This window comes from Lichenibacterium minor, assembly GCF_004137685.1.
GTDB lineage: Bacteria > Pseudomonadota > Alphaproteobacteria > Rhizobiales > Beijerinckiaceae > Lichenihabitans > Lichenihabitans minor.
This window is the reverse complement of the sequence record NZ_QYBB01000035.1, coordinates 1-46,138: the sequence shown is the minus strand read 5'-3', so window position 1 is coordinate 46,138 and position 46,138 is coordinate 1. Positions and strand designations below refer to the sequence as shown.

Here is a 46,138-nt window from a genome sequence, read left to right as displayed (position 1 = left end):
GTGCTGTGCGTCGCCGGACGGGTCCGACGTGCGGCCTTCGACGGGCCGATCCGAGTGACTGCTATGCTAGGCTGGCGTAGGCGGCCGCTCTACACGCTTTGCAGCGCATCATCGATACTAATTTGACGGATCCGTCGGCAGCAGCGCTGCGTCTCGGGGAGCCAACGACAAAAAGCTTCCGTTCTCCGGCGCGGACCATGCGTCTGTCTAAGCAGGAATGCGGGGTCGACCCATGCAATCCTGCTTCGCTTTCTCGTGGGGTCGAGCAAGGTTCCATGCGCGTGCCGACACAACCTTGCTTAGCTGCTGGATCAGCGAACGTCCAGTTTGGAGGGTTCCGTTGATGGTACTCTACGACGTCCTTGGGTCGACAGCGGCCGAATGGCGAGGCAGGGATGATAGCGGACGATCTCAACAGCCAACGACTTCGTGAGTTCGACCGTCACGACGGTGCGCGTCCCACCCCGTCATCATGATCTTCCGGCGCGCGATCGCAGGGACGAACCCAGGCGGATTCGGCGAGGGGCGCATCATGAGAGGCGATGTCGGGGAACTCGGTCCAGAGAATGGCGAGGGCGTCCGCATGCAGGACGAGGCTGGGCGTCCCGAGCGTTGCCTCGAGCACGCGCTGGAGGGTCGCCGACCGCGCCGCCGCCCGGTCCGGCGTCCTCGGGCGCCAGTCCATGACGTCCGAGAGGTAGTCGCCGATCAGACGGTCGAAATCGAGGGGGGATCGAGGCCGCCGCAGCGCCCGACGACGGCCGGAAGACGTCCCGCAACCAGAGCAGCGCGTCCACCCCTCCGGCGTCACGGCGCCGGGCCGCTCGTTGTCCCAGTAGATGCTTCGTCCGCTCGCGCTCATCATGGAACCTCTCCTGAGCGGTGGTGCCCGTCCTCGCGCCAGCGGGCGTCGACCCTCCGGCCGGGCAGGGACGGTCGGGGCGCGTCGAGGAGCGCCCGCGCAAGTGGCTTTGCCGCTGCGGTCCGGCGGCGGCTTTGAACGGGGTTTGCACGGACGCCCCGTTTGTTCGCGTTGCGTTCCGTCGCATCGCGTCGCCCAGGTCGAGGCCGCGTAGAGGGGAGTGGAGGGGACCCGGTCCATTGGTGATGGAGAGGTCGAGAGTTCAATCCTCTCTGGCAGCACCATCAATCTTTCGAATGTGTCGGCATCGGCCGAGTTCGTGTCGCTCTGCTTGGGGCGCATGCGAGCAGCACGGTTGTCGTGGCGTGTCGGCCCCGTGGTCGGCAGGCTCGACCGCGGGCGAACGCGCGCCGCCTCTCGTTCGGCGCAAGGCGACCGCGATGCGCTGGAATTCTCGTCGGCTCGTATGCCGCACGGGATCGACGCCATTTGGCGAGCCACCTCGACGCAAATCATCGCGGCTCCGGCACCAGGGAGCGCTTCCTGATGCCGCCAGGCTTTCTGTCGTCGCCCCCCTGAGGAAGCGCGCCGCCAAACTCTCGGCCGTGCGAATGGGGAGCCTCGTCGCTCCTCACATCCTGCGTCCACGGACTGTCGGCACTGGTCGCGTATCTCGATGCCTTCGGCGAAGAGGGTCCGCTCGGCCGGGATCGCGAGGCGGCGGGGTGCGGGATCGTGGCTCACGTCCCTGCCGCGCCGCTCGCGATGCCCGGGACCCCGGCGTCCCGCGCCGCGCGTGCGGCGGGCGCCCTGACGGGGCCGGGGCCGCGCTTGTGGATCGGCACACCACCCCTTACACCGGCGCACGCCCGCCCGGCCGGGTCGTCGCCGCACCGCAGGGATCACGATGGCTCTGGTGAAGACCTCCGTCCTCAACCGCGCGGCTCCGGGCGCCGCGGCGCCGGAGCCGCAGGCCGGCCGGGCGGCCCCGATCGCCCAGCGCCGCCAGCAGGACAGGTCGCGCCTGCGCCGGGAAAAGGCGGCGGAACGGATCGCCGCCGCCACCGAGCAGATGGCGGCGGGCATCGCGGAATCGTCCGCGGCGGCCGAGGAGCTCCGCCGCGGTCTGGAGCGGATCGCCGCCGCCGCCGAGCAAGCGGCCGGCGCCGCGGCCGAATCCCAGGCCGCCATCGGGGGCCTGTCGGCCATCTTCTCGTCGGCGCGCGAGGGGGCCGACGGCTCCCGGCAGCGCACGCAGGCCCTGCAGGCCGTGTTGATCGAGGTCGGGGCGCAGCTCGGCGGGTCGGTGAGCGCCGTGGTGGCCAATGCGGCCCGCCAGCGCGCGTCCGTCGACGTCGTGGCGGCGCTCGAGCGCCGGGCCCGCCAGGTCGGCGAGATCACCGGCGTGGTCAGCGACATCGCCGACCAGACCAACCTGCTCGCCCTCAACGCCGCCATCGAGGCGGCCCGGGCGGGCGAACAGGGCCTCGGCTTCGCCGTCGTGGCCGAGGAGGTGCGCGCCTTCGCCGAAACGTCCGATCGCAACGCCCGCGCGGCGCGCGACCTCGCGGCCGGCATCGAGGGCGAGGTCCGCGCCATCGCGGCCCGCATCGGGGCGACCGCCGAGGCGGCGGAGGCGGATGCGGCGGATGGCCGGGCCGTCGGCGCCGCGCTCGACGCCATTCGCGCGGGCATGGACGCCGTGTCGGACAGCGCGCAGGCGATCCTCATCGCCGCCGTGGAGGCCGAAACGGGCGGCCGTGAAGCCCGGCGCGGCGCCGAGCAGGTCGCGTCCGCCGCCGAGCAGCAGGCCGCTGCCACCGCCGAAGCGCAGCGCGCCGTGGGCCAGCAGGGAGCGGCGCTGGAGCAGTGCCACGTCACCGCGCAATCTCTCGCCGTGCTGGCCGAGGCCTTGGGCGGCGGCCGGGCCGCCGACCGGGCCGAGCAGGTCGCCGCCGCGGCCGAGGAGCTGTCCGCCACCGTGCAGGAGCTGTCCGGCGCCGCGGGCGAGATCCTCGTCGCCGTCGACCAGATCAGCCGCGGCGCCCAGAACCAGGCGACCGCCACCCAGCAGTCCTCGGCCGCGATGGCGCAGATCGAACGCGCCGCCGCGGCGACCCGCGCGGCCGCCGAGGCCGCGGTCGCGCGCCTCGACGTGATCGCGCTCCAGATCGGGGCGGGCCGCTCCGGCGCCGAGCGGCTGGCCGGCAGCGTCGACGCCCTCGCCGCCGAGGCCGCCGCCGTGTTGGGCATGATCGGGACCCTCGAAGGGTCGAACCGCCGCATCGGGCGCATCGTCGACGAGATCGCCACGATCGCGCTGCAGATCAACATGCTGGCGGTGAGCGGCGCCGTGGAAGCGGCGCGCGCCGGCCCGGCGGGCCGCGGCTTCGCCGACGTGTCGGCCGACATCCGGAGCCTCGCGCGCGACGCGACCGGCAACGCCGAGCGCATGAAGGACGTCGTCCTGGCGATCGGCGACGGCATCGCGGCGGTGCGCCGCGACATCGACGTCATCGGCGCGGCGCTGAAGCCCGAAGCGGAGCGCAACGCCGCCATCGTGGCGCGCCTGGCCGGGATCGTGGTCGAAACCGCGTCGATGCGGGCCGGCTCCGACGCCATCCTCGCCGGCTCCGACGGCGTGCTGTCGGCCGTGCGCGACGTGCTCGACGGCACGAAGCAGATCGCCGGCGCCGCCGAGCAGGCCACCGCGGCCGCCGTCGAGGCCGCCACGGCGGCGCGGCAGCAGGCCCGCGGCGCCGAGGACCTCGCCGCCGCGATCGAGGAGATCGCCAGCCTGGCGGACGAACTGCAGATCGCGGGCGACTGACGTGTCCGCTCCCGCCGTGGCGATCCCGGCCGCGGGCGAACCGGCCCGCGACCCCGCTTCCGCTCCCCGTGGGAGCGAGCGCGGCCGTGGCGGCTCGCCCTCGCGAGCCTTCCTGGTGGTCGAGGCCGGCGGGGACAGGCTGGCGCTGCCGGCCGGCGACGTGGCCGAAGTGCTGCGCCCGCGCCGCCTGTCGCGCGTGCCCCGCGCGCCCGCCGTCTTCCTCGGCGTGGCGAGCCTGCGCGGCGCCGTGCTTCCGGTCCTGTCCTTGGCGCTGCTGCGCGGGGCGGAGCGGCCCGGCGCGCAGGCGCGTCCCGCCGCCCGCGTCGTCGTGATGGCGGGGGATCCGCCCTTCGGCCTCGCCGTCGACGCCGTCGAAGGCTTCGGCGACGGCGCCGACCTGCCGTGCGTCGACGCGGCGGCGCTCGCATCGCGCGCGGTCGGCGCGGTGGGCGCGCCGCGCGCCCCTTCGAGCCGCGGCGTTGCGGCCCCGCCGGCCCCGTCGGCGCCGCGGCCCGCGCGGGCGGTGCTGGGCTTCGCCGTGGCGGGGCAGCTCTTCGGGCTCGACCTCGGCGACGTGGTCGGGGTCGAGCCCGTGCCGGTCGCCGTCGCGGTGCCGGACGCCGGCGCCGCCGTCCTGGGCGTCGCGGCGCGGCGCGGCGCCCTGCTGCCGCTCGTGTCGGCGCGCGCGCTCCTGGGCCGCCCGGAAGCCGAAGCCGGGCGCGGCCGGGTCGTGGTGGTGCGGGTCGCCGGGGCGGACCTCGGGCTCGTGGTCGACGGCCTCGACGCGATCCTGCGCGTGCCCGACGAGGCCGTCGACCCGTTGCCGGCCTTTCTCGCCCGCGACGCCGCCACCGCCAGGGTGGCGGCGGTCTGCCGCCTCGACGGCGGGCGCCGCCTCCTGTCGCTGCTCGCGGCGGACCGCCTCCTCGACGACGACGCGATGCGCCGCGCCCTCGCGGCGGCCCCGGCTCCCGCGGTGGCGGAAGCGGAACCGGACGGGGCGGCCGCCCCGGGGGCGGGGGACGAGCGCTTCGTGGTCTTCGCGGCCGGGGGCGAGCCCTACGCGCTGCCCGTCGCCAGCGTGGTCGAGGTGGTGCGCTTTCCCGACGCGCTGGCCCGCGTGCCTCGGGCGCCCCCCTTCCTCATGGGCGCGATGAGCCTGCGCGGCTCGGCCGTGCCGGTCATCGACGCTGCCCTTCGCTTCGGCGCCGGCGTCGCGCCGGCCGGGGCCCGCCGCCGCGTCCTGGTGGTCGACGTCGGCGGCTCCGCGGTCGGGCTGACCGTGGACGCCGTGTCCGACGTCCTGTCCGCCGCGCCGGGCGACCTGCAGCCCGCGCCCGACCTCGCCGGCGACGGCACCTTCGACCGCGTCCTGTCGGCCGCGCGGCACGGCGGGCTGGTGCTGGTGGCGGACCCCCGGGCGCTGTTCGCCGAAGCCGGGCGCGACATGGCGGCCGCGCTCGCCGGCGAGGGCGCCCCCCCGTGATCCGCCTCCTCGTCGTCGACGATTCCCCGCTGATGCGGCGCCTCCTGAAAGAGGTCTTCGCCCGGGAGGGCGATTTCGACCTGTCCTTCGCGCGCGACGGCGCCGAAGCCCTGGAGCTGATCCCGGCCGTGAAGCCCCACGTCGTGACGCTCGACGTCGCCATGCCGCGCATGGACGGGCTCGCCTGCCTCGACCTCATCATGCTGCGGCACCCGTGCCCGGTCGTGATGGTGTCGGCGCTGACCGAGGACGGCGCGGAGGCCACCCTCGCCGCGCTCGATCGGGGCGCCGTCGACGTCATCCCGAAGCCCGGCGGCGCCGTGTCCCTCGGCATGGACGACCTCGGCCCCGCCCTCGTGGCGAAGGTGCGGGCCGCGGCCGGCGTCCGGATGCGCGGCACGCTGCGGCTGGCCGAGCGCGTCCGCCTGCGCGCCGGCGGGGCCGCGTCGCCCGCCCCGGCGACCCGCCCGCCCCGCGCCGACGCGAAGCCGCCGGCCGCCCCCCGCCTCGCCGAGAAGGCCGCGGGCGGCCTCGTGTTGATCGGCTGCTCGACCGGCGGCCCCCCGGCGCTCGACGCCGTGCTGTCGCGGCTGCCGGCCGACCTGCCCTGGGCCGCCGTGGTGGCCCAGCACATGCCGGCCTCCTTCACCGGCGCCCTGGCGCGGCGGCTCGACGGGCTGTGCGACGTCGGGGTCGTCGAAGCCGGGCCGCCGACGCCGATCGTGGCCGGCCGGGTCTACATCGGCCGGGGCGACGCCGACGTCGTCGTGGTGCGGCGTCCCGCCGGGCTCGCCGTGATGGCGGTGCCGTCGTCGGCGGAGCATCGCTGGCACCCGAGTGTCGACCGCCTCGTCGACAGCGCCCTGGCGCACCTGCCCGCGGACCGCCTCATCGGCGTGCTGATGACCGGCATGGGCGTCGACGGCGCGGCCGCCATGGGGCGGCTCAGGGCCGCGGGGGGCACGACGATCGCCGAAGCCGAGGAGACCGCGGTGGTGTGGGGCATGCCGGGCCAGCTCGTGCGCCAGGGGGGCGCGTCCTTCGTCGAGCCGCTCGACGCCATCGCGGCCCGCATCCTGGGTGAACTCCCATGAGCGGCGAGCCGAGGGCCCTCGACGCGGAAGAGCTCCGCCGCGTCTGCGAGGTCGTGTACCGCCGCACCGGCATGACCTACGGGGAAGCGAAGCGCTATTTCGTCGAGCGCCGGGTGCTCGATCGCATGGCCCGCTCCAACAGCGGCAGCTTCGCCGCCTACATGGCGCTGCTGCGCTGGGACGACGGCGAGGTCGAGCGGCTGATCAACAGCTTCACCGTCAACGAAACCTACTTCTACCGCGAAGAACACCAGCTCCGTTGCCTGGGCGGATCCCTGCTGCCCGACATCGTCGGCGGCCGGCGCCCCGGCGCCCTCGTCCGCATCTGGTCGCTCCCCTGCTCGACCGGCGAGGAGCCCTATTCCATCGCGCTGTGGCTGCTCGAGAACTGGCGCCTCGTCGACGCCTACAACGTCGAGATCGTGGGGTCCGACATCGACACCGACGCCTTGGCGGCCGCCGCGGCGGGGATCTACGGCGAGCGGGCCCTGTCGCGCCTGCCCGCGGGCGTCGTGGCGGACTATTTCGAGGCGCCGGTCGACGGCTTGCGGCGCGTCATCGCCGACATCCGCGAATCCGTGAAGCTGACGCGGGCCAACCTGATCGACGCGGCCTCGATGGCGGAGCAGGGGCGGTTCGACGTCGTGTTCTGCCGCAACGTCCTCATCTACTTCGACGACGCGTCGCGGCTCGCCGCCGCCCGCCTGCTGTTCGACGCCCTGAACCCCGGGGGCTTCCTGTGCCTCGGCCACACGGAATCCATGGCCCGCATCTCCGACCTCTTCGCGGTGCGGCGCTTCGGGGACGCCGTGGTGTACCAGCGCCCGCCGGTCGCGTGATGGACGACCTGCTCGAACAGTTCCTGGCCGAAGGGCGCGAGCTCGTGCAGGCGGCCGGCGACGACCTCATGGCCCTGGAGCGCGCGCCCGACGACGCCGCGCGGCTCGCCGGCGCCTTCCGGGCCGTCCATACGCTGAAGGGCGGCGCGGCCCTGTTCCCCGAGCTCGCCCCGATGGGCCGCGCCCTCCACGCCGCCGAGGACCTGCTCGGCGCCCTGCGGTCGGGACGGCGCCCGGCCGGCCGGCCGGAGCTCGATGCCGCCCTGGCCTGCGTCGGGGCCTGCGAGGGCTGGCTCGACGCGATCGCGTCGTCCGGGACCCTTCCGGGCGACGCCGCGGCCGCCAGCGCGAGGCTCGTCGCCGCGCTGGCGGGCGGACCTTCGGCGACGGGCGCCGCCCCCGCGGAGGCCCCCGCTGTCGCCCCGGCGTGGCTGCCGGCCGTCCTGGCCGACCATGGCGCCGCGGTCGAGCGCGCCCACGGCGACGGCCGCAGCGTCACGGCGCTGCGCTACGCGCCGAACCCCGGCTGCTTCTTCCTCGGCGACGACCCGTTGGCGCTCGTGTCCGCCGTTCCCGAGCTCATCGGCCTGTCGCTGTCGTCGGGAGGCCGGGGCCCTTCCGACGATCCCTTCACCTGCAGGACGGCGGTCGCGGCCCTGAGCACCGCCGCGCCGGACGCCGTGCTGGCGCCCTTCCGGTTCGTGGCCGACCAGGTCGAGGCCGTGCCGGTTCCGCTTGCGCCGGCCGCGGCGGTGCCGGCCGCCGCCGCGGCGGCGCGGGGCCTGCGGGTCGACCCGGCGCGGGTGGACGCGCTGCTGGCCCTGGCCGGGGAACTCGTGGTGGCGGCCAACGGGCGCGACGGCGGCGCGGCGCGGGCCGAGCTCGAACGGCTCGCGTCCTCGATCTACGCTTCGGCGCTGCGGCTGCGCCTCGTGCCGCTGTCCACCACCTTCCGCCGCCTGCCGCGCGTGGTGCGCGACGCCGCGGCGCGGCTCGGCCGCGACGTCGATTTCGCGATGGACGGCGAAGCGGTCGAACTCGATCGAAACGTCGTGGACGGGCTCCACGAGCCGCTGCTGCACGCCCTGCGCAATGCGGTCGACCACGGCATCGAGCCTCCGGCGACCCGGTCGGCCGCCGGCAAGCCGCCGCGCGGGCGGATCCTGCTCTGCGCCCGGCAGGACGCCGATGCCGTGGTGGTGGAAGTGTCGGACGACGGCGCCGGCATCGACCCCGCGCGCATCCGCGACGCGGCCGTCGCCCGCGGGCTGCTGGACGGGGCCGCCGCCGCCGCGCTCGACGACGCGGCGGCGCTCGACCTCGTCTTCGCGCCCGGCTTCTCGACCGCAGGCGCGGTTTCGGCGATCTCGGGCCGGGGCGTCGGCATGGACGCCGTGCGGGCCGGCGTCGCGGCGCTCGGCGGGCGGGTCGCGCTGTCGAGCGAGCCCGGGCGCGGCACCGTGCTGCGCATGATCCTGCCCCGCTCGACCACCCTCGCCGCCGTGCTGACGGTCGAGGTCGCGGGGGAGCGCTACGGCGTGCCGGTCGCCGCCGTCGGCACCGTCCTGCGCGTCCCGCGCGACCGCGTGATGCCGACGGGCTTCGGGCGGGCCTTCGCGCTGCGCGACCGCACCGTGCCGCTGCTCGACCTGCGCGGAAAGCTCGGCCTGCCGGGGCAGGGCGACGCTTCGGGCCCGCTGCTGGTGCTCGTCGCGACGGTGGACGGCGAGCCGGTGGGCCTCGCCGTCGACGCCGTGGGGCGGCGGCTCGACGTGCTCCTGCATCCGCCGGCCGGCCTCCTGGCCGCGGTGCCGGGCCTGCTCGGCACCGCGCTGCTCGGCGACGGCGGGGTGCTGATGGTGCTGGACCTCGCGGAGCTGGTCGGATGAGCGTCGAGCGCGACGAAGACGCCATCCGGCTCGTCGGCGGCTGCGGCGTGGAGGACGCCGAGCCCCTCGCGGTCCTGTGCCGCGCCGCGCCGGGGCTCCCGGTCGACCTCGGGGGGGCGGGGCCGCTCCACACCGCCGTGGTGCAGGTCCTGCTGGAGCTGGCGCCGCCGCTGCGCGGCGTCCCCGCCGACCCTTTCGCCGCGGCCTTCGTGGTGCCGGCGCTGGAGCGCGCCAGGGCGGCGCGCGGCGGCGCCGGCGAGGTTTGATCCCGGGGCCGGGAAGCATTACTTGCTTCGACACGGCGGAGCGGGGAGCGGCATGGGTATCACGGTTCTGATCGTCGACGACAGCAAGCTCGCCCGCATCGTGGCGGGCAAGACGATCGCCGCCCTCCAGCCGGGCTGGGCCAAGGTCGAGGCCGGCAACGCCGACGAGGCCCTGGCGGCGCTCGACCGCGGCGGCATCGACGTCGCGCTGCTCGACTTCAACATGCCGGGGCGCGACGGGCTCGCCCTCGCGGCCGAGCTGCGCGACCGCCGGCCGGCGATGCCCATCGCCATCGTGACCGCCAACGTCCAGGACGAGATCATCGCCCGCGCCCGCGCGCTCGACGCCGCCTTCGTGCCGAAGCCCGTGACCGAGGACGGGCTCCGCGGCTTCCTGTCCGGAGCCGCCCTGCGCTTGAGAACGGCCGGAGCGTGAGCCCCGCCGCCGAGGTCATGCTGACCGAGCTCGAACGCGACGCGCTGACCGAGATCGTCAACATCGGCGTCAGCCGCGCCGCCGCGAGCCTGCGCAAGATGGTGGGCGCCCAGGTTCTGCTGTCGGTGCCGTCGCTCGACATCATCACCCAGAAGGCCGCCGCCGTGGTGATCGGCGAGCGCGAGCTCGACGAGCTCGTGGCCGTGCGCCAAGCCTTCTCGGGCGCCTTTTCGGGGCGGGCGCTGCTGATCTTCCCCCAGGGCCAGAGCCTGGAGCTGGTCCGCGCCGTCACGGGCGGCGTCGTGTCGCCCGAGGAACTGGTGGAGATCGAGGCGGAAGCCCTGGCCGAAACCGGAAACGTCATCCTCAACGGCTGCCTGGCGTCCATGGCCAACATGCTCCAGCGCTCGCTCGACATGTCGATCCCGGAGGTCATGCGCGGCAGCGGCGCGGAGCTGTTCACCCCGGCCGACGGCGCGGAAGCGGGCGAAAGCCCGGTCGTGCTGTTCCTGTACATCGACTTCGCGGTGCGCGAGCACGACATCCGCGGCTACATCGCCATGCTCATGGACCTCCCGTCGCTGTCCGCGCTGCAGACCCTGATCGCGGAGTTCATCGAGCGCGTGATGGCCGACGACGGCGGCGCGTCGTGACGTCCGGCCCGACGAACTCCGAAGCGGCTTCGGTGTCGACGCGCGAGCTGGAGCGGGTCGCCGGTCCGCTCTTCGCCACCATCCGCCGGTCCGGCATGGCGATGGCGGTCACCGACCCGCGCCTGCCCGACAACCCCATCGTCTTCGCCAACGCGGCGTTCCTGGAGCTGACCGGCTACGCCGCCGAGGAGGTGATCGGCCGCAACTGCCGCTTCCTCCAGGACGGCGAAACGGATCCGGCGACGGTCGACACCCTGCGCGAAGCCTTGAAGCTCGGCCGCGAGGTGACGGTCGAGATCCGCAACCGGCGGCGTGACGGCAGCCCGTTCTGGAACCGGCTGTCCATCGCCCCGGTGCCGAGCCACGGGGGCCAGCCGGACTTCTTCTTCTCGACGCAGCACGATTGTTCGGCGGACCGCGAAGCCGCCCTGGCCGAGGAAGCCCTGCGCGACACGGAGGACCAGCTCCGGTCCACCACCGAATGGCTCGACGCGACGCTGGAGATGTCGGGCGCCGGAGCGACCTGGGACTGGGACGTGGCGCGGTCGCGCATCGTCGGCGACGGGCGGTTCGCCGCCCTCTACGGGCTGGACCCCGCCTCGGCGGCGGCCGGCATCGACCCCGCGACCTTCTTCTCCGTGGTGCATCCGGACGACCGTCCGCGCATCCGCCTGGCCGTGGGCGCCGTGCTGCGCGGCGCCGACGTCTTCTCCAAGGAATACAGGGTGACCGTCAACGGCGCGGTCCGCTGGGTCAGGGCCCGCGGGCGCTGCCGGCGCGACGCCGAGGACCGGCCCCTGCGCTTCGGCGGCGTGCTGATCGACGTCACGGAGCACAAGCTCGTCGAGGAGCAGCTGCGCATCGCCCAGACGGCGGGCGGCATCGGCACGTTCACCTACGTGGACGGCTTCGCGACGGCGACCGTGTCGGCGCAGTTCTGCCGCCTGCTCGGCCTGCAGGCCGCGAACGCGCTGCCGGTCCGCACCGTCAACGCCGTGGCGGCGCCGGAAGGGCCGCCGATCATCGCCGTCGCGGCCCACGGGGCGCCCGGCGCAGCCCGGCAGGACGAGATCCGCATCCGCCGTCCGGACGACGGCGAAGAGCGCTGGGTCATGTGCCGCGGCGAATATGCGGTCGACACCGAGTCGTCGAGCCTGCGGTTCACGGGCGTGATCTACGACGTGACCGAGGCGAAGCGCACCGAGGAACGGCTTCGCGACGTGAACCAGGCGCTGACCTCGGGCATCCGCGAGCGGACGCGGGAGCGCGACCGCATCTGGCAGGTCAGCCGCGACATGCTCGGCGTGGCCGACAGCGCCGGCGTGTGGCTCAGCGTCAACCCCGCCTGGACGCGCGTGCTGGGGTGGGACGCCGACGCCATCGTGGGCCGCACCTCCGAATGGCTGGAGCACCCCGACGACCGGGCGAAGACCGCCGCCGCCGTGGCGACGCTGTCCCGCAGCGGCACCACCGCGGCCTTCGAGAACCGCTTCCTGGCGCGGGACGGCGGCTACCGGCACCTGTCCTGGACGATCGTGTCCGACGAGGGGCAGGGCTATTGCGTCACGCGCGACGTGACGGAGGAGAAGGAGCGCGCCGCCGCCCTCGCCCAGGTCGAGGAAGCGCTGCGCCAATCGCAGAAGATGGAGGCCGTGGGCCAGCTCACCGGCGGCGTGGCGCACGACTTCAACAACCTGCTCACGATCATCCGCTCGTCGACGGACCTGCTGCGCCGCCCGGGCCTCGCCGAGGAGCGGCGCAAGCGATACCTCGACGCCGTGTCGGACACGGTGGACAGGGCCGCGAAGCTGACCGGCCAGCTCCTGGCCTTCGCGCGCCGCCAAGCCCTGAAACCCGAGGTGTTCGACGCCGCCGAGCGCGTCCGCTCCGTCGCCGACATGCTCGACACCGTGACGGGCGCGCGCATCCGCGTCCTCGTCGAGGTGCCGGACACCCCCTGCCACCTGCGCGCCGACCCCAGCCAGTTCGAAACCGCGCTGGTCAACATGGCGGTGAACGCGCGAGACGCCATGGACGGAGAGGGCACCCTCACGGTGCGGCTGCAGTCGCGCATCGGCATGCCGCCGCTGCGCGGCCACGGCGGCTCCGACGGCCGCTTCGCGGCGCTGTCGCTGGGCGACACGGGGTCCGGCATCGCGCCCGACACGATGGCGCGCATCTTCGAGCCCTTCTTCACCACCAAGGAGATCGGCAAGGGGACGGGGCTGGGGCTCAGCCAGGTCTTCGGCTTCGCCAAGCAGTCGGGCGGCGACGTGGACGTGCGGAGCGAACTCGGGCGCGGCACCGTCTTCACGCTGTTCCTGCCGCAGATCGAGGCCGACGTGGACGGCGGGGGGCAGGGGGCCGAGGCCGACGAGCGCGGCCATTCGCTGGGCGGCGAAGGGCGGCACGTCCTGGTGGTGGAGGACAACGTCGAGATCGGCCAGTTCGCCACCCAGGTCCTCCAGGACCTCGGCTACCGCACCACCTGGGCCGCCAACGCCGTCGAAGCGCTGGCCGTGCTGGCGGAACGACGGGCCGACGTGCACATCGTCTTCTCGGACGTGGTCATGCCGGGGATGAACGGCGTCGACCTCGCCCGCGAGATCCGCGGCCGCCATCCCGACCTGCCGGTCGTCCTGACCAGCGGCTACAGCCACGTGCTCGCCCAGCATGGGACGTCGGGTTTCGACCTCCTGCACAAGCCCTATTCGGCCGAGGGGCTGTCGCGCATCCTGGGCCGCGCCCTCCGTTGAGGGCCCGAACGGCGCGGGAGCCCGCGCGTGCGGGCCCATGCGAACGTGACACGGTGCGGCGATGGACCGGGACGCCGTTCTCCGCCATTGACGACGGGCGACTGCGGCCGGCCCGGCCGTCGCGCGCCAAAGGGAACAGGGGCTGATGTCAGGCTCGGACGGCGACGTTTTCCACGGCACCGACGCCATGGCGGGGCGCATGCGGGCCTTCGACTGGGCGCGCACGCCCTTGGGAAAGCCGGAGTCCTGGCCGGCGCCTCTGCGCACGCTCGTCGGCGTCATGCTCGGCTCGAAGCAGCCCATGTTCACCGTGTGGGGGCCGGCCCTGACGCTGCTCCACAACGCCCCCTATCTCGCGATCCTGGGCCACAAGGAGCGGGACGCGCTCGGCCGCTCCTTTCTGGACGTGTGGGGCGAGATCCGCGCCGAACTCGCGCCCCTCGTTTCGCGCGCCCTGTCGGGCGAATCCGTCCACATGGACGACATCACCCTGATGGTGGACCGGGACGGCAGGGACCCGGAAGCGCATTTCTCGTTCTCCTACACGCCGGTGCGGGACGGGGGAGCCGTGCGGGGCTTCTTCTGCGCCTGCAGCGAAACCACCGACGTCGTGATGGCGGGCCGCCGGCAGGCGTTCCGGCTCGAGCTGGAAGAAACCCTGCGCGCGCTTGACGGGGCGGAGGCCATCATCGACGCGGCCGTGACGGCGCTCGGGCGCCACCTCGGCGTCAGCCGGGTCGGCTACGGCGAGATGGGGGACGACGGCGTCAAGCTCGCCGTGACGTCCCGCTACGCGGACGGCGTGGCCCCGATCGACGACACCTACGACCTCGACGTCTTCGGCGAGGGCACCGCCGAAGCGCTGCGCAGCGGCCGCACGGTCGTGGTGAGCGATGTGCGGGAGGACCCCGGCTCCGACCCGTCCGCCTTCGGCCCCCTGGAAACCCTGAGCCTGGTGACGGTCCCGATCATGCGCGCGGGCCGGCTGTCGGCGACGCTGTTCGTCAACCAGGCGGAGCCGCGGCGCTGGTCCGACGCCGATGTGGCGCTGATCGAGGGCGTCGCGGGGCGGGTCGGCGACGCCGTCGAGCGGGCCAGGGCCGAGGCGGCGCTGCGCGACAGCGAGGCGCACCTGAGCGGCATCTTCCAGCAGACCGGGGCCGGTTTCGCCGAGGTGGACGCGGACGGGCGCTTCCTGTCGGTCAACGGCCGGTTCTGCGCCATGGCGGGCCGCCGGCCCGAAGAACTGCTCCGGCTGCGCATGCGGGACATCACGGTGGCGGAAGACCGGGCCGTGAGCGAGGCCGCCCTGAAGACCGCGGCCTGTGCGGGCGAGCCCGCCACCGTCGAGAAGCGCCTGCTCCGCCCGGACGGCACGACCCTGTGGGTGGCCAACACCAAGAGCGCCATCGCGCCGGTGGCGGGGCGGCGCACCGTGCTGGTCGTCGCCATCGACATCGCCGAGCGCAAGGTGGCCGAACAGGCCCTGGCCGACGCCAAGAGCGCCGCCGAGGAGGCGAACCTCGCCAAGTCGACCTTCATCGCCAACATGAGCCACGAGCTGCGCACGCCGCTGTCCGCCATCATCGGCTACAGCGAGATGATGGCGGAGGAGATCGCCGACGGCTGCGACGGCAGCGAACTCGCCGCCGACATGGCCAAGGTGGAGGGCAACGCCCGGCACCTGCTCGGGCTCATCAACGACGTGCTCGACCTGAGCAAGGTCGAGAGCGGCAAGATGGAGGTTTATGCCGAGGACTTCGACGTGGAGCCCACGCTGCGCGACCTCGTCGCCACGGTGGAAACCCTCGTCGCCAAGAAGAACAACCGGCTCGTGCTGGACCTGCAGCCCGGCCTCGGCCGCATGCGGTCCGACATGACGAAGCTCCGTCAGGTCCTGCTCAACCTGCTGTCCAACGCGGCCAAGTTCACGGACGGCGGCACCATCACGCTGTCGGCGTCCCGGACGCCCGGACGGGACGGGACGGACCGGCTCTCGTTCGCCGTGTCCGACACCGGCATCGGCATGACGGGGGACCAGCTGGCCAAGCTGTTCCAGCGCTTCACGCAGGCCGACACGTCGACGACGCGCCGGTTCGGCGGCACGGGGCTCGGCCTGTCGCTCGCCAAGGCCTTCGCCGACATGCTCGGGGGCGATGTCGCGGCGACCAGCGTCGAGGGGCAGGGCAGCCGCTTCACCTTCACGCTGCCGGCGTCCCACGCGGCCGCGGCGGACCTGGAAGGCCAGCCCGACGCGGACGGCGCCCTGGCCGAGATCGCCCCCGGCGACCTCGTCCTCGTGATCGACGACGACGAGGACCAGCGCACGCTGATGACGCGCTTCCTCCACCGGGAAGGCTTCCGCGTGCAGGTCGCCGCCGACGGGCGAAAGGGGCTGCAGCTGGCGCGCAGCCTCCATCCCCGCGCCATCCTGCTCGACGTGATGATGCCCGGCATCGACGGCTGGTCGGTGCTGTCGGAGATCAAGGCCGATCCCAACCTGGCCACCACGCCCGTCGTCATGGTGACCTCCGTGGACCAGCGCAGCCTCGCGGCCTCGCTCGGCGCGGCCGACTACATGCTGAAGCCGGTGAAGTGGGACCGGTTCAGCGGGATGATGGACCGCTTCCGAACGCCGTCCGGCGGCATCCTCCTGGTGGAAGACCAGCCGGACGCGCGCGCCGCCGTTCGGGGCATGCTGGAAGACGGCGGCTGGGTCGTCACCGAAGCGTGGGACGGACGGGACGGCCTGCGGCAGGCAGCCGCCCACCCGCCCGAAGTCGTCCTGCTCGACCTCACCATGCCGGTGATGGACGGGTTCGATTTCCTGGACGGTTTCAGGAAGCTTCCGGGCTGCGCCGAAGTGCCCGTCGTGGTGCTCACCGCGCGCGACCTGAACCGCGATGAGCGGGGGCGGCTGCGGGGGGCGAACCAGATCCTGCAGAAGGGCGACCTTTCGCTGCGGGCCCTCGTGGGCCGCCTCGAGGACCTCGCCGCCCGAGCGCGGGCCGGCGAAGCCTGAGGTCCACCGCGCTTCCGGCTGCCGGCGTCCGCCGACGGCCGGGCGCGGTCCGATCAGACGTGCCCGAGGAGCAGCGCCACGGCGCCCACCACGATCGCGGCCAGCGTCGCCAGCATGCCGCCGCCGCGGCAGGCGAACATCTGCGCCGTGTTGGGGCGGGCGAACAGCCCGGCCGGGTGGAGCAGGCGCCCGATCAGGAGGAGCCACAGGAGCGTGAGCACGAGGCCGTGGCTGCCGCCGCCGCCTTCGAGCAGCGCGATGACCACCAGGGCGAGGGGCACGTATTCGCCGAAATTCCCGTGGGCCCGGACGCGCTTCTCGAGGCCGGCGTCGCCCCCGTCGCCCTGCAGGGTCCCCTTGCTGGTCCGGGACAGCATGACCCACACGGTCAGGCCCGCATAGACCAGCGCCAGGACGGCGGCGAAGGCGGCAGTGGTGGCGGGAAACAGCACGGGGAACGACCTTTCGGGACGGCGCGTCGCGGGGGAGACCGCGACGCCTTTGAATTTCGTACATGGGGCGGGGGCGGCGGCTGTCCACCGCCGGCTCCCGTCGCCCGCGGCGCGGCATGCCGCAAGCGCGACCGCGATGGCATCCTTGCCCCCGCGGCGTGCCGGATCGCACGTCCGGTCGAAGGCGGAGGAAATGATCGTAAAAGTTGCGTATGATAAATTTTGCGATGGATAATTGATCGATCGCTCCCTACGATGCTATCTGCGGTTGGCAAGTCAGGCTGATGCGCCGACGCGGCGATTTCGTCCACACAGGGAGAACGACAATGGCTGTGAATCTCAATGTCGTCGGCATCTTTCTCAGCAAGCCGATCGACGTCGGTGGCGCAAGCAAGACAGTCAAGCAGGTCATGGATCTCGCGATGCAGCAATTGAGCGATCCAATATTTCGTTATACCGCGATCGAGAGCAGTCAAATCGTCAATTCGATGCTGGCTTATTATCCCAATGGGTTCACCAGCCGCAGCGGTAGAAAGTACGTTCCGGGTGTCTATCGACTCGGCCAGACGTTCACCAATCCGACGCCGAACCCTTACACAGTTTGGCAGTATTATCTCTTCGATAAGAACAACGTGCGCATTCCGGTTCCTGGCGAAACCTCCTACACCAAGACCGTGGTCGACGACGGTTCGAAGATCGTGTGGCGGCTCGTGACGATCTGCAATGCTCCGACCGGGCTGTCGCGGCGCATGGACGGGATCCTGCCCCCGGACACTTTGCCGTTGGACATGTTCTGACCCACTCCCCGGTCGGCCCGCCCCGGACAGGGGCGAGGTCGATCGGTCGGTCGGCGTCGCACCTTTGGCGATCCTGGACGGGGCGCCGCTTTTCGCCGAGACTCGTCCGCGCATGGCCCGCCGAGGCCGCCGCGGGAGGAGACATGCCGAACCACCTGATCGCCGGGCTGAAGGCCCGCGCTCCCCATCCCGACCGCCGCGCCATCGAGACCGCGGGCGGCCGCGTCCTGTCCTATCGCGACCTCGACGCGCTGTCGGGCCGGCTGGCCCGGGCGCTGGTGGCGCTCGGCGTCGAACCGGGGGACCGGGTGGCGGCCCAGGTCGAGAAGAGCGTGGAAGCCTTGGCGCTCTACCTCGCCGCCGTGCGCGCCGGCGCGGTCTACCTGCCGCTCAACATGGCCTACACGCGGGACGAGCTCGCCTATTTCGTATCCGACGCCGCGCCGCGCCTGCTCGTGGTCGACCCCGCCCGCCACGGCGACCTCGCGGGCTTCGCCGGAGGGCCGGCCGCCCCCCGCGTGGAAACCCTCGGCCCCGCCGGGGACGGCACCCTGATGGAGGCCGCCGACGGGCTGGACCCGGACTTCGCCGACGTGGAGCGCGCGCCGGGCGACCTCGCCGCCATCCTCTACACGTCGGGCACGACGGGGCGCTCCAAGGGCGCCATGCTGACCCACGACAACCTGCTGTCCAACGCCCTGACGCTCGTCGACCTGTGGCGCTTCGGGCCGGACGACGTGCTCCTGCACGCTCTGCCGATCTTCCACACGCACGGGCTCTTCGTCGCCACCAACACGCTGCTGGCGGCCGGCGGCGCCATGCTGTTCCTGCCGCGCTTCGACGCCGCCGACATGCTGCGCCTGATGCCGCGCGCCACCGCGGTGATGGGCGTCCCGACGTTCTACGTGCGCCTTCTCGCCGAACCGGGGCTGGCGGAAGCGGCGCGGAACCTGCGCCTCGTCGTGTCGGGGTCGGCGCCCCTCCTCGCCGACACGCATGCGGCCTTCCGGGCGCGCACGGGCCACGCGATCCTCGAACGCTACGGCATGACCGAGACCAACATGACGACGTCGAACCCCTACGACGGCCCGCGTGTGCCGGGCCGCGTGGGGCCGCCGCTGCCGGGCGTCGGGGTGCGCGTCGTCGATCCCGCGGGCGGCGGCCCGCTCGACGCCGGGCAGACCGGCATGGTGCAGATCCGCGGTCCCAACGTCTTCGCGGGCTATTGGCGCAACCCGGAGAAGACGGCCGCCGAGTTCACGCTCGACGGCTGGTTCGTGTCCGGCGACCTCGGCCAGTTCGACGCCACGGGCTCGCTCGCCATCGTGGGGCGCGCCAAGGACCTCGTCATCACCGGTGGGTACAACGTCTACCCCCGGGAGGTCGAGGACGCGATCGACGCCTTGCCGGGGGTGGAAGAGAGCGCCGTCATCGGCCTGCCCGACGCCGACCTCGGCGAGGCCGTCGTGGCGGTGGTGGTGCGGGCGGGCGACGGCGGGCCCGACGAGGCCGCGCTGCTGGCCGGGCTCGACGGGAGGATGGCCCGTTTCAAGCGGCCGCGTCGCGTGATCTTCGTCGACGAGCTTCCCCGCAACGCCATGGGCAAGGTCCAGAAGGCGGCGCTGCGCGCCCGCTTCTCATCCTGAATGCAATCCAGAGTGCGGTTTCAAGGGCTTCGGGCTTGAAGCCCGAGGCCGCCCGGATTATCATATGATCATCGATATCGTGGCCTGACGACTTGGCCTCGCGCGTCGCCTCGCGGCGCGCGGCTGACGACCTCTCCCTCAAATCGGTACAACCCGCCCCACATCCCCGCGCCGCGGGGCCGAACGGCAAATCCTGATTTCAGGAAAGGACGAAGACGATGGCGACCGGCACCGTGAAGTGGTTCAACGCGACCAAGGGTTTCGGATTCATTCAGCCCGATGACGGCAGCAAGGACGTGTTCGTGCACGTTTCCGCGGTCGAGCGCGCCGGATTGTCGAACCTCGACGAGGGGCAGAAGCTGACCTACGAGCTCGTGGCCGACCGGCGCTCCGGCAAGATGGCGGCGGACAACCTCAAGGCGGAGTGATCCGCGTTCCGTCGAGGGTTCGCGAGGGCCGGACGCGGTCCGGCCCTTTTCGCGTCGCTGAGCCGGCCCCCATCCGCGCTGGGCCCCTTCCGCGCCGCGCCCGATCGGCTTAAAGGTTCGGCTTCTGTTCCCGTCCCCAGCGCGGGCCGAGCCCGCCCGGGCCCGGCCCCGAGGAGCCGCCCTTGGCCGATCTCGCCCCCACCGCCCGCTCGGCTCCCCTGGCGCCCACCCCGCGCCCGGGCGGCATCGCGGACCGGGCCCGGGCCCAGATCGAAACTCCCTACCTCGACGGCTTGAACCCCGAGCAGCGCCGCGCCGTGGAAACGCTCGACGGCCCCGTGCTGGTGCTGGCCGGCGCCGGCACCGGCAAGACCCGCGTGCTCACCACCCGCATCGCCCACCTCGTGGCGACGGGCCGGGCCCGGCCGCACGAGATTCTCGCCGTCACCTTCACCAACAAGGCGGCGCGCGAGATGAAGGAGCGCATCGGCGCGCTGGTGGGGCCCGCCGGCGAGGGCATGCCCTGGCTCGGCACCTTCCACGCCATCTCGACCAAGATCCTGCGCCGCCACGCCGAACTCGTCGGGCTGAAGAGCGGCTTCACCATCCTCGACACCGACGACCAGATCCGCCTGCTGAAGCAGGTGCTGCAGGCAGCGGACGTCGACGACAAGCGCTGGCCGGCGCGCGGCCTCGCCCACCTCATCGACAGCTGGAAGAACCGCGGCCTCGATCCCGCCCGGGTGCCGGCCGGGGAAGCCGGCGCCTTCGCCAACGGCAAGGGCGGGGCGCTCTACGCCGCCTACCAGGCGCGGCTGAAGACGCTGAACGCCACCGACTTCGGCGACCTGCTGCTGGAATGCCTGCGGCTGTTCCGCGACAACCCGGACGTCCTGGCGCAATACCAGGACCGCTTCCGCTACATGCTGGTCGACGAGTACCAGGACACCAACGTGGTGCAGTACCTGTGGCTGCGCATGCTGGCGCAGGGGCGCCACAACCTGTGCTGCGTCGGCGACGACGACCAGTCGATCTACGGCTGGCGCGGCGCCGAGGTCGACAACATCCTGCGCTTCGAGCACGACTTCCCCGGCGCCGCGGTGGTGAAGCTGGAAAACAACTACCGCTCCACCGCCCACATCCTCGGCGCCGCGTCGGGGCTGATCGCGAAGAACGAGGACCGGCTGGGCAAGACGCTGTTCACGGAAGGGGAGGCCGGCGAGAAGCCGCGGGTGTCCGGCGTGTGGGACTCCGAGGAGGAAGCGCGCCAGGTCGGCGAGGAGATCGAGCAGCTCCATCGCGGCAAGCACTCGCTGGACCAGATCGCCATCCTGGTGCGCGCCTCGTTCCAGATGCGCGAGTTCGAGGAGCGCTTCATCACGCTGGGGCTCCCGTACCGCGTCATCGGCGGCCCGCGCTTCTACGAGCGGCTCGAGATCCGCGACGCGCTGGCCTACCTGCGCTGCGTCGCCCAGCCCGACGACGACCTCGCCTTCGAGCGCATCGTCAACACCCCGAAGCGGGGCCTCGGCGATTCCACGGTCGGCATCCTGCGAGCCTTCGGCCGCGACCGCGGCCTGCCGCTGATCGCATCCGCCGCCATGATGGTGGAAACGGACGAGCTGAAGCCGAAGCAGCGGCAAACGCTGCGCGCGCTGATGTCGGACTTCGCGCGCTGGCGCGCGCTCGTCGGCACGATCCCCCATTCCGAGCTGGCCGAGCGCATCCTGGAAGAGTCGGGCTACACCGATTTCTGGCAGAAGGACCGCTCGGCCGAGGCGGCGGGGCGGCTCGAGAACCTGAAGGAGCTCGTGCGCTCCATGGAGGAGTTCCCCGACCTCGTGTCCTTCCTGGAGCACATCTCCCTCGTCATGGACACGGAAGGCGCCAACACGGGCGAGCGCGTGTCCATCATGACGCTGCACGGCGCCAAGGGGCTGGAGTTCGACACGGTGTTCCTGCCGGGCTGGGAGGAGGGGCTGTTCCCGCACCAGCGCTCGCTCGACGACAACGGCAAGGCGGGGCTGGAGGAGGAACGGCGGCTCGCCTACGTGGGCATCACCCGCGCCAAGCGCCGCGCCTTCATCTACTTCGCCACCAACCGCCGCATCCACGGCATGTGGCAGACCACGATCCCGTCGCGCTTCCTCGACGAACTGCCCGAGGACCACGTCGAGGTGGCGGAGAACGCGCGCGAGAAGCGCTCCGGCTACGGCCCGTCGCGCTTCGACACCGTGGGGGCCTTCGCGGGGTCGTCCTATGCCACGCCGGGCTGGCAGCGGGCGCAGCGCCAGGGCGCCGGCGCCACCTCGGGCGTGGCGCGCCTGCCGGGCGTGATCGAGGGCGAGCTGATCGCCAAGTCGACCCAGCAGGCGCATTTCACGGTCGGTGCGCGGGTGATGCACCAGAAGTTCGGTCCGGGCGCCGTCGCGGCGGTCGACGGCAACAAGCTGACCGTCGACTTCGACCGCGCGGGCCGCAAGATGGTGCTGGAAAGCTTCATCCAGGCGGCGTGAGGGCTGTCAACTCCGGCCGCCGAGCATCAGGGCGAGCAGGTCGGAGCGCTCGTCGTCGGGTGCTGAGGCGAAGGACGCGATGGCGCGTTCGGCATCGGCGATCGCGGCTTGCGCCTCGGCGATGGTGGGATCCGCGCGCGGGTCGTAGTCGGCCCTCTCTCGGGACGCCTGCAAGCGGCTGAAGGCTTGCGCGAAATCGCGGATATCCGGATGGAAGGCCGAACGGCCGAAGCGTTTCTGTTCCATCTGATCCAGCTTCAGCCTCGCGACCTGTTCGCAGCTCTTCTTCATGCGGCCGTGGTCGTAGGTCCGGTAGAGGAAGCGGTAGCCGGCTTCGTTCCTGTTGCCGGCGCCGAAGAAACGATCGGCTCCGGCCGTCAGCACCGCGTGGAAGACGGCGTAATAGCTGGTTGAGATGCAACGACACAGGTCGGCGCCGGTCGGAGATCCGTCCCGCGCGGACGCGAGCAACCTCGCCGTATCGAGAACCTCACTCGGCCGCGGCATCGCGGCCGAACGTCCAGGTGCCGTCCGACAGGAGCCACACGAAGGGGAAGCTGTCGTCGCCCCGGCTCGAAAGGTCCTCCATCACCGTATCGGTGATCGCGGAGATCCGGGCAGACGCGTCGCGCCATGCTTCCGGCGTCGGGAGAAAGAGCCGGAAACTGTATTCCGGCCTGTCGTCGCGATCGAGGTCGAGCCTGAATTCGACCCTCAACGAGGGATCGCCGACCACGCGCCGGATGGCGGCGATGCCGATGTCCCTCACCTCGTCGAGCGCCAAGTCTGCCATGGCGGGAGCGTCGCGCGACCGCGCCGCTCCGTCAACGGCTGGCCGAAGCCGCCCGCAGACCCATCGGCGCCGGCCGGGGCCGCCACAGCGCCACCAGGGACCCGAAGGCGAGGCCCGTCAGCGCCGTCGACAGCGGCAGGCCGAGGCCGAGGCCGTGGCGGCTCGCCAGCCAGTCGCCCACGTTGGTGCCGGCCGTTCGCACCGACACCACGGTGACCCAGTACAGGGCCTTGACGCCGAAGCCGGGGGCGCGGCCGAGGCCGAGCAGGGCCGCCAGCACGGCGAGGTTCGCCACCGCGGCGATGCCCGCCCCGAGTTCGAGGTCGTCGGCGGCATAGTCGCCGAGCGCCGTGCCGAGCACGCCCGCCACCAGCATCGTGGTCCAGTAGCGGGCGTCCGTCGGCGGGACCGCGCCGTCCTCGGCGCGCAGCGGCGCGAAGGCCGCCCGGTCGGTCAGCACCAGCGCGGCGAGCAGGGCGGACAGCACACCGATGACCAGCAGGGGGGCGACATGCAGGTCGTGGTCGAACAGGTCGCCGAGGTTGGTGGCGGCGGTGCGCATCGTCACGATCGCGAACCAGTAGAAGGCTTCGCCGGACACGCGGGCGCGGGCTTCCGCCACCAGGATCGCGCCGAAGATCAGGGCCAGCGGGACCAGGCCGAGGGCGTGGCCGAGGTGGAGGACGCGGGCCGCGAAGTCGCCCGTGTTGGCGCCGAAGGCGCTGGCCAGGACCAGCGCCACCCAGTAGCGCGCGCCGAGGGCGGGGACGTTCGCGGGTTTCATGCCGGGGGACTCGCGATGGTTGACGGTACGCCGACCCGTGTGACGGCGGCCCGTGAAACCTTCGTGACGATGCTGGCCGCGCGCCGTGGCGCGGCGGCGTCACCCGAGGAGGCCGACGATCGCCTTCACGTCGCGCAGCGTGGCCTGGGCGATGGCGTCCGCCCGCTCGGCGCCGCTGCGCAGCACCCCGTCGATGTACCCGGGGTCGGCCTTGAGGCGCCGCATCTCGGCGGCGATCGGCGCCAGCCGCTCCACCGCGAGGTCGCTCAGGGCGCCCTTGAAGGCCGAGAACTGGCTGCCGCCGTGGCTCCGCAGCACCTCAGCCTTGGTCTGCCCGGCGAGCCCCGCGAAGATCGCCACGAGGTTGTCGGCCTCGGGCCGGCCGGCCAGCCCCTCCACCTCGGAGGGCAGGGCGTCGGGGTCGGTCTTGGCGCGGCGCACCTTGCCGGCGATCGTGTCGGCGTCGTCGGTGAGGTTGATGCGGGAATTGTCGGAGGGGTCCGACTTCGACATCTTCTTCGCCCCGTCGCGCAGGCTCATCACCCGCGTCGCCGGCCCCTGGATCAGCGGCTCCGGCAACTTGAAATAGGCGTCGCCGCCGGTCTTCTCGGCGATGCGGGCGGCGAAATCGTTGTTGAACTTGGTCGCGATGTCGCGGGTCAGCTCGAGGTGCTGCTTCTGGTCGTCGCCGACCGGCACGGCATCGGCGCGGTAGAGCAGGATGTCGGCCGCCATCAGCACCGGATAGGCGTAGAGGCCCACGGACGCGTTCTCGCGGTCCTTGCCGGCCTTCTCCTTGAACTGGGTCATGCGGTTCAGCCAGCCGAGCCGCGCCACGCAGTTGAAGATCCAGGCGAGTTCGGCGTGGCCGGGCACGCGGCTCTGGTTGAAGATCGCGTGCCGGACGGGGTCGATGCCGGCCGCGATGAAGGCCGCCGTCACCTCGCGCGTCGTGGCTTCGAGGCCGGCCGGGTCCTGCGGCACCGTGATGGCGTGGAGGTCCACCACGCAATACAGGCACTCGTGGTCCTCCTGCAGCGTCACGAACCGCGTGATGGCGCCGAGGTAGTTGCCGAGGTGGAGGTTGCCGGTCGGCTGGACGCCGGACAGGATGCGGGGGCGTGCGGGCGTGCTGGACGTCATGGCGGTCGGCGTCTCGTCGGGTGGAAGGACGGGACGCCGTTCCTAGAGCAGCGCGAGCCCGCGCGAAAGCGTCACGGCTTGGTCGACAGCCGTTCGAGGCGCTTCTGCATCTCCTCCATGTCGCGCTTGATGGTTTCGAGGTCGTCGGCCTTGGCGGCCGGCGGCGGCAGGGCGGGCTCGGGCGCCGCGGCGGGGGCGAAGGCGCCGGTGAAGGGGTTGAACATGGTCAAGGCCTGCGAGAACATCTTCATGTTCTTGCGAGTCTGATCTTCGAGCTGGTCGAACATCTGGTTGCGGATGGCGCCGCCCGGCAACAGTTTGGCGCCGAAGGAGGCTTCGATCTGTTCGCGGAAGTTGTGCTGGTCGTTGGTGAGCTTGTCGAGCGTGAATTCGAGGTAGCTCGGCACCAGCATCTGCATGCTGTCGCCGTAGAAGCGGATCAACTGGCGCAGGAAGGAGGTCGGAAGCAGGCTCTGGCCGCCCTTGCCTTCCTGGTCGAAGATGATCTGCCCCAGCACCGACCGGGTGATGTCGTCGCCCGTCTTGGCGTCGTAGACGACGAAGTCCTCGCCGCGCTTCACCATCCCGGCGAGGTCTTCCAGCGTCACGTAGGTGCTGGTTTCGGTGTTGTAGAGCCGACGGTTTGCATATTTCTTGACCGTCACGGGCTTTTTGCCATCCGCCGTCATCGCATCGACCCGTTCTGTCCGCCGCCACCGCTCTACGCATAAGATAGGTGCGATGTCCCCGCGGGGGAATATGATTTTGGTGGTTGCGGGAGCCGACGCTTTTTTCCACATAAGGTGCGACACGCGGACGAGGCCGGAACGGCTGCCCGGGCCGTGAGCGGGGCTCCCCGATCCCTGCCCGGAAAAGAGGCGACCGCCGCGCGACGCCGCCCCTCGACCTCCGAGGTCGGCGGATCGACCCTTCCAGGAAAGCCCAGGAGCCCCAATGTACATCGTCATCGTGTCCGCCGCCCGCACCCCGGTCGGGTCCTTCAACGGCGCCTTCGCCAACACGCCCGCCCACGAGCTCGGCGCCGTCGCCGTCAAGGCCGCGATGGAGCGCGCCAACGTGGAGCCGTCGGACGTCGACGAGGTGATCCTGGGCCAGGTGCTGCAGGCCGGCCAGGGCCAGAACCCCGCCCGCATCGCCGCCATGGCGGCCGGCGTCCCCAAGGAGAAGACCGCCTGGGGCCTGAACCAGCTCTGCGGCTCCGGCCTCCGCGCCGTGGCGCTGGGCCTCCAGCAGATCGCCAACGGGGACGCCAAGATCATCGTGGCGGGCGGCCAGGAGTCGATGAGCCTCGCCCCCCATGCCGCCTACCTGCGGTCGGGCCAGAAGATGGGCGACATGAAGTTCGTCGACACCATGATGAAGGACGGCCTGCTCGACGCCTTCCAGGGCTACCACATGGGCACCACCGCCGAGAACGTCGCCGGCAAGTGGCAGCTGACCCGCGAAGACCAGGACAAGTTCGCGACCGCGTCGCAGAACAAGGCCGAGGCGGCCCAGAAGGAGGGGCGCTTCAAGGACGAGATCGTCCCCGTGACGGTGAAGACCCGCAAGGGCGACGTCGTGGTCGACCAGGACGAATATCCCCGCCACGGCGCGACCGTCGAGGCGATGGCCAAGCTGAAGCCCGCCTTCTCCAAGGAGGGGTCGGTGACGGCCGGCAACGCGTCGGGCATCAACGACGGCGCCGCCGCGGTGGTGCTGATGACGGCCGAGGAGGCGCAGAAGCGCGGGCTGACGCCCCTGGCCAGGATCGTGTCCTGGGCCACGGCAGGCGTCGATCCGGCGGTGATGGGCTCGGGCCCGATCCCGGCCTCGCGCAAGGCGCTCGAGAAGGCGGGCTGGACCGTCAAGGACGTGGACCTGGTGGAAGCCAACGAGGCTTTCGCCGCGCAGGCGCTGGCGGTCAACAAGGACATGGGCTGGGACCCGTCCATCGTGAACGTGAACGGCGGCGCCATCGCGATCGGCCATCCGATCGGCGCCTCGGGCGCCCGCTGCCTCACCACGCTGCTCTACGAGATGAAGCGCCGCGACGCCAAGAAGGGCCTGGCCACGCTGTGCATCGGCGGCGGCATGGGCATCGCCATGTGCGTCGAGCGCCCGAACTGAGCGCATCGCCAACGAGACGGGGAGGGCGGGGCTCCGGCTCCGCCGTCCCGCGGCGCGCCGTGCGGGCCGGCTTTCCACTGTTCGTCGAAAGGGCGGGATCATGAACGGCAGACTCATCCTCGCGGCCGCCGCGCTGGCGGTGCTGGGCATCGGGTCGGTGCAGGCGGCCGTCCGCACCGTGTGCGGCGAACGTCAGGGCACGGCCGGAAACGCCTGGCTCAGCGATCGCAAGGGGGGCGTCGTCCTGGAGATGGCTCGCCAGGGCGGCGACCAGCGTCTCCTCGACGAGGCGGACGGCGCCCTGCCGGCCCGTCGCGGGGTCGAGGCGGGCACCCAGGTCGGCCGGCGCTACTGCCTGACGGTCCGCTACGGCGCCCACCGGCGACCGCTGCGCGTCCTCGCCGCCAAGCGGTCGTAGGGCGGCACCCCCGCGGGGCCGACGCTTCGGCGGAAGCCCGCGGCCGGGCGCGCGATCCGCGCCGGCCCCTGTCGACGGGCCCTCCTGCGCCATTGGCCGCAGGCGGAACCCGCGACCGGTCGCCCTGTTGTCCCCCCACGCGAGATCAGGCGGGAGGGATCGATCATGGCATCAGCCGGCAAGTCCAAGGGCACCAGCCAGGACGACAAGGTCCACGCGCCGGACAAGCACAACACCGCCTCGAAGGGCATGGCCGAGATGTCGAAGGGCGCGGGTGGTTCCGGCGATCCGGAAGCGCCGGACGACGTCGACTACGTCCGCCCGGCGGGCGAGGGCGACGTCGAGCGCGGCCGCTCCCACGAGGAGCACAAGCAGTTCGGCGACCGCAGCGACACCTGAGAGCCGTTTCATCCGAAGGGACACGACATGAGCAAGCATATCGACGGGCACCGCAAGGGCGACGAGATCGCCATCGGCGAGATCACCGTCCAGGACGACCTGAAGCGCAACCCCGGCATCGGCCAGTCCAAGGGGCTCACCGGCGCCACCGACGACGAGGTGGACGACCTGGCGGCGAACAGCACGGCCGAGGGTGACGTCGGCAACGAGGTCGATGCCCGCACCGGCGGGGTCGACCCGAAGCACATGGGCCGCACCAACAAGTGAGCGGCCCGTCCCCTTCCCGCACGGCGGGAAGGGGACATCGGCGATCAGGCCGCCTTGAGGCCCTTGGCTTGGATCAGGCCGCGGTTGATGAGCACTTCGGCGATCTGCACGGCGTTGAGGGCCGCGCCCTTGCGCAGGTTGTCCGACACGCACCAGAACGACAGGCCGTTCTCCACCGTGGCATCCTCGCGGACGCGGGAGATGTAGGTGGCGTCCTCGCCCGCCGCCTCGTGGGGGGTGATGTACCCGCCCGGCTCGTGGCGGTCGATCAGCAGGCAGCCCGGCGCTTCGCGCAGGACGTCCTTGGCTTCCTCGGCCGAGATCGGCTCCTCAAACTCGACGTTCACCGCCTCGGAATGGCTGATGAACACCGGCACGCGCACGCAGGTGGCGGTGAGCTTGATCTTGGGGTCGAGGATCTTCTTGGTCTCGACCACCATCTTCCACTCCTCCTTCGTGTAGCCGTCCTCCATGAAGACGTCGATCTGGGGGATGAGGTTGAAGGCGATGCGCTTCGGGAACTTCTTGGTTTCCATCGCGTCCGACACGAAGACGGCGCGCGTCTGGGTGAAGAGCTCGTCCATGCCCTCCTTGCCGGCGCCCGACACGGACTGGTAGGTCGCCACCACCACGCGCTTGATGCGGGCCTTGTCGTGCAACGGCTTCAGCGCCACGACCAGCTGCGCCGTGGAGCAGTTCGGGTTGGCGATGATGTTCAGCTTGCGGAAGTCGGAGATCGCGTCGGCGTTCACCTCCGGCACGATTAGCGGCACGTCGGCGTGCATGCGGTACGCCGACGAGTTGTCGATCACCACGCAGCCCTGGGCGCCGATCTTCTGCGACCATTCCTTCGAAACGTCGCCGCCGGCCGACATCAGGCAGATGTCGGTGTCGGACCAGTCGTGCTGGTCCAGCACCTTGCACTTCAGGATCTTGTCGCCGAAGGAGATCTCGGTGCCGCGCGAGCGGTTGGACGCCAGGGCCACGACCTCGCTGGTCGGGAACCCGCGCTCGGCCAGGATGCCGAGCATCTCGCGGCCCACGTTGCCGGTGGCGCCGACGACGGCAACCTTGAACGCCATGTGATCTTCTCCTCGGGACGGGTGTTGGCGGAACGCGAGGGCGTTGCATAGTCCTCGCCGATGCGCTCCGCAATGGCGAGCCTCATCCGGCGAAAAGGAAGGCCAGCGCGAGCAGCGCGTAGACGCCGACGAGCAGCAGCCCCTCGAACCACGTCGTTTCGCCGTCCGACGCGACCGCGTTGACGGCGAAGGCCGTCGCCGCGATGGCGAAGAGGTCGAGCGGGTTGCCGAAGACCAGCGTCATCGGGTGCCCGAGCAGGAAGGACGCGACGACGAGCAGCGGCGCCACCACCAGGGCGACCTGGATGGCGGAGCCGATGCAGATGTCCATCACGAGGCCCATGCGGTCGCGGTGGGCGAAGAGCATCGCGGCGAACAGGTCCGCCGACGTGCCCACCAGCGCCAGGACGACGACGCCCAGGAACAGCGGCGACAGGTGGAGTTGGGACGCGGTGGCTTCGAGCGCGCCCGACACGAGCTCGGCCTCGAAGGCCAGCACGGCCGTGCCGCCCACCATGATGCCGAGCGGCCGCCACAGGCTGCCCCCGCCGCCCTTCGCTTCCCCGCCGCCACGCGAAAACACGTCGCGGTGTGTGATCAGCGTGTAGACCAGGTTGCCGGCATAGAGCGCCAGCAACACGGCCGACACGCCGAGGCTCAGGTGCTCGTCGGACAGCGCCACGTCGGCGCCCTTCGGGTCCGCCCGCACCACCATGTCGAACACCGCCGGCAGCAGCAGGGCGATCAGCACCACGATGAGCAGGCTCGACAGCAGGCCGGCGCGCTCGCGCTTGAAGGTTTGCCGCTCGCGGGTCAGGCCGCCGACCAGGATGGCGAGCCCGAGCCCGAGCAGCCCCGTGCCGATGATGGAGCCGGTGATCTGCGCCCGCACCACGCCGGCCTGGCCGTCGGCCAGCACGAAGATCGCCAGCACCAGCTCGGCGACGGAGCCGAAGCTGACGTTGAGGAGGCCGCCGATGGCCGGACCGGCGGTTTCGGCGACCGCTTCGGTGGCTTCGCTGATGTGGTAGGCCAGCGCCATGACGCCGAGCGAGGCGGTGGCGAAGACCCAGAGCGGCGACGCGCCCACGAGATAGTGGAGCGCGGCCGACACGGGGACGGCGGCGAGGGGGAGCAGGGCGAGCATGGCATCTCCGGGAAGCGCCATGCCTCAATGCGCCAGCGGCGTGAGCGTTGCCGTGGGCCCTCGTTCGGCCCCGCTCCCCCAGCCGTCAGGCCCTGGCCAGCCGTGCCAGGCCCATGTCGCGCGTGGCGGCTTCGATGGCGGGCATCTTGTCCCGGCCGTCGAGGCTTTCGGCCTTCTTCAGCTCGTCCTGAGCCTCGCCGAGCACACCCTTCGCCTCGTCGAGCTGGTCTTTCAGCTCGTCCGAGGACCGCTTCAGGTTGTCGCGGCGCGCCACGGCGGCGCGCGCGAAGGTTGGGTAGGCGTAGTGCGTCGGGTCCGAGATGCCCGAGCGCTGCTCCTCCGACGCGATCTCGCGATCGAGATCGACGACCATGCGCGCGAAATCCGCGATCATGGACTCGATCTGCGCCACGCGACGGCGCCGCTCATCGACTTGAAAACGTTTGAGGCGGATGAGGTGATCCCGCGACTTCACCATTCAGAACTCCAAAGACGCGAGGGGCGGAAATCTTTTTTTCGACCCTTCAGAACCGTGCCGACGCCGCGAGACGCTGCACATTCGCCCATGGATGTTGCTTCTTCCTTACCCACGACCGCGGAAAGTAAGGGTAATGCCGCCGGCGGCGGCGGACGGCGGCGTTCACCCGCTGTTTACCTTTTTCCGCAAGATTGCGAGATGGAGCCCGCCCGACCGGCCCGCGTTCACCGATTTTGAGGTGATCGCCTCGGGGAGGCGGAGCGGGATGCCAGAGCGGGGCCGAGCAGGATGTTGACGTGGGGGCCGTGGCGCGGCGGGATCGGCGGGCCGATCGACAGGGACCATTCCGAGGCTGCGGCGCGGCTTAACGAAAGCGGTTCCGTTAACCTTTCGCCGCTAATGATGAATGATGGCTCGGGGCCGGCACTGGCCCTCGACCGGGAAGCCGGACCGCGCGGGGCGCGCATCATGGGCCAGGCCAACGGGACACAGGGTGGGGACCTCACATGCGCGTTCTCCTGATCGAAGACGACAGCGCCACCGCGCAGAGCATCGAACTGATGCTGAAGTCCGAGAACTTCAACGTTTATACGACCGACCTCGGCGAGGAAGGCATCGATCTCGGCAAGTTGTATGACTACGACATCATCCTGCTCGACCTGAACCTCCCCGACATGTCGGGCTACGAGGTCCTCCGGACGCTGCGGGTCGCCAAGGTCAAGACGCCGATCCTGATCCTGTCCGGGCTCGCCGGCATCGAGGACAAGGTGAAGGGGCTCGGCTTCGGCGCCGACGACTACCTGACCAAGCCCTTCCACAAGGACGAGCTGGTCGCCCGCATCCACGCCATCGTGCGCCGGTCGAAGGGCCATGCCCAGTCGGTGATCGCCACGGGCGACCTCATCGTCAACCTCGACCAGAAGACCGTCGAAGTGGCGGGGGCCCGCGTGCACCTCACCGGCAAGGAATACCAGATGCTGGAGCTGCTTTCGCTCCGGAAGGGCACGACGCTGACGAAGGAGATGTTCCTCAACCATCTCTACGGCGGCATGGACGAGCCCGAGTTGAAGATCATCGACGTGTTCATCTGCAAGCTGCGCAAGAAGCTCGCCAACGCGAGCCACGGCCGCAACTTCATCGAAACGGTGTGGGGCCGCGGCTACGTGCTGCGCGAGCCGACCGAAGCCGACAACCGCATCACCGCCTGAGCGGACCCGGCGGACACGCGATGGGCCCCGATCCGCGAGGATCGGGGCCCATCGCGTTCGTGGCCTCCCCCGGGCGAAGCGGGCAGGGGGCACGGGCCGCGCCGCCGCTTCGGGCGACATCCTCGGCGCCCGTCCGACGCCGCGACGAGGGCAGGGGGCGGCGGGGCACCGCGCCGCCGCGCGATCGCCGAGCGCGCGGTGGTCCGGCGGGGACGAGCGGACGTTTCGGTGTGGAAGCCGGGCGGGCCCTGGGGTGGCTCCCCTCGGGGGCGCTCGGGCTGAAGCGGGGAGCAGGCGCGGAAGCGCCGAAGCCGACGAGCCATCGGGGCCGTCGGCCGGCTTCGGATCCCACGGCTCCGGATCTCACGGCTTCGGCTCGGCGCCGCGACGCGGGTCCGCCGCACCCCGCTCGCGAGGCGGGGCTGCGGCATTCAGGGTTTGCGGCGGGCGCGTCCCGACACCGGCGAGGCGCGCGCCGAAGGAAGGCTCGCGCGGGTCTCGGGACGGCGCCCTCAGACCAGCCCGACGGCCGCCATCTTGAGGCGGAGCACGTCCTTGTCGAAGGGCTTCATCATCGTGTCGTCGGCCCCGGCCTGGCGGGCCCTGGACACGTGAGCGGCGTCGTTCTCGGTGGTGCAGAACACCACCTTGGGCGAGCCGCCGCCCGGCATCCTCCGCAGGGCTTTCAGCACCGCGTAGCCGTCCATCTCGGGCATGTTCCAATCGAGCAGGATGCCGTCGGGCATCACGGCCGCGCAGGCGTCGAGCGCCGCCTGGCCGCTGTCGGCCTCGTCCGTCTCGATCGACAGGCCTTCGAGGATGCGGCGCGCCACCTTGCGGATGACGCTGGAATCGTCGACCACCAACACCCGGGTCATGGCGCCCCTCCGTCGCGTCTCAGGCGGCCGCGACGCGCGAGGCGGGCGCGAGGTCGTCGGCCGCGGCGGCCCGCATCTGGTCCGCGAGGCCCATCGCCACGTCGGCGGCATCGGGCTGGGCGGCATCGGGCTGGGCGGCGTCCTGCTGCCCGTCGTCGGGCTGCGCGGCGTCGGCGTCCTGGTGCAGCGCCGTTTCGACGACCACGGGCCGCCCCTCGATCACGATGCCCTCGGGCTCGCTGCGAACGGTCGCCACCATGCCGACCTCGCGGGCCACCAGCCCGGTGAAGAAGGGCTGGATCGCATGGGCGTCGATCGTGCCGTGCTCGGGTGCGCCGGCGAGCAGCGCGCCGATGCCGGCGGGCACGCGGGCGTAGTTGCCCTTGGCGACGATGCGGACCGCCGCTTCGTCGCCCTGGCCCTCCACGTCCACCGTCATCGTGCCGCCGCGGGGGATGGTGCCGGCCGCGATCAGGCACAGGTTCAGGATCAGCTTGACCTTGTTCTTCGGCATCAGGATGCGCGGCGCGCGCCAGTCGAGCTTGATCTTGTCGTCGCCGAACAGGCCGCGGGTCACCGTTTCGGCGTCGCCCGTGTCGATGGACGCGCCGGCCGAGCCCGCCGCCCCGAAGGCGAGCCGGCAGAACTGCAGCTTGGCGGATGCCATGGTGGCGCTCTTCTTGATGAGGTCGAGCGCGAAGGTCCGCATCTCGGGATCCTTCTCCTCGTCGAGCACCTCGAGGCCGTTCACGATGGCGCCGACCGGGCTGATCACGTCGTGGCAGACGCGCGAGCAGAGGAGGGCCGCGAGGTCGAGGGCTTCGAGCGCGATGGTGGTCATGGAGGCATCCGTTGCATGCGGCGCCGCCCGCGAGCCCGCACGGGGCCCGTCGCGCGCCGACGGGGGTGGGGAGCCATCGGCGCACCGAACGCGGCTCAGGGTTTCCGGCTCAACCGACACCCCATAGCCTAGACAATCTTCCGAAAAAGTTAACCAGTCTTTGCCGGCCGGGGCACGCCGGCGGGGGCCGGGCGGTTCCGCCGCGGGCCCGGATGGCGTAGGGCAGGGGACACCTTCGCCCCGAGACCCCCATGCCGACCTCCCCCCCGCTGCCGACCCCCGACGCCCCGCTCGACGGCGACGCGCGCGACCGCCTGGCGGATTGTTTCGCGGCGCTCTGCGTGGAAGCCGGCGCCGTGGTGATGGAGGTGTATCGCGCCGGCGGGGAAACGCGGGCCAAGGCGGACCAGAGCCCCGTCACCGAGGCCGACGAGCGGGCGGAGGCGCTGATCCTCCAGCGCCTGTCCGAGCGGCTGCCGGGCTGGCCCGTGCTGGCCGAGGAAGCTGCGGCGCGCGGGCAGGGGCTCGCCGGCTGCCCGCGCTTCATCCTGGTGGATCCGCTCGACGGCACGCGCGAGTTCGTCGGCCGCAACGGGGAGTTCACGGTCAACATCGGCCTCGTCGTCGAGGGCGTGCCCGTGGCGGGCGCCGTCTACGCGCCGGTGCTGGAACGGCTGTGGTCGGGCGGCGCCACGGCGCGCGTGCGGCGCATCGCGCCCGGCGCCACCCTCGCCGAAGCGCTCGACGACCGGCCGCTCCGTACCCGTCCGGCACCGGAGGCGGGCTGGACCGCCCTGGCGAGCCGGTCCCACGGCGATGCCGAAACCGAGGCCCTCCTGGCGCGGCTGCCGGTGTCGGAGCGCCGTGCCGCGGGCTCGTCCCTCAAGTTCTGCGTGGTGGCCGAGGGCGGGGCGGACGTGTACCCGCGCTTCGGGCCCACGATGGAATGGGACACGGCGGCCGCGGATGCCGTGCTGCGCGCGGCCGGCGGCGCCGTGCTGAAGCCGGACGGGTCGGCCTTTACCTACGGCAAGGCAGAAGCGGATTACCGCAACGGCCCCTTCGTGGCCTGGGGCGATCCCGCCGCGGCGGCGCGGTTCGCCGGCTGAGCGGCGGGCTCCGCCGCGGTCCCGTCCGACCGGTCGACGGTGGCGTGCTGCCGGCGGAGGACGACGGGCGTGCGCGCCACCTCGCGCTCGACGACGTGGCGGATGTGCAGCTCCTCCTTGAGGAAGAGCTGCTTCACCACGACGAACCGCTCTTCCACCACGGGCAGGATGGTGGTGTCGCCTTCCGCCCGCGCGAGCGGGACTTCGTCGACGATCCGGCCGACCGGCACATGGGTGACCTCGACGCGGTAGCGGTCGAGCTCGACCTCGGCGACCTCCTCCACCATCTCGGTCGTGGTGGAGATCCGGACGGTCCCGCTCGCGACCCTGCGCTTGGCGACCGCGAGCCGTTCCTCGACGACCTCCAGGACGAGGCCGTCGCGCTCGGTATCGAGGGCCGGGCCGATGCCGGCGGGGGTCGATGTCGTCATCACGTCCCTCCCGGATCGGCCCGCCGTGCGGTCAGGCCGTGGCCCAGCGCGCCTTGGCTTCCGCCGCCGTCACGGCCAGCATCACCTTGCCGGCCACGGACTGCACCATGTCGTGCGCGAGGTAGTGGTGCTCGCCGCCCGCCGCCACGTCGGCCTTCTTCAGCTTGATGCGGCCGCCGTCCATGTGGTCCACGGTGCCGACATGCATGCCGTCCGAGCCGACGACCTCCATGTCGTCGCGGATCTCGGCGGCGAAGCGGCCCAGCGCGCCCGACACGGCACCCCCGGTACGCCCGTCCTCGATGTCGACCACCGTCTTGCGCAGCGTCTCGTGCACGGTTTCGACGCGGTCGACGGCCTCCTTGTGGATGCCGATCTCCTCGACGACGTGGGCCGACTTCGCCACGACCGCCTCCTCGGCGTACTCTTCCATCTCGATCGTGCGCTCGGTGAAGGGGTCGACGTCGAGGGCCGCGGCCGAAACCGGGCGGTCCACGGCGCGGCGGTCGACCGACACGGTTTCGCCGTGCAGCGTCACGCTTTCCGTCACGTCGCGGGACACGACGCTGGTGTGCACCCGCACCTTGCCGCGGCTGACCGAGCGCTTGCCGACGTCGAGGCGCTCCTCGTAGACCTTGATGGTCTCGTCGGCGTTTCGCGCCCCGGCCGGCACGGTGGCGCGGTCGGCGACGGCGCGGTCGGTGACGACGGCCGCGCGCTCGCCGACCGGCATCACCGGCGTGACGGCTTCGCGGCGCTCGTCGTAGACGGTGCTGCCCAGGGCACCCGCGCCCGCTCCCAGCGCGCCCGCGCCCAGGATGCCGAGCCCCGGCGTGGCGGTGCGGCTCCCCGAAGCGTCGCCCATGTCGGTCATGCCGGCGTCGTCCAGGCCGAGGCCGCGGCTGCCCGCCATGGCGGAGCTGGACCCGGTGACCGCCGTGCCGGACAGCGGCGCGCCGGCCCAGCCTTCGCTGCGCCACATCGCTTCGCGCTCGTCGAGGTCGACGGAGCCGTGCTGCTCCAGGATGTCGATCGCCTGGTCGAGGCGGTCGTCCTCGGCCCGCACCGACAGCATGATGCCGCCGCGGCGGATGCTTTCCGCGTAGGTGGCGTGGTCCTCGGTGCCGCCGAAGAGCTGTTCCAAGGATCCCCAGAAGCCGCGGGTCCTGCCCTCGGCCTCGTCCGTGTAGGTGCCGGTTTCGCCCGTGGCCGGCAGCACCGTGATGTCGGATGCCGGGATGCCGGAGGATTTCAGCTGCGCCATGGCCTGCTCGGCGTGGCTGCGCGTGTCGAAGACGGCTGTGATGCTGTGCTTGGCCATGGAGTGCCCCGAAAAAACGACGAGAAGGTCGGCATGATGATGCGGCACGGGGATGCGTTTCCAAGCATCTCCGTGTAACGGGACATCAGCGAGCGCGACCTGCCGCCCCGCTGTGCGGGGTGGGATTGCCGCTCGAAATTCGAGGCCGAACCAAACTGCCGATACCATCGCTGGATGTCGAGCTTAAAAGGCCCATCCAGGCGTTCGTGTTCCTTGCGATGGACTTTTAATTTCGCCGAGCCGCCGACGATACTGTGGTGGCTCGGCCGACTAAGGGCGCGAGCGGTCGGCGGAGGGCGTGGAGCCGGGCCGGAGGTCCGGGCCGCCGGTCCGTCACGCGCCGCCGCGCCGCACCGCCACGCCGGCGAAGAGCGCCAGCGCGCTGGCGATGCCGGCCGCCGCCACCAGGGCCACGGCGAGCCCGGCCCGGGCCACGGCCGAGCCCGCGACGGCGCCGCCCAACAGCGACAGCCAGAAGCCCAGGAAGGGCAGCACCCGGTTCCAGGGCTCGTCGCCCCGCAGCGCCGCCGCGACGCCGCGGCCGAGGTTGACCAGCGTGCCGGTGACGTAGGTCAGGGCGACGCTCACCCCGTCCGCCCGATGCACGGCCGCGGTCTGGACGCCCATGGCGAGGCCGGCGGTCGAGGCCGTGACGGCGTCGCCCCAGCCGGCCAGCACGGACGCCACGGCCAGCCACAGCAGAGCCGCTTCCACGCTCACCACGACGGGGCTGCGCCATCCCCCGGCGGCCGGGCCGATGCATTCGCCGGCCACGATGCCGACGAGGAACATCAGCACGGCGCGGCCCGCCACCCAGGTCCCGTGCCAGTCGCCGATCACCGGCGAGCCGCCGAGCTGCGTGGTGTTGCCGCTCATGAAGGAGGGGTAGAGCCCGTTCCAGCGAACGAGCCCCACCGCGTCGACCCAGCCGGCCAGCGCCAGGAGCATGAAGCCCAGCGCCAGGCTCGACCGTTCGACGGCAGGGTCGTCGCGCCGCGCGGGCTCGGCCGGGCGGGGGGCCAGGCGATCCACCGCCGGATCAGTCCTCGAAGGGTTCGACGTCCTCGCGCCGGCCCACCAGGAAGGCGTCGGCCACGAGCTCGAAGGGGGCGGTGTCGATGTGGCTGTCCCGCGATGCCACGAGCCCGGCGAAGCGCGCGTAGATCCGGTCGTATTCGTGTCGCGGCGCGTCCTCGACCGTCACGCCGTCGACCGCCAGCGTCGTGCCGCCGCCCGTGAGGCGCAGCGCCGTGCCGTCGGCGAGGTCGGCGGCGATCTCCCAGGTCTGGTCGCCGGTCTGGCGCCAATCGAACACCGCCGTCATCTCGCCGCCGTCGGCGAGCGCCCGGCTCGTGAAGGCGATCTCGGCCGCGATCGGCATAGCGCGGTTCGACGGGGTGAGCAGCCGCGCCGAGCGCACGAAGGCCGGCTCTGGCAGGACGCGCGTCAGGATCGACAGGGCGTTGATGCCCGGGTCGAAGACGCCGAAGCCCGCCGTTTCCCAGATCCAGTCCTGGTTCGGGTGCCAGCGGCGCACGTCCTCCTTCCAGGTGATGGCGAGGCGCTTCAGCGTCCGGCCGGCGAGGCGGTCGCGAAGGGCCTCCACGGCGGCGTTGTACTGGGAATGCCAGGTGGTGAAGAGCACGCGGCCGGCCGCCCCGGCATGGGCGGCGAGGTCCCGCAGCTCACCGACCGTGGGGGTGGGGGGCTTCTCCATCAGCACGTCGACGCCGGCGTCGATGGCTTCGCGGACCAGCGCGGGGCGGGCGGAAGGCGGGGTGCAGATCGCCACGGCGTCGAGGTCGGGCAGCGCGGCGTAGAGTTCGGCGGCGTCGCGGAAGGTGGGGACGCCCGGCGCTTGCGCGCCGCTGCCGCTGACCAGGGCGGCGAGTTCGAAACGGCTGTCGCGGGCGATCGACGGCAGGTGCTCGTCGCGGGCGATCTTGCCGACGCCGATCACGGCGATGCGGATGGGGGCCATGCGGGTCCTCGTGCGGCGGGGATAGGGCGGCCCCGCGATTCGTCGGACATATCCTTTAATGGCTGGCGGGCGCCGGGGCGAGGGCGGATTCCGCGTCCCGGGCCGCCCGCCACCGTCGGGCGCGACGGGGCCATGCCCCGCCGCGCCGCGCGTCAGCCCAGCGTTTCGCCGAACAGCTCGGTCATGGACGCCCACGAGCGGGCGTCGGCTTCCGGGCTGTAGCGGATGGCGTCGGGCATGCCGCGCTTGGCGGCCCCCTGGTTGGTGAAGCTGTGCACCGTCCGGCCGTAGAGGTGCATCTGCCAGTCGACATCGGCGTCGCGCATCTCCGCCTCGAAGGCGGAGCGCTGGGCCGCGTCGATCATCGGGTCGTCCGCGCCGATGCACACCAGCACGCGCCCCTTGATGCGCTTCGCGTCGGCCTTCGGCGCCGCGGTGCCGAGGCCGCTGTGGAACCCCACCACCGCCTTCACGTCGGCGCCGGCGCGCGCCAGCTCCAACGCCATGGTGCCCCCGAAGCAGAAGCCGATGGCGGCGACGCGCGACGGATCGACCTCGGGGCGCGCCAGCAGCGCCCGCAGGGCCGCGCCGGCGCGGTCGCGCGTGCGGTCGGGTGCCGCGAAGAGCGGTTGGAGCAGGCCGATCGCTTCCTGAAGGTCGTCGACCAGGCGGCCCTCGCCGTGGAGGTCGCAGGCCAGCGCGACGTAGCCCGCCTCGGCCAGCCGCTTCGCCCGGCCGATCGCGTGCTCCGACAGCCCGAAGGCTTCGGGGAAGACCAGCACGGCGGCGCGCCGGCCCTCGCCCTCGCCGACGAAGAGCTGGCCCTTCATGGACAGCCCGTCGGCCTCGTAGCTCAGCGTATCCTGGATCATATCGATTCCCGTTCCGTTCGGTCGCTCAGTGTCTGTCGGCGCGGCGGGCCCGTCGCTGCAGGCCGGTCGAAAACGCTCGGGGACTGCCGCCCGCCTTCGACCGGCAGGGCATCCGTTGCCGAGCTTTCAGGCGGCGTGCAGGGCCTTGGCGGCATCGAGCGCGGCCTTCAGCGAGGCTTCGCGCGCTTCGGGCCCGTAGGCGACGCCTTCGGCGCGGATCACCTCGACGTCCTTCAGGCCGATGAAGCCGAACACGCCCTTGAGCCAGGATTCCTGGTGCTCCAGGGCGCTCGCCGGCGTGCCCTCGTACGTCCCGCCCCGCGACACCGCGATGACGACCCGCTTGCCGTGGACCAGGCCCTCGGCGCCCGACGCCGTATAGCGGAACGTCTTGCCGGCGACCAGGATGCGGTCGACCCAGGCCTTGAGCTGGCTCGGCACGGCGAAATTGTACATGGGCGCGCCCACGACGACGATGTCGGCGGCGAGGAATTCGGCCAGCGCGCGGCCGCCGAGGTCGAGGTCCTCCTGCAGGGCCTGGTCGTGCTTCACGTCGGCGCTCTGCCCGGCGAGATAGGCGCCGGTCAGGTGGCCGATCGGCGCGGCGGCGAGGTCGCGGTGGACGACTTCGACGCCCGGGTTCTCGGCCTTCAGGGCTTCGACGATGCCGGCGCTGATCTGCCGGCTGACGGAATTGTCGCCCAGGATGGACGAGTCGACGTGCAGGAGCTTCATGGGGCCTCGCGGTCAAAGATCGTGACCGACGCTTTATGGTCGGGCGCTCCGTCCCCCGCAAGGAGGCACGTCGCCGGCGCCCCGGCCCCCGGCGTTTAACGCTTTGTTCCCGATGCGGCGCGCAAGGCTTTGCCCCAGCCGGGCGGGGCGCCGCCGAGCGCCCGGGGCCGGCCCGTCGCCGTCCCCCCGTCGGAGACCGCCGGTCCGTGCCATCGCGAGGAGCTTGCCAGATGCCGCCCGGCCGCGACGTTGCCATGGCTTCCCCGGCCGACATGGTGCGCCCGCCGGCCATCAGCGTCATGACGCGCGTCGCCGTGTCGGCCCTCCTCGCGGTCGTCGCCGCGGCGGCGACGGTCCAAGCCATCGCGGCCGTCGGCTCCGACCCGGCGCGGCCCGACATCGTGGATTTCCACCCCTTCTACCTCGCCGGCACGACGGCTTGGACGGGGCGCTTCGCCCAAAGCTACGACATGCCCGTCATGCAGGCGCTGCAGCGGTCGTTCGGGGGCGGGAGGGACGTCTTCATGCCGTTCGTCTACCCGCCGCTCTTCGGGCTCGTGATGGCGCCGCTGGCGCTCCTGCCGCTCGGGCTCGCCTTCGCGCTCTTCACCCTGGGAACCTTCGCCTTATTCCTCGCCGTGATGCGGCGGCTCGCCGGCGCGTGGTTCTGGCATGCGGTGCTGGCCGTCAGCCCCATCCTGCTGATCGAGATCCGCGTCGGGCAGAACGGCTTCCTCACGGCCGGCCTCGCCGGCCTCGCGGCCGACCTGTCGCTGCGCCGGCGGGGTGCGCGGGCCGGCCTCGCCGCGGGTGCGCTGGCCTTCAAGCCGCAGCTCGCCACCATGCTGCCGGTGCTGTTCGCCCTGCGCCGGGACGGGCGCGCCCTCGCGACGGCGGTTCTGGCGGCCGCGCTGCTGAGCGGGGCGGCCGTGCTGGTGCTGGGCCGCGACACCGTGCCGGCCTTTCTGTCGAGCACGTCGGTCGTGGCCGAGTTCATGGCGTCCGGCAGCTTTCCCCTCCACCGCATGACCTCCGCCTACGCCTTCGCGCTGAGCCTCGGCGTTCCGGCCCGCCTGGCGCTGGCGATCCACGGCGCGGTCGCCCTGTCGGTCATCGCCGCGGCGACCGTCACGGCGCATCGCCTCGGGGGACACCCGGCCTCGCCGGCCCCCTCCGAGCCCAGGACCGCCGCCGGCGTGCTGCTGATGGCGACCGCCTTCGTGAGCCCGTATTTCTTCGACTACGACCTGACGATCTTCGGTGCGGGCCTCGCCCTGGCGCTGCCCGGCTTGGCGCGCCGCATGCCGGCCCGCAGCCTCGTGCTCCTCCTCGTGGGCATAGGGGCGGTCGGAGCGATCGACCTCGTCTGCGGGCTGTTCGTCGCCCGGTCCGACGCGAGCAGCTTGTCGCTCGGCGGGCCGGCCATCCTGGCCTGCTTCGGCGTCGTCCTGCGCGCCGCGCGGGCGCCCGGGACCGTCCGGCCGGGCCCGCGTCCGGTCGCTCCGGCGGCGTGACCGGACGACGCCCCGCAGCGGCGAAGGACCCTTCGCGCAGGCCTTGGGCGACGAGGTCGACCATCATCACCGTGGGTGGACACATGGATCCGATCCGGCCGGAGCGCCTTTCGACCGGGACGGCGGCCGGCGCTCCGGCGTCGGGTCGGGCATCCCCCTCGCCGATGGCGCGGGGCGGAGGTCCGGCCGGGTCGCGCGTCCCGGCGCTGCGCGACCCGCGGTCGATCCTGGTCGTCCTCGCCCTGGGCGTCGTCTTCGCGCTCGCGGTCGTCGTCGTCGGCCCGCAGGGCGAGTTCCCCCTCAACGACGACTGGTCCTTCGCCGCCACGGCGCGCAGGCTGGCCCTCGATCACGCGTGGAGGCCGCTGGGCTGGGCCAGCATGACGCAAGTCACGCAGGCGCTGCTCGGCACGGTCGTATGTGCCGCCTCGTCCTGCTCCTACGAGCATCTCCGCATCGGCACCCTGGTGACGGGCCTGGCGCTGCTCGTCTCGACCTACGCCGCCCTGGTGTCCGCCGGTCACTCCAGGTTCCGGGGCGCGGTCGGCGCCTTGGCGACGGTCCTCAATCCTTTCGTCACTCCCCTCCTCTTCACGTTCATGACGGACGTGCCGTTCCAACTCATGATGGTGCTGGCCGCGGCGGCCTGCGGCACGGCGCTCCGCACGGGCCGCTGGCGCGACATCCTCCTGGCGACGGCGTCGATCGGCTTCGCCATGCTGTCCCGCCAGGTGGGGCTGGTAGTCGCGATGGCGTTCCTGCCGGTCTTCTGGATGACGTCCCATGACCGGCCCGCATGGCGGGCCGCCAAGGCGGCGACCCCCGTCGCACTCTGCTTGCCGGTTCTTCTCGCCTACGAAGGCTGGATGAGGCACACGGGCCGGCTGCCGGCCTTGTACGACGACAAGTATCGAGACGTCGCGGCCGCCCTGTCCAGCCCCGTCGCCACCTTCGGGCAGGTCACGGTCAACCTCCTCGTTTCGCTCCTGTATCTCGGCCTCGTCTGCTGGCCCGTGCTGATGGTCGGCGCGGGTCGACGGGACGGACGCGGGCTGGGCGGGAGGGCGACGTTCTACGCGGGGGCCATCACGGCAGCCGCCGCCATCTTCATGGTGTCGCACGGCGTGGCGATGCCCGTGCTGGGCAACGTGCTGACCACGAGCGGCAACGGTCCTTTGACGCTCCGCGACACGTACATCCTGGGGCGTCCGGACGTGCCGGAGCTTCCCGGCGGTTTCTGGCTCCTCGTCACCGGCCTGAGCCTTGTCGGTCTCTGGTCGCTGGTCCAGGCATCGGTCGGCCTGTTGGCCGAGGTGACGCGGGCTCGTCGGTCACGACCGCCGCCGGACCTGCCGCTTCGGACCTTCGCCGCCCTCACCGTGGTGCTCTACCTGCTTCCGATCGCGCTGATCGGCCCCTCCGATCGATACATCGCCGTCATAGCGCCGATCCTGTGTCTGTCGTTCGACGCGCGGTCGATGCGTCCGGGCGGCCGCGAGGCGTCGATCCTCACCGTTTCCGCTTGCGGCTACATGGCCGCCCTCGTGCTCTTCTCGATCCTGGCCGCCCACGACTACCTGGCCTGGAACCGCGCGCGCTGGGCGGCCATCGCCGACGTCGAGGCGAACGGGCTCGGGGATGCCCGCACGGTCGACGGCGGCTTCGAATACAACGGGGAGCGCGGTTACCGTCCCGGTTTCGCCGGCATCCCCGGGAAGAGTTGGTGGTGGGTCACCGACGACGCGCTGCAACTGTCGTTCGCGCCGCTCCCCGGCACCGAAACCGTTCGCCTGTACCCCTACCGGACCTACCTGCCGGCCGACACGCGCTCGATCGCTCTGCTCCGGCGCGCCTCGGCCGGCCGCTGACCAGGCGGGCCCCGAAGCCGTCCCGCCCCGCCGGCCGCGCCGCTTTGCGTCCCGCCCCGGCTTCGCTTATCTCGGGGCCATGTCGACACAGCCCCGCACCGAGGACCCGGTCACCCGCCGGCGCACCTTCGCCATCATCTCGCATCCGGACGCGGGCAAGACCACGCTGACCGAGAAGCTGCTGCTGTTCGGCGGCGCCATCCAGCTCGCCGGCGAGGTGCGCGCCAAGGCCAACCGGCGGCAGACGCGCTCGGACTGGATGGGCATCGAGCGCGAGCGCGGCATCTCGGTGGTGACCTCGGTCATGACCTTCGAACACGCCGGCTGCGTGTTCAACCTCCTCGACACGCCGGGCCACGAGGACTTCTCCGAGGACACTTACCGCACCCTGTCCGCCGTCGACTCGGCCGTGATGGTGATCGACGCGGCGCGCGGCATCGAAAGCCGGACGCGCAAGCTGTTCGAGGTGTGCCGCCTGCGCGACATCCCCATCGTGACCTTCGTCAACAAGATGGACCGCGAAACCCGCGACCCCTTCGACCTGCTCGACGAGATCGAGAAGGTGCTGGCGCTCGACACCGCCCCCGTCACCTGGCCGATCGGCCGCGGCCGGGCCTTCGCGGGCACCTACGACCTCGCCCACTCGATGATCCGCAAGCTCGATTCGGACGTGGAAGCGCCCATGCTGCCCGTCGACGGCCCGCGCGATCCCGCCATCCGGGCGCTGCTGCCGTCGCACGAGGCCGACGCCGCCATCGACGAGCTGGAACTGGCGCGGGAAGCCTGCAAGCCCTTCGATCGCGACGCCTTCCTCGAGGGGCACCTCACGCCCGTGTTCTTCGGCTCGGCCCTGCGGACCTTCGGCGTGGCCGACCTCATCAACGCGCTGGCCGATTTCGCGCCGCCGCCGCGCGGCCTGCAGGCCGAAAGCCGCTTCGTCGACGCCCGCGAGGCCAAGATGACGGGCTTCGTTTTCAAGATCCAGGCCAACATGGACCCGAACCACCGGGACCGCATCGCCTTCATGCGCGTGTCCTCGGGCAAGCTGACGCGGGGCATGAAGGCCAAGCTCGTGCGCACCGGCAAGCCCATGGCGCTGAACGCCCCCCAGTTCTTCTTCGCCCAGGAGCGCGCGCTGGCCGAGCAGGCCTTCGCGGGCGACGTCGTGGGCATCCCCAACCACGGGACGCTGCGCATCGGCGACACGCTGACGGAGGGCGAGGACCTGGTGTTCCGCGGCGTGCCCTCCTTCGCGCCCGAGATCCTGCGCCGCGTGAAGCTCAACGACGCCATGAAGGCCAAGAAGCTGAAGGAAGCGCTCCAGCAGATGGCCGAGGAGGGCGTGGTGCAGACCTTCGTGCCCTACGACGGCGCCGGCGCCATCGTGGGCGTGGTCGGCGCCCTGCAGCTCGACGTGCTGGTGGAGCGGCTGCAGGTGGAATACGGCCTGCCAGTGACCTTCGAGTCGAGCCGCTTCGAGATCGCCCGCTGGGTGACGGCCGAGCCGCTGGAACTGCGGAAGTTCCTGGACGCTTACCCGTCCTCGACGGCCGAGGACCTCGACGGCGCCCCGGTGTTCCTCGCCTCCTCGGCCTTCACGCTGCGCTACGAGCAGGAGCGCTGGCCGCAGGTGACGTTCTCCGACATCAAGGACTATCAGCGCGCCGCCGTATGAGGCCGCCGCTCGTGCGGCGCGACGGAGGTGCGCCGGCCCCTGCGTCGCTTGGCGTGCGACCGGGCCCCCGGCCGATCTTGACGTTGTGGAAAGTTTCTTCTGCCAGCGGTTAACGCCGATGGTTCCGCTGCGGAACCCCGCAGGCCTGATCGTCGGGATGCGAGGTGCAGCGATGAAGAGCACCTGCGTTCATGGCATTTCTGAGCAACGTCGGCATCAAGACCAAGATCATCGGCATGGTCCTCTTGACCGCAGCCGTCGCTGTCGGAGGGGCGGTATATGCCTCGTTCCAGATCGACATGATCGACGCGGGTTACAGCGACCTCATCGCGCATGACGAGGCCGGCGCCCGCAGCATGTCGCGGTTCAACTACTTCGTGACCGGCTACGGCTACGACCTCTACAAGATGGAATCCGCGGTCCGCGAGGACGGGGACCTGGCCTCGGTCGCCGCCGAATACGACGGCCTGAAGGCGCGGGCCGCCAAGGTCTTCGCGGTGGCCCGCCAGAACCTCCCCGACGAAGCGGCCCACCTCGCCGAGATCGAGGCCGAATGGAAGGCGATCGAGGGCGAGGCGGACCGCGCCATGGCGGCTGCGACGCAGCACAGGGACGCCGAATTCTTCGCCGGGAGGGCGTCCGCTGTGGCGCGGATCACCCGGCTGAACAACCGCAACATCGGCCTGATCGACCAGATGAGCACCGTCATCGACGGCAAGTCCGGTGCGTTGACGGCCCAGTCCCGGACCACCGGGACGACGACCCTGCTGATCATGGTCGGCGCCGCCCTGGCGATGTCGGCGGCGGCGTTGCTGATGGCGGCCCGCACCATCACGGGGCCGCTCGGTGCCCTGCGCGACGCCATGGGCCGCCTGACCGAGGGCCGGCTCGACACGGCGGTGCCCGGCCTCGGGCGGCGCGACGAGGTCGGCCAGATGGCGGCGACCGTGCAGCGCTTCAAGGAGGACGCGGTCCGCGCCCGGACGCTCGCGGCGGACGCCGACGCGGCGCGGCATTCGGCGGATGCCGAGCGCGCCCATGCCGAAGCGCAGCGCGCCGACGTGGCCCGCCAGCAGGCCGAGGTGGTGGACG

41 protein-coding genes, 1 tRNA gene and 1 pseudogene are annotated in these 46,138 nt (G+C 71.9%); 25 read left to right on the top strand and 18 right to left on the bottom strand.

Annotation, left to right across the window (positions count from 1 at the left end):
• Positions 1–442: 442 nt before the first annotated feature.
• The gene (locus tag D3273_RS21290; protein WP_129228909.1) at positions 443–865 is read right to left on the bottom strand and encodes a hypothetical protein; all 423 of its coding nucleotides are present in this window, start codon (positions 863–865) and stop codon (positions 443–445) included.
• Positions 866–1,074: 209 nt separating this feature from the next.
• Here D3273_RS21290 and D3273_RS21285 point away from each other — a divergent pair.
• The 11 genes from D3273_RS21285 (at position 1,075) to D3273_RS21235 (ending at position 16,133) form a co-directional block, all read left to right on the top strand.
• Positions 1,075–1,146, top strand: a tRNA-Thr gene (locus tag D3273_RS21285).
• A 623-nt stretch (positions 1,147–1,769) separates the two neighbouring features.
• Positions 1,770–3,692, top strand: coding sequence for a methyl-accepting chemotaxis protein (locus tag D3273_RS21280; RefSeq protein ID WP_129228908.1), 1,923 nt, complete (start codon positions 1,770–1,772; stop codon positions 3,690–3,692).
• Position 3,693: 1 nt separating this feature from the next.
• Positions 3,694–5,178, top strand: coding sequence for a chemotaxis protein CheW (locus D3273_RS21275; RefSeq protein WP_129228907.1), 1,485 nt, complete (start codon positions 3,694–3,696; stop codon positions 5,176–5,178).
• Positions 5,175–6,272: a chemotaxis-specific protein-glutamate methyltransferase CheB gene (cheB, locus tag D3273_RS21270; RefSeq protein WP_129228906.1), complete on the top strand. Its 1,098-nt coding sequence runs from the start codon at positions 5,175–5,177 to the stop codon at positions 6,270–6,272. The genes D3273_RS21275 and cheB overlap by 4 nt, the downstream gene beginning before the upstream one ends.
• Positions 6,269–7,111: a CheR family methyltransferase gene (locus D3273_RS21265; protein ID WP_129228905.1), complete on the top strand. Its 843-nt coding sequence runs from the start codon at positions 6,269–6,271 to the stop codon at positions 7,109–7,111. Before cheB ends, D3273_RS21265 begins: the two co-directional genes overlap by 4 nt.
• Positions 7,111–9,000 (top strand): chemotaxis protein CheA, encoded by a 1,890-nt coding sequence (locus D3273_RS21260; RefSeq protein ID WP_129228904.1) that lies wholly within the window; start codon positions 7,111–7,113, stop codon positions 8,998–9,000. The genes D3273_RS21265 and D3273_RS21260 overlap by 1 nt, the downstream gene beginning before the upstream one ends.
• Positions 8,997–9,266, top strand: a complete 270-nt coding sequence (locus tag D3273_RS21255; RefSeq protein WP_129228903.1) for a hypothetical protein — start codon at positions 8,997–8,999, stop codon at positions 9,264–9,266. The genes D3273_RS21260 and D3273_RS21255 overlap by 4 nt, the downstream gene beginning before the upstream one ends.
• Before the next feature lie 52 nt (positions 9,267–9,318).
• Complete coding sequence (locus tag D3273_RS21250; RefSeq protein ID WP_129228902.1) at positions 9,319–9,702, top strand: response regulator; 384 nt, start codon at positions 9,319–9,321, stop codon at positions 9,700–9,702.
• A complete protein-coding gene (locus D3273_RS21245) occupies positions 9,699–10,355 on the top strand; it encodes a chemotaxis protein CheX (protein ID WP_129228901.1) in 657 nt (218 codons plus the stop codon). Before D3273_RS21250 ends, D3273_RS21245 begins: the two co-directional genes overlap by 4 nt.
• Positions 10,352–13,111, top strand: coding sequence for a PAS domain S-box protein (locus D3273_RS21240; RefSeq protein WP_129228900.1), 2,760 nt, complete (start codon positions 10,352–10,354; stop codon positions 13,109–13,111). Before D3273_RS21245 ends, D3273_RS21240 begins: the two co-directional genes overlap by 4 nt.
• Positions 13,112–13,256: 145 nt before the next feature.
• The gene (locus D3273_RS21235; RefSeq protein ID WP_129228899.1) at positions 13,257–16,133 is read left to right on the top strand and encodes a response regulator; all 2,877 of its coding nucleotides are present in this window, start codon (positions 13,257–13,259) and stop codon (positions 16,131–16,133) included.
• Positions 16,134–16,186: 53 nt separating this feature from the next.
• Here D3273_RS21235 and D3273_RS21230 read toward each other — a convergent pair whose 3' ends face one another.
• The gene (locus D3273_RS21230) at positions 16,187–16,585 is read right to left on the bottom strand and encodes an MAPEG family protein (protein WP_129228898.1); all 399 of its coding nucleotides are present in this window, start codon (positions 16,583–16,585) and stop codon (positions 16,187–16,189) included.
• 326 nt (positions 16,586–16,911) lie between these two features.
• On the opposite strand from D3273_RS21230, the gene D3273_RS21225 reads away from it, so the two are divergent.
• From D3273_RS21225 to D3273_RS21210, 4 genes are all read left to right on the top strand, one after another.
• On the top strand, positions 16,912–17,382 hold the full coding sequence (locus D3273_RS21225; RefSeq protein ID WP_129228897.1) for a hypothetical protein: 471 nt from the start codon (positions 16,912–16,914) through the stop codon (positions 17,380–17,382).
• A gap of 143 nt (positions 17,383–17,525) precedes the next feature.
• Positions 17,526–19,028 (top strand): malonate--CoA ligase, encoded by a 1,503-nt coding sequence (locus D3273_RS21220; RefSeq protein ID WP_129228896.1) that lies wholly within the window; start codon positions 17,526–17,528, stop codon positions 19,026–19,028.
• A gap of 218 nt (positions 19,029–19,246) precedes the next feature.
• On the top strand, positions 19,247–19,456 hold the full coding sequence (locus D3273_RS21215; RefSeq protein ID WP_129228895.1) for a cold-shock protein: 210 nt from the start codon (positions 19,247–19,249) through the stop codon (positions 19,454–19,456).
• A gap of 182 nt (positions 19,457–19,638) precedes the next feature.
• Positions 19,639–21,972, top strand: a complete 2,334-nt coding sequence (locus tag D3273_RS21210) for an ATP-dependent helicase (protein ID WP_210214902.1) — start codon at positions 19,639–19,641, stop codon at positions 21,970–21,972.
• 6 nt (positions 21,973–21,978) lie between these two features.
• On the opposite strand, the gene D3273_RS21205 is transcribed toward D3273_RS21210, so the two are convergent.
• The 5 genes from D3273_RS21205 to phaR all read right to left on the bottom strand — a co-directional run bounded on the left by D3273_RS21205 (position 21,979) and on the right by phaR (position 25,381).
• Positions 21,979–22,443: a hypothetical protein gene (locus D3273_RS21205; protein ID WP_129228894.1), complete on the bottom strand. Its 465-nt coding sequence runs from the start codon at positions 22,441–22,443 to the stop codon at positions 21,979–21,981.
• Positions 22,444–22,462: 19 nt separating this feature from the next.
• Positions 22,463–22,765 (bottom strand): hypothetical protein, encoded by a 303-nt coding sequence (locus D3273_RS21200; RefSeq protein ID WP_129228893.1) that lies wholly within the window; start codon positions 22,763–22,765, stop codon positions 22,463–22,465.
• Between the two features lie 31 nt (positions 22,766–22,796).
• A complete protein-coding gene (locus D3273_RS21195; RefSeq protein WP_129228892.1) occupies positions 22,797–23,549 on the bottom strand; it encodes a COG4705 family protein in 753 nt (250 codons plus the stop codon).
• 99 nt (positions 23,550–23,648) lie between these two features.
• Positions 23,649–24,692, bottom strand: a complete 1,044-nt coding sequence (gene trpS / locus D3273_RS21190; protein ID WP_129228891.1) for a tryptophan--tRNA ligase — start codon at positions 24,690–24,692, stop codon at positions 23,649–23,651.
• Positions 24,693–24,763: 71 nt separating this feature from the next.
• Entirely contained in the window at positions 24,764–25,381 is a 618-nt protein-coding gene (phaR, locus tag D3273_RS21185; protein WP_129228890.1) for a polyhydroxyalkanoate synthesis repressor PhaR, read from the bottom strand.
• A gap of 265 nt (positions 25,382–25,646) precedes the next feature.
• Between phaR and D3273_RS21180 the strand changes: the two genes are divergently transcribed.
• The 4 genes from D3273_RS21180 (at position 25,647) to D3273_RS21165 (ending at position 27,906) form a co-directional block, all read left to right on the top strand.
• Positions 25,647–26,822 (top strand): acetyl-CoA C-acetyltransferase, encoded by a 1,176-nt coding sequence (locus tag D3273_RS21180; RefSeq protein ID WP_129228889.1) that lies wholly within the window; start codon positions 25,647–25,649, stop codon positions 26,820–26,822.
• 100 nt (positions 26,823–26,922) lie between these two features.
• The gene (locus tag D3273_RS21175; RefSeq protein WP_129228888.1) at positions 26,923–27,240 is read left to right on the top strand and encodes a hypothetical protein; all 318 of its coding nucleotides are present in this window, start codon (positions 26,923–26,925) and stop codon (positions 27,238–27,240) included.
• Positions 27,241–27,405: 165 nt separating this feature from the next.
• The gene (locus D3273_RS21170) at positions 27,406–27,639 is read left to right on the top strand and encodes a hypothetical protein (protein ID WP_129228887.1); all 234 of its coding nucleotides are present in this window, start codon (positions 27,406–27,408) and stop codon (positions 27,637–27,639) included.
• A gap of 27 nt (positions 27,640–27,666) precedes the next feature.
• Complete coding sequence (locus D3273_RS21165) at positions 27,667–27,906, top strand: hypothetical protein (RefSeq protein WP_245501315.1); 240 nt, start codon at positions 27,667–27,669, stop codon at positions 27,904–27,906.
• A gap of 44 nt (positions 27,907–27,950) precedes the next feature.
• On the opposite strand, the gene D3273_RS21160 is transcribed toward D3273_RS21165, so the two are convergent.
• The 3 genes from D3273_RS21160 to D3273_RS21150 all read right to left on the bottom strand — a co-directional run bounded on the left by D3273_RS21160 (position 27,951) and on the right by D3273_RS21150 (position 30,610).
• Positions 27,951–28,988, bottom strand: coding sequence for an aspartate-semialdehyde dehydrogenase (locus D3273_RS21160; protein WP_129228886.1), 1,038 nt, complete (start codon positions 28,986–28,988; stop codon positions 27,951–27,953).
• An 82-nt stretch (positions 28,989–29,070) separates the two neighbouring features.
• A complete protein-coding gene (cax, locus tag D3273_RS21155; protein WP_129228885.1) occupies positions 29,071–30,135 on the bottom strand; it encodes a calcium/proton exchanger in 1,065 nt (354 codons plus the stop codon).
• Positions 30,136–30,220: 85 nt separating this feature from the next.
• Complete coding sequence (locus tag D3273_RS21150) at positions 30,221–30,610, bottom strand: flagellar export protein FliJ (protein ID WP_129228910.1); 390 nt, start codon at positions 30,608–30,610, stop codon at positions 30,221–30,223.
• Positions 30,611–31,119: 509 nt separating this feature from the next.
• Here D3273_RS21150 and ctrA point away from each other — a divergent pair.
• Positions 31,120–31,821 carry a response regulator transcription factor CtrA gene (ctrA, locus tag D3273_RS21145; RefSeq protein WP_129228884.1) on the top strand — a complete coding sequence of 234 codons (702 nt, stop codon included), beginning with the start codon at positions 31,120–31,122 and terminating at the stop codon, positions 31,819–31,821.
• A 512-nt stretch (positions 31,822–32,333) separates the two neighbouring features.
• On the opposite strand, the gene D3273_RS21140 is transcribed toward ctrA, so the two are convergent.
• Together D3273_RS21140 and chpT are read right to left on the bottom strand one after the other, a co-directional pair.
• Positions 32,334–32,699, bottom strand: coding sequence for a response regulator (locus D3273_RS21140; RefSeq protein WP_129228883.1), 366 nt, complete (start codon positions 32,697–32,699; stop codon positions 32,334–32,336).
• Between the two features lie 163 nt (positions 32,700–32,862).
• Positions 32,863–33,540: pseudogene (gene chpT, locus D3273_RS21135) on the bottom strand (histidine phosphotransferase ChpT); the annotation flags it as partial.
• A gap of 251 nt (positions 33,541–33,791) precedes the next feature.
• Between chpT and cysQ the strand changes: the two are divergent.
• Positions 33,792–34,649, top strand: a complete 858-nt coding sequence (gene cysQ, locus D3273_RS21130; RefSeq protein WP_129228881.1) for a 3'(2'),5'-bisphosphate nucleotidase CysQ — start codon at positions 33,792–33,794, stop codon at positions 34,647–34,649.
• Here cysQ and D3273_RS21125 read toward each other — a convergent pair.
• The 6 genes from D3273_RS21125 to D3273_RS21100 form a co-directional block, all read right to left on the bottom strand.
• Positions 34,586–35,080, bottom strand: coding sequence for a YsnF/AvaK domain-containing protein (locus D3273_RS21125; RefSeq protein WP_129228880.1), 495 nt, complete (start codon positions 35,078–35,080; stop codon positions 34,586–34,588). The genes cysQ and D3273_RS21125 overlap by 64 nt on opposite strands.
• Before the next feature lie 31 nt (positions 35,081–35,111).
• Positions 35,112–36,401 carry a DUF2382 domain-containing protein gene (locus D3273_RS30005; protein ID WP_129228879.1) on the bottom strand — a complete coding sequence of 430 codons (1,290 nt, stop codon included), beginning with the start codon at positions 36,399–36,401 and terminating at the stop codon, positions 35,112–35,114.
• Positions 36,402–36,734: 333 nt separating this feature from the next.
• Positions 36,735–37,433: a YoaK family protein gene (locus tag D3273_RS21115; protein WP_129228878.1), complete on the bottom strand. Its 699-nt coding sequence runs from the start codon at positions 37,431–37,433 to the stop codon at positions 36,735–36,737.
• 7 nt (positions 37,434–37,440) lie between these two features.
• Positions 37,441–38,382, bottom strand: a complete 942-nt coding sequence (locus tag D3273_RS21110) for a Gfo/Idh/MocA family protein (RefSeq protein ID WP_129228877.1) — start codon at positions 38,380–38,382, stop codon at positions 37,441–37,443.
• Positions 38,383–38,534: 152 nt separating this feature from the next.
• Positions 38,535–39,254: a dienelactone hydrolase family protein gene (locus tag D3273_RS21105; RefSeq protein WP_129228876.1), complete on the bottom strand. Its 720-nt coding sequence runs from the start codon at positions 39,252–39,254 to the stop codon at positions 38,535–38,537.
• 126 nt (positions 39,255–39,380) lie between these two features.
• Positions 39,381–39,989 carry an FMN-dependent NADH-azoreductase gene (locus tag D3273_RS21100; protein ID WP_129228875.1) on the bottom strand — a complete coding sequence of 203 codons (609 nt, stop codon included), beginning with the start codon at positions 39,987–39,989 and terminating at the stop codon, positions 39,381–39,383.
• Positions 39,990–40,243: 254 nt separating this feature from the next.
• On the opposite strand from D3273_RS21100, the gene D3273_RS21095 reads away from it, so the two are divergent.
• The 4 genes from D3273_RS21095 to D3273_RS21080 form a co-directional block, all read left to right on the top strand.
• Positions 40,244–41,503: a glycosyltransferase family 87 protein gene (locus tag D3273_RS21095; protein ID WP_165359604.1), complete on the top strand. Its 1,260-nt coding sequence runs from the start codon at positions 40,244–40,246 to the stop codon at positions 41,501–41,503.
• Between the two features lie 83 nt (positions 41,504–41,586).
• Entirely contained in the window at positions 41,587–43,371 is a 1,785-nt protein-coding gene (locus D3273_RS21090; RefSeq protein ID WP_129228873.1) for a glycosyltransferase family 39 protein, read from the top strand.
• A gap of 79 nt (positions 43,372–43,450) precedes the next feature.
• Complete coding sequence (locus D3273_RS21085; RefSeq protein WP_129228872.1) at positions 43,451–45,046, top strand: peptide chain release factor 3; 1,596 nt, start codon at positions 43,451–43,453, stop codon at positions 45,044–45,046.
• 191 nt (positions 45,047–45,237) lie between these two features.
• On the top strand, positions 45,238–46,138 hold a 901-nt coding region (locus D3273_RS21080), incomplete at its 3' end, for a HAMP domain-containing protein (protein WP_129228871.1).

Excerpts from the sequence above, each read along its gene's own strand:
- D3273_RS21215 (WP_129228895.1), top strand. The coding sequence starts at position 19,247 with ATGGCGACCGGCACCGTGAAGTGGTTCAACGCGACCAAGGGTTTCGGA.
- D3273_RS21110 (WP_129228877.1), bottom strand. The coding sequence starts at position 38,382 with ATGGCCCCCATCCGCATCGCCGTGATCGGCGTCGGCAAGATCGCCCGC.
- D3273_RS21105 (WP_129228876.1), bottom strand. The coding sequence starts at position 39,254 with ATGATCCAGGATACGCTGAGCTACGAGGCCGACGGGCTGTCCATGAAG.
- D3273_RS21090 (WP_129228873.1), top strand. The coding sequence starts at position 41,587 with ATGGATCCGATCCGGCCGGAGCGCCTTTCGACCGGGACGGCGGCCGGC.
- D3273_RS21235 (WP_129228899.1), top strand. The coding sequence starts at position 13,257 with ATGTCAGGCTCGGACGGCGACGTTTTCCACGGCACCGACGCCATGGCG.
- D3273_RS21260 (WP_129228904.1), top strand. The coding sequence starts at position 7,111 with ATGGACGACCTGCTCGAACAGTTCCTGGCCGAAGGGCGCGAGCTCGTG.
- D3273_RS21255 (WP_129228903.1), top strand. The coding sequence starts at position 8,997 with ATGAGCGTCGAGCGCGACGAAGACGCCATCCGGCTCGTCGGCGGCTGC.
- D3273_RS21195 (WP_129228892.1), bottom strand. The coding sequence starts at position 23,549 with ATGAAACCCGCGAACGTCCCCGCCCTCGGCGCGCGCTACTGGGTGGCG.
- trpS (WP_129228891.1), bottom strand. The coding sequence starts at position 24,692 with ATGACGTCCAGCACGCCCGCACGCCCCCGCATCCTGTCCGGCGTCCAG.
- D3273_RS21095 (WP_165359604.1), top strand. The coding sequence starts at position 40,244 with ATGGCTTCCCCGGCCGACATGGTGCGCCCGCCGGCCATCAGCGTCATG.
- D3273_RS21200 (WP_129228893.1), bottom strand. The coding sequence starts at position 22,765 with ATGGCAGACTTGGCGCTCGACGAGGTGAGGGACATCGGCATCGCCGCC.
- D3273_RS21220 (WP_129228896.1), top strand. The coding sequence starts at position 17,526 with ATGCCGAACCACCTGATCGCCGGGCTGAAGGCCCGCGCTCCCCATCCC.
- D3273_RS21160 (WP_129228886.1), bottom strand. The coding sequence starts at position 28,988 with ATGGCGTTCAAGGTTGCCGTCGTCGGCGCCACCGGCAACGTGGGCCGC.
- D3273_RS21170 (WP_129228887.1), top strand. The coding sequence starts at position 27,406 with ATGGCATCAGCCGGCAAGTCCAAGGGCACCAGCCAGGACGACAAGGTC.
- D3273_RS21250 (WP_129228902.1), top strand. The coding sequence starts at position 9,319 with ATGGGTATCACGGTTCTGATCGTCGACGACAGCAAGCTCGCCCGCATC.
- D3273_RS21280 (WP_129228908.1), top strand. The coding sequence starts at position 1,770 with ATGGCTCTGGTGAAGACCTCCGTCCTCAACCGCGCGGCTCCGGGCGCC.
- D3273_RS21180 (WP_129228889.1), top strand. The coding sequence starts at position 25,647 with ATGTACATCGTCATCGTGTCCGCCGCCCGCACCCCGGTCGGGTCCTTC.
- cax (WP_129228885.1), bottom strand. The coding sequence starts at position 30,135 with ATGCTCGCCCTGCTCCCCCTCGCCGCCGTCCCCGTGTCGGCCGCGCTC.
- phaR (WP_129228890.1), bottom strand. The coding sequence starts at position 25,381 with ATGACGGCGGATGGCAAAAAGCCCGTGACGGTCAAGAAATATGCAAAC.
- D3273_RS21140 (WP_129228883.1), bottom strand. The coding sequence starts at position 32,699 with ATGACCCGGGTGTTGGTGGTCGACGATTCCAGCGTCATCCGCAAGGTG.
- D3273_RS21125 (WP_129228880.1), bottom strand. The coding sequence starts at position 35,080 with ATGACGACATCGACCCCCGCCGGCATCGGCCCGGCCCTCGATACCGAG.
- D3273_RS30005 (WP_129228879.1), bottom strand. The coding sequence starts at position 36,401 with ATGGCCAAGCACAGCATCACAGCCGTCTTCGACACGCGCAGCCACGCC.
- D3273_RS21085 (WP_129228872.1), top strand. The coding sequence starts at position 43,451 with ATGTCGACACAGCCCCGCACCGAGGACCCGGTCACCCGCCGGCGCACC.
- D3273_RS21165 (WP_245501315.1), top strand. The coding sequence starts at position 27,667 with ATGAGCAAGCATATCGACGGGCACCGCAAGGGCGACGAGATCGCCATC.
- cysQ (WP_129228881.1), top strand. The coding sequence starts at position 33,792 with ATGCCGACCTCCCCCCCGCTGCCGACCCCCGACGCCCCGCTCGACGGC.
- D3273_RS21225 (WP_129228897.1), top strand. The coding sequence starts at position 16,912 with ATGGCTGTGAATCTCAATGTCGTCGGCATCTTTCTCAGCAAGCCGATC.
- D3273_RS21175 (WP_129228888.1), top strand. The coding sequence starts at position 26,923 with ATGAACGGCAGACTCATCCTCGCGGCCGCCGCGCTGGCGGTGCTGGGC.
- D3273_RS21100 (WP_129228875.1), bottom strand. The coding sequence starts at position 39,989 with ATGAAGCTCCTGCACGTCGACTCGTCCATCCTGGGCGACAATTCCGTC.
- ctrA (WP_129228884.1), top strand. The coding sequence starts at position 31,120 with ATGCGCGTTCTCCTGATCGAAGACGACAGCGCCACCGCGCAGAGCATC.
- D3273_RS21265 (WP_129228905.1), top strand. The coding sequence starts at position 6,269 with ATGAGCGGCGAGCCGAGGGCCCTCGACGCGGAAGAGCTCCGCCGCGTC.
- D3273_RS21290 (WP_129228909.1), bottom strand. The coding sequence starts at position 865 with ATGATGAGCGCGAGCGGACGAAGCATCTACTGGGACAACGAGCGGCCC.